The following is a 56,473-nucleotide window of genomic DNA, read 5'->3' on the forward strand; positions in this document are numbered from 1 at the left end:
ACGGGCGCGTCGCGATAGCCGCGGCGCACCGCGATCTGGATCGCGACCAGCTCGGCGACGACGAACGGCATCTCGAGCAGCCGCGTCCATTCCGCCCAGCCCGGATCGACGCAATGGATGTAGGTCGGATAGAGCAGGGCGGCGAGCACCGGCATCACGACGCCCAGTCCGATCCCGAGCCAGTCATAGAGCGTCCAGCGGGTCATCGTCGCATTGATCGTCGCCGCCTGGGTCATGCGCCTGCCATATCGTCGCCGCCCGACCGCGAGCCGCCTCACGCTCGCTGTAGCGTCCCGGACTTGGCGAATGGTTAATCGGTCGTCAGCCGTGCCGCGAAATCGTCATTGTCGACGCGCATTCATGTTGCCATGTCGACACCGCGACATGTAGGGATAGTGCCATGCCGACGATTGCGATCATCAGCCAGAAGGGCGGGGCGGGGAAGACGACGCTCGCGCTGCACCTCGCCGCCGCGGCGCAGGATGCGGGCGCGGTGTCGCTCATCATCGATACCGACCCACAGGCCACCGCCAGCCAATGGGCCGCATGGCGGCAGGATGCACCGCCCGAGGTGATCGATAGTCCGCCGCCGCGGCTCGCCGCCAAGGTCGCGCAGGCCGGCGAGCAGGGCGCGCAGGTGATCGTCATCGACACGCCGCCGCATGCGGACAGCGCGGCACGCGCCGCGGTCGAGGTCGCCGATCTGGTGCTGATCCCGTGCCGCCCCAGCGCCTTCGACCTTGCTGCGATCCAGACCAGCGCCAAGCTGGTGCAATTGCTCCGCAAGCCCGCGTTCGTCGTGTTCAGCGCCGGCAGCCCGAACGCGCCGCGCGTCTATGCCGAGGCGGGCGAGCTGGTCGAAAGCTATGGCACCCCGGCGTGCCCGGTGCTGCTCCCCGATCGCGCCGCCTTCCGCCACGCCAGCGCGGAGGGGCGCACCGTCATGGAAGCCGAGCCGAACGGCCGTGCCGCGCAGGACGTGCGCGATCTGTACAAATGGGTGTGTCGACAGCTCGACATGCCCGCCCCCCGTTTCCGGAAGAAGGTCGCCGCATGAGCCGCAAGCCCAGTTTCGCCAATCTGCGCGGCACCGCGACGCCCGCGCCGGCCGCCGCCCCGACACCGCGGGTCAGGGCCGTGGCCACGCCCGCCCCGGCACCCGTTGTCGCACCGCCGCCCGAGCCCAGTGTTTCGACGCGCCCGGTCAGCCGCGAGGGCCGCAAGCAGATCGCGGGCTTCTTCTCGCCCGACATGTCGCTGGCGATGCACATGCTCGCGCGCCGGCAAGGGCGCAGCCTGCAGGCGCTGATGGCCGAGGCGTTCAACGACGTGCTGCGCAAGCACGGCGAAAGCCCGATCGGCGACTGAACGCGCAGCGGGCAGGGGCGTTGATCGCGCGAGCAACCGGAGCATGACGATGACCGACCCCGATGATCTTCCCGCCGACGACGACGCGCCCGCCGATCTGCCCGACGAGGAAGCCGAGGAGCTCGGCGACTTCGCCTGAGGGCGTAGCTTCTCGATGTCCGTCCGGCCCGCTGCGTCGCGACCGGGGTATGAAGCGGGGCCCCGGATCACGTCCGGGATGACGACGGGCAAACCAAGTTTTTCATCACGCGGGCCACCGAAGAACTTCGTTGATCGGTGGGCGGCGCGCGACCTAGCATTCGGCGTCACACACCCTAGCGACAGGATGACCATGCCGCTTTCGCCGCAAGCGACGATCGAGGAATTGTTTCGCCGGATGGGATCGGGCGATCCGCCCGAGCGCATTGCCGAGCTGGTGAGCGATGACGTCGACTGGTACGTCGCCGGTGCAGTCGATCGCGTTCCGTGGATCGGCCGCAAGACCGGTCGCGCCGGTGCCGCCGACTTCTACCGCCAGATCGGAACGCTCATCGTCTCCGAGCGGTTCGCGGTGTCGGACCTTCTGACGAACGGGAACCGCGTCGTCGTATTGGGCGAACTCGCCTCGCGCGTCCGCGAAACCGGCAAGCTGATCGAAACCGAATTCGCGTTCGACTTCATCGTCGAGGACGGCGCGATCGTCCGGTTCCGCATGTTCGAGGACAGCCACGCGGTCGCGCAGGCGGTCGTCTGACGCCACGCGACCGCCGGTACGTTCGCAGGCCTGACAGGCAAAGGGAGGGCGCCCCCGGGCAATCGCTCAGTTCACCCCGGTCGGTGGCGCGGTCGGAACTCCAAGCGCGATCCGCCCGCGCTGCGCCTCGCTCATCGCCTCGGTCTCGGTCAGGTCGATGATGTGCACCGACAATTGCCCCATCCGCTGCGCAATGCGCGTGCCGGTCGGCGTGTCGCGGGTGCCGCGCACCGTGAAGCGGTCGATCCGGTACAGACCGGGCTGCCCATCGCCGAGTCGCGGCGGGACGTAGCGGCGCGCGCGGACGTGCTTGAGGATCACCGGCGACCATTGCCCGAGGCCGTTGGTGCGCAGCAGCTCCGCATCAACGACCGTGCCGTCGGGGCGGATCCAGTAACCGACGTCGGCGAACCGGATCCCGCGGTCGCGCTGCGTCCCGTTGTCGACGAGCTGCGGAGGCGGATTGATGTCTTCTACCGGCGGCGCGTAGAGCAACGTCGGCCGGCCTTCACCCGTCTGGCGGATCCGGGCGGCAAGCGCGTCGACCGCGCCGTCGTCGCCCTTGCGGATCGCGATCCGCGTCCGCACGATGTCGCGCAATTGCGCCATCGTCGCGTCGCCGGGGCCCGCCAGCGTCACGGCCTCGTCGGCGAACCGCTCGGCGTCGTGCGTGCGGGTGAGCGCCAGCGCCAGCCACGCGCGCCGGAACGCTGCGGCCGCGGCGATGTCGTTGCGGCCGCCCGCGGCGGCGCGGCGCTGGACCTTGGCATAGGTGTCGTCGCCGAGCCGCCACGTCCCCTGACTGACCATGTCATCGGCGAATTGCAGTTCCTCGCGCATCGTCGCGACGTTGTTCGCGCCGAGTTGTTCGCGCAATGTCAGCAGGTTGTTGCGTGACGCCGTCCTCCACAGCTGCGCGTCGCCCTCATGTTCGGCGACGGTCGCCAGCGTCGCGTACAGGCTCGACACCGGTCCCGGCAGCGTGCTGGCATAGCGCTTGTTGCGATCGATCGCGCGTTGCAGCGTGCGGCGCGCGTCGGGGTAGCGGCCGTCGGCGAATTGCTCGACCGATGCCTGCAACGATGCCTCAACCTCCTGCGCGGGCGGGCAATTCCGCGCGAGGCAGGCCGCCAGCTCCTTTTCCGCGCGGTGGCCGACGACGATCACGTCGCCGGGGGAGGAAGCGGCGACTTGCGCCAGCAGAAGCAGCAGCGGACCGGTCATGACGGGAGGCTCACCCGCCGTCCGTCGCGTGTCAAGCGCGGTTTACCGCCGTTTCAGCGCCTTCAGCACCTCCGCCCAGCTGATGTATTTGAAGTTCTGCGTGTCCGGCGTGTTGTCGCCGTCCTGCGCGACGAACAGCCCGGCGGGATAGTCGGGGCCGAAGTCGCCGAGCGCCAGTTCGATGCCGTCGGTATCGCTTGTGCCGTCGATGGTGCCACCACCGATGCGAAAATACCCCGCGAATGTGACGTCCGGTAGTCGGTAGAGCGTGTATTTGTTGTCGCCCTGACTGGAAACGACGAGAAATCCGCCGTTCCGTCCACGCGGCGCGAGCGCGAGCCCTTCGGCGTCCGCGACCAGCGTCTTGCCATCGACCTTGGCGACCGGCGTGGCGGTGACCGGCGCGGCCGGATCGGCGGCGAAGCGCCAGATGCCGACGTCTTCCTCCGCGACGTACAATTGCCCGGTGCGGTCGTCGGCGACGCAGCCCTCGGCCTGTGTTCCGAGCTTCATCGACCTGACGGTCGTGACGCGCGGGGTCGCGGCGGCGAGGTCGATCGCGACCTGATCGATGCGCCCGTCCTTCATCACCACGAACCCGAACAGCGCGCCGTCCGTCGCGCGCTGCCACAGGCACATGCCGTACGCCTCGCCCGCGCCGGACGGATAGCGGCCGAGTGGCAGCAAGGTGGCGCGCGCGGTGTCGAGCGTGAACAGCGCGACATGCCCGTGCGCCTTGTCGGCACGATCGCTCGCGGCGACGATCACGCGCGTGCCGAGATCGCGCAGGTCGACGTTGTTGAGCCGCGCCGCCGCGGTGAACGACCGGCGTTTGCCCTTCAGGTCGTAGACGTGGATGCCCGCCTGCTTGTCGGTGCCGATCACGAGGCTCTTGGCGGGATCGCGCGGGTCGCGCCAGATCGCGGGATCGTCCGCGGCATCCGCGGCGGTGTCGACCGGATCGGTCTCCGCGTGCGCGGCGACGGTCGGCACGACATCCGGCACCGGCGTCGCCGTCGCGCACGCCGACAGCAGCAGCGCGACGGGAAGCGCGCGCCTCACAGCTTCACCCGCACGCCGCCGAAGATCGTGTAACCGAACTTCTCATATTCGTAGACGCGCTGGCGCTCGCCGTAATAGCGCACGCCGGCCGAATTGGTGAGGTTCTTGCCCTCGACGAACAGGTTGATCTCCCTGGAAAGCTGGACGCTGCCGGTCGCGTCGAGCTGCCCGCGGCCCTCCCAATAGAGGTCGAGCGCGGGGAGGTCGGCGTTGATCTCGTCGAGGTAATCGCTGCGCTTGGTGTACGCGACGCGCAGGTTCACCGGGCCGCGTTCGTAGAACAGGCTGGCGTTCCACATATGCGTCGACTGGCCGGGCAGGCGGAAGCGCGTGCGCCCGCCGAACGCGGTGTCGAAGCGCGCGTCGCCGGCGGTATAGGTGTAATTGGCGAACACCCCGAACCCGCCCAGCGCGCCGGGCAGGAACGACAATTGCTGCTGCCAATTGACCTCGACGCCGTAGAGCTTGCCCTGACGCGCGTTGACCGGACGGCTGAGCACCGCGCCCGCGACACCGTTATAGGTGCCGAAGCCGGTGACGTTGTAGCGATAGTCGCTCAGGTCCTTGTAGAAGGCGTTGACCGCGATCACCCCGAGCGGCCGGATGTAATATTCGATACCGGCATCGACATTGTTCGCCAGCGTCGGGCGCAAATCCGGGTTGCCGAATTCGACGCGCACCGTGTTGCCCTCGCTCGTCTCCAGCACGCGCGGCGCGATCTGCGGGAAGTTCGGGCGGTTGATCGCGCGCGTCAGCGCGACACGCCCGATCAGGTTCGGCGTGAACGCCTGACGCAGCGTCAGACTGGGGAAGAAATCGGTGTAGCTGGTGTCGCCGCGCGCACTGCCGATCACGCCCTTGCTCGATACGGTCGGCGCCTCGCTGCGGAACGACGTCGCCTCGACGCGCAAGCCGGCGATCAGCGTCGTGTCGCCGAATTCGAACGTCCCCATCCCGAACAGGCCAAGCAGCTTTTCGGTCGCGCGGTAATCGGCGCTTACCGACTGCGGCAGGCGGCGCTGTGCCGCGCTTTTGGTGGCGTCGAAATAGCTGTCGACCAGCCCGGTGTTGAAACGGTCGCCGAGCGCATAGTCGAAGTTGCGCGAATCCTCGTCGGACAACAATCCGGCGAGCGTCTGCGTCGGCGCGGCGGACGTGCGCTGATCGCGCAGCCGTTCCTCGTCGGCGCGGATATTGCGCGCGCGGAACTTGCCACCGGTCGACAGCGTCGCGGTGCCGCTGCCCAGCGGCTGCGGAATGTCCATGCGGATCTGCGCGGTGAACTCGTCGTTCTTCGTCGTGTTGCTGCGATAGCTGTTCTCGCGGAACCCGTAGCGATCGAGCTGCAGATGCTCGTTCGAGGTGAACAGCGAATAGCTGGGCAGATCGGTGTCGCGCCCGACATCATACGACAGCGTCGGGCGCAGCGTCGAGCGGAACACCAGCTCGTCGCGGCGCGGATAGGTCTGCGACGTCTCGCTATACGCGACATCGGCGCGCACCTGCCCGTCACCCAGTTGCTGTTCGATGCCGCCGGTGACGGTCTTGATCTCGTTCACCTGCGTGCGGTGGCGCAACGCCTTTTCGATCCGCGTCCTCGTCCACGTCGCGGCGGTGTCGGTCGATCCGGCGACCGGCGCGGCCTGATCGGCGTTCCAGGTGATGCCGATGCGGTCGCGATATTCGTTGTCCTCGAACCGCGCATAAGTGCCGCGCACCCACGTGCGCGTCGCATCGGTCGGGCGCCATTCCAGCGCCGCGGTGCCCGCGATCCGCTCGCGCTTTGTGACGTAATCCTTGAACAAGGTCTCGGTGACGCGCAGCCCGGCGCTGGTCGGGGTCCAGCTGTTCTCGACATTGTCGGGCTGGCGGTCGGTGCGCGAATAGCTGCCCGACAGTAACACGCCGAACTGGCGATCGGCGCCGAAGCGGTCGCCGACCGATCCCGAGGCGCGGTAATCATTGCCCTTGCCGAACTGGTTGTAGCTCGCGCCCGCCATCCCGGTCAGCGCGAAGCCCTTGCGATCGAACGCCGAGCGCGTGGTGATGTTGACCGCGCCCGCGATCGAATCCGCATCCTGATGGGGCAGCAGCGACTTGGTGACTTCGATGTTGGCGACGATGTCCGACGGCAGCGTATCGAGATCGACCGCGCGCGTCGTCGGATCGACCGACGGGATCTGGATGCCGTCGACCGAGATCGCCGACCATTCGCTGGGCGCGCCACGCACGTTGATGTAGCGGCCCTCGCCCTGATCGCGCTCGATCCCGACGCCCGGCGCGCGTTGCAGCGCCTCGGCGATGTTCGGATCGGGGAAGCGCCCGATCGCGTCCGCCGAGATGACGGTGATCGTGTTGTTGGCGGTGCGCTGCTGGTTGAGCGCGCGCGCGGTATTGTCGAACAGCGACGCGCCGCGCACGACGATGTCGCCGCTGTTCTGGCCTGCGGCGGGGAGCACGATCTCGACGTCGCGTGCGCGCTCTGCGGCGGTGACGCCCTGCGTCGCCTGCGGGCGGCCGAGATAGTCGATCAGCAGCGTCACTGCGCTCGCCGCATCGGGGGTGGCGATCGTGAACCCGCCCTGCAGGTCGGTGGTCGCCTGCGCGCCGGTGCCCTCGACGACGATCCGCGCGCCGGGCAGCGCCGCGCCGGTCGCGTCATAGACGTGCCCCGACACGCTCGGCCCCGCGACCGCGGCGACGGTGCCGGCGGGCGCGGCGTCTGGCGCAATGTTGTCGGCTGCGGCCGCGGGTTGCGCGGCGACGGCAAGGGCGATGAGCGAGACGCCCGCGAACGCGCGGACGCCGGAGTGAGTGACGAGCATGTGGCTCCCCCTGGGCGCTGTGGTGCCGGCGTTGGCCGCCGAGCAGTGATGGGGGTGCGCATGGCGGCGTTACGTGACGGAACGACGGAGTTTCGGTTACTTATAGATGACAGCGGTGTGGCTGTGGCGGCCGGGGCACAGCGCGTAAAGTGTACACCGTGGTGGAAGCGCGCCGTAAGTGCCTAATCCAAATGGATTACGACCAGTTGATTATAAAAAAACGACATTGACTGCCGAACACCGGTCGATAATTGTAAGTAAGGATCAACACGGTTTTAGTTATGGATTGATCGACGGTTAGCAAATGGGGGGAGTTGGGCATGAGAAAAGCTTTGCTTTTCGCCGTTGCGGGTGGCGTTTTGCTATCCGGATGTGTTCGAACCGGACGCATGGCGCGGATTGATCCCGCCAGCGTGACGACCCGCTCCTCGCTGCAAAAACCCCTGCCGGTATCGAAGACGACGCAGCGCACGACACAAGAAGCTGCACCAGCAGGGGCCAGTGGCTGTGCTTTGACGAGTCAGTATGGCGGTGACAAGCAGCAGTCGATCGATCTCGATTGCTACCGTTTTGCCACGTCCGATCCGGATACGGCTTACGATATGGCGACGTCGGACAGGTTCTTGGAGCAACAGCGGCAGGACGCGCGGAACCGCCTGCAAAGCGTCCTTCTCAATCAAGCGAATTTCGCCTGCCAGCTCGAAAAGGGGCGCCTTTACGCGAATCGCGCGACACTCGACGCGGCTTTCGACTTCATGTCCGCGGGATTCAGCGCCGCCAGCACGATCGTGGGTGGCGATCTGGCCAAGTCGATCCTGTCCGGTGTGGCAGGGCTCTCGACCGCGACCCGGTCGAACATCAATGCCAACATCTACCAGAACCAGATCATCCCGGCGATTACTTTGGTGATGGACGCGGCGCGGAAGGAAGCGTTGATCGACCTGCGCGCAAAGTCGCGGCAGAACATTGCGGAATATACGGCCGACGAGATGATCCTGCTCGCCAATGAATATCATCAATCCTGCTCGTTCGAGCGCGGCGTCCAATTGCTGCTCAACGCGGCCTTGAACAAGGAGGGGGCGGATGCGATCGTACGCGGCATCAATCTGCGTGCGAAGGCCGTGGCGTTGAAGGATCAGATTGCCGATCAACTGGTGCTGAAGAACAGGCTCGAGAAGCAGCAGCTGGATGCCAGCAGCGTGCAGGCGAATGTCGACGCATTGCAGGCGAGGCTCCAGGAGGTGAACCTGAAACTCTCCGAAAACGCGCAAGGGGTCGATCCGATCACGACGTTCGACAAGGCGTCCGGGGGGACTCGATAGCCGGTCGTTTGCGCTTCCGGGCGAAAATGGCACACGCGCGATCCGGACGCGTCTTCGTGCCGACCGCGTCGTTGGGTCGGGGCACCGGGTGGCGCGGTCACGGCTATTCTGCCGCACCGGGTGATACTGCGGCAGCGCGCACCGGGCATGTCGCCCGATCTTGTCCAGCGCGTCCTGCTGCGCTATATTGCGGACAGAAAGGACAGGCTGATGACAGCGCTCGCCGCCCCCGACACGCTGCGCCGCCGCGCGATGCAGGCGCTGACCGACGCGGTCGCGCGTGCGCTCGACAGCGCCAGCGAGGAGACGCTGGCCGCGATCGTCGGCGCGCAGGACCCGCGCGAGGCGCTGGCGATCGCGCCGCGCGACCTCGCTCCGCCGCCGCCCGAACGGCTCGCCGCCGAACGCGCCGCGCGCGCGCGCACCGCCGGGTTCCGCGCCGAGCTGGCCGCGCGGGTCGGGGGCATGTACGATCGCGGCGAGGTCGCCGAGCTGCTCGGCGTCACCCCCGCCGCGATCGACAAGCAGCGGCAACGGCGGCAGATTCTGGGCGTGCCTTATGGCAATGAGATCCGTTATCCGGCCGCGCAGTTCCGCGACGGCGCGACGCTTGCCGGGCTCAAGCCGATCCTCGACGCACTCGGCGACATGCACCCGTGGGGGCAGTTGCAATTGCTCGCCGCGCCGCTCGACGGGTTCGGCGACGCGCCCGCGTCGGTGTTCGCCTTGCTGGCGGGCGGGACCGATGCCGACATGCGCGCGCGGCTGGCGGCGCTGGCGGCGGGCTGGGCGGCCTGATTTCGAGCGATGCTGCGGCTACGCCGGCTGCGCGAGGGCGCGGTGTTCCACCGCATCCATCGCAAGACGCTGTCGCCGTTGTTCTTCGGCCCGAGCGGCGCGACCCCGCTGCAACGCTACGACGATCCGGCCGGCGGGTATAAGCTGCTGTATCTCGCGCTCGATCTCGAGACCGCGTTCGGCGAGACCCTGGTGCGCGTGCCGACCGTCACCGACGTGCTGTCGAGCGACGTCGCCGTGCGCGCGCGCAGCGAGCTGGTCGCGCGGCGGGCGTTGCGGTTATATCCGCTGGTCGACGCGGGGGTGTCGGCGCACGGGCTGTCGTTCACCGACCTGCACGGCAGCGACTATCGCCGCACGCAGGCGATCGGTGCGGAGATCCACGCGGGGAGCAGTGCGGACGGCATCCTCTACACCTCGCGGTTCAACGACCGGCGGTGTGTGGCGCTGTTCGACCGCGCGCGCGACGCGGTGGCGATCCGCAGCACCGCCGCGCTGATGCCCGAGGAAGCGCAGGCGCTCGCCGCGCGGTTCGGGAAGACGTATGTCGATCCGTGAGCGGTCGTCGCCCGGTGCATTGCGGCAGGGGGGCGACTATCCACCGACCTCCCGGACGGCCGCGTCAGATTTCGCGATTGAGGTACATGACGAACGCGGTGCCGTCGTTGCTCGCCGCCGCTTCGTCGGGTCCGGACGAATAGCCGAGCGCCGCCATCGCCTCGAGGAGCCGGCCACTGCGCAGCGCCGATCGTGCCGTCGCCGGATCGGCGCCCGTCCTCCCCGCGACTTCGCAGAGGGTGACGGTGCAGGTGACGACGACATCGCGCGCATCCGCGATCGCAGCCTGCGCGCGGAACGTGGTTTCGACCCGCCGCTCGATCGCCGCACCGCGCGGGTCGCGCGGTTGTACCGCCGCCGCCTGATCCATCACCCGTGTGTCGGCCGTGGCATGGACCAGCGCCGCGGTCGCGACCGTCGGGCGCGGGCGCTGCGCCGCGACCGGGGCGATGGCGGGTGCCGGTGCGGCTACGCTTCCTGCCACCCGTGTCGTCGCGACCGCGTCGCTCCCCGCGATCACGGTCACATCGCGGCGGTCGGTCGTCGCGCGATCGGGGCGCAGCAGGAGGGCTGCGCCGCCGAGGGCGAGCAGGGTCAGCACCACGGTGGCGCGGGCCGGCCCCACGATGAGCCCGCGCGTCACGACACGAACGACCATTTGTCGTTCGGCGCGGTGGCGCTGCACGTGTAATCGATGATCTTGCCGCCACGGGTCCGCGCGTCGCCCGAGACGTTCAGGCACAGGCCGCTCGCGCGGTTGACGATCTGCGACCCCGACACCGTCCATTGCGAGCGGTTGCCGATCCCGCAGGTCGTCTGGACCACGCTGCTGCCATCGGTGCCCTCGGCCAGACACAGCCCGCTTTGCTGGAACACGAACTGCGTATAGTCGCCCACGGTGCGACGTTCGACCTGTTCGTTGGTGAAGGCGCCGCAATCCCACTGGATGATGCCGCTTTCGTAGCTGCGCGCCTGATTGGCGACGTTCAGGCACAGCCCGCTCGACCCGGCCTTGACGGTGGCGAGCGTCGTCCCGCTATAGCCATTGGCGATCGTGCCGGCGGCTGCGTCCAGCGTGATCTGCGACGATGTCGGCATCCCCAGCGAGGTGCTGGTGGGGAAGGTGATCGGCAACCAGACATAGGTGGAATCATTGGGCTGCTGGCTGGTCGCCGGGCCCCAGCGATCGCCGAGATAAAGATAGGCNCTTGCGCGCCTGCGACACGTCCATGCCGCCGTATTTCGCCTTCCAGGCGTACAGCGTGGCGCTGCTGATCCCGTGTTTCCGGCACACGTCGGCGGTCTTCATCCCGCTGTCCTGCTCGCGCAGCACCGCGATGATCTGCTCCTCGCTGAACCTGCTCTTCTTCACATCCGTCTCCTCACGAAGGCGGACTCTAGCTCAAACTGGCGGAGTTTCAGGGGAGCACGTCAAGTCCTAACCAAGGAAGACCAAACGGCACTCTACCAAACGGCACCGCAGAAGCTCCATTAAGGGTTGGACCTATGCCTTATGCACGCGCGCGAGGCGGTGTCGGCGCGTTGCAGCTCACTGCCGGCGACTGTCCTACAAACGATGGTTGATCGGGACAGCCGCGTTATCTCGTCACGGCAAGCGCCGCTGCAAACAAGACCATCGACACGACGCCCAGCACGCTCCTGATCGCGTGCAGCTTTCCCCACAAAACCAACAGCGCACGGGTCGTCGGCCCGGCGTCCTCGGGCTCGATCATCTTGAGCCGCTTGTTGGTCGGCATAATTGCAAGCAAGGTGAACGGCCAATTGGCGAGCAGGATAAGGCTCCCCATTACCCAGAGCACAGCGCCCGACAGATACCAGGCGCCCATCCCGCTGAGGCCTCCGGCAATGGCTAGGCCGGACTGGATCGGCAGCGCCCTGTCATAGCTGGGCTTCCATTGCGCGAGCAGGGGGCCATCCGCCAGTTGGAGCCGCGCCGGATGCTCGACCAGCGTGATGTATCCGGCCGCGCCTGTGAACAGAGCAGCACAGGTCAGGGCGATGATGGCGATGACATTCATGAGCATTCCTCGGCAGCAGCCGGGAAGACGCGAACCCCATAGCCAGCGTCTTCCCAACGTATTGGGTCAACGCCGTGGCTGGGAAGAACCCGTTAGACGGGCGCAGGAGCTACCGACCTGCTACTCTATTTTCGGCACCCTCAGCATGACCCGGAGTCGGTAGAACTGCAAGCGGTACGTCGCATTCCGCCTTTCCCGAAAACAAACTACCAGCGGGACGGCCGCGGCCGTCCCACTTGGGATCGAGTTTTGAGGCGGCTGAGGGCTTCCAGAAGACATAGCAACAGCATCAATCCGGAAGAGGGTCGCTGCCGGTTAGACGGATGTACCGACGCTAGTGACTGTTGCAACCGCTCAGGTGTGACCTCATCATCTATGATGCCTCGAAAGTGGATCACACGAGCTCAGGACGATGGATCGGCAAAAATGCGCGAACAATAAGCCTGAAGCAGGTCTGGTCGATCAGCACGGCCGCGATAGGCAATATGGCCGTCAGGGCGGACCAGAACCACCGCGCCGTCGCTGATACCGTACGCGGCATGCGCTTCGTTATCGAGATCAGAAAGCGCCGGCGCGTCCTCCCTGTCCGGAACAGCCGATCCCAGCACCAACCTCGGCCGTATCCAGTCCCAGTTCGCAGCGGCGGCAAAGGTGGCACGCAGGTCTGGCAACGCCTTCGCATCCCGGCCGTCGAAGCCAAACAGCGCCCAGCCCCAGGTGCGGCCATCCGGATTGTAAAGATGGTCGAACAGCGTCGTCGCTGATCCATCGGCCGCGATCACGGGGGCATCTGGCGCTCGCTCCCCCGCCTTGGGCGCGTGGCGACTGATCAGATCACCAATGCCTTTCAGATGATCCTCGCTCAGTGGGCTGTTGGGGTAGGCGACGGTCAACTGTTGAAGATCGGCGCTGCCCTGTATCAAAGTGCCAAGATCAGGGATGAAGCGTGCTGCCACGTCCATCACTGCGTCCTTGACCTTGCCGCGATAGACGCTGTTCTGGAAGCCGCGGACCTGCTGCGCATCAAGCCGGCGATGCTCGCCGCCACGCTCTTCGTCGTACGAGGTGAGCAGGGCTGGCCCTCCCTCGCCTGCCAACAGCATCGCAAGCCGCCAAGCCACGCCGATTGCATCATGGAAGCCCGAGTTCATGCCCTGTCCGCCCGCAGGCAGCGACAGGTGTCCTGCATCGCCGACGAGTAGAATACGGTCCTTTGCATAGTGCTTTGCCGCCCCGTGCTGGAAGCGGCTGTGCGTCAGCCAGATCGGGTCGGTCAGCGTCAGCGTCTCGTCCTCGGTCACTTCGCGCGCGATCGCCTGCATCTCTTCCAGCGTCGGATCGCGATCGGGGATGCCGGTGTCATCCGCGAGGAAGAACAGGCGGTGGTAGCCACCCCACACCGGCAGCACTCCGCAAAAGCCGCGTGGATAGTAGAAGAACCAGAGGTGGTCGCAGTCCGTTGACCGACGCCAGCTGAGCTTGGCGTCGATCTGACGGTTCATGCAATTGGGCAGCTTTTCAGGCTCGAACCCGAGGCCCAATTCACCGCGGATAAAGCCCTTCGATCCGTCAGCGCCGATCATGTAGCGGCAGCGCAGTGTCTCTTCGGGGCCTGTCACGTTATCTTCGTCACCCTCGCCGACGGGCGCAACGGTCAGGGTCACGCCGTCGTCGTCTTGTACGAAGCTGATGAGCTTCAGCCCGCGCCGGATGCGGCCGCCCTTAGCTTCAGCCTGTTCGGCCAGCGTTCGCTCGATGACGTCCTGCCCGCTGTAAAGGACTGGACCAAAGGGGCTCGGCACGTCAGCGATTTCGATGGGATTGACCGGGCGGCCGTTGAGCAAGGTATTGACCCGCGTGATCGCATAGGCGTTCTCGGCAATGGCGTCGCGTACGCCGATGCTTGCGAGCAGTTCTTGCGGCCGTGCCCAGAGATTGTTGGCTCGCGACCACTCCTTCACATCGTGCCGCTGTTCGATCAGCAGGCAATCGACCCCGTGGTGGGCGAGTGCGCACGCCGTCGTCAGGCCGATCGGACCACCTCCGACGATAATAACATCGGTATCGAAGGCGCGTGGTGCGGTTGCGTCGGTCATGCGAGCTCCTCCTGTTCGATGGGCTTGGCCGCCGGGGATTGTGATGCGAAATAGTTAGTCATGGCGTCGTTCATTTCGCGCAGCACCGCGACGGCGATAGCGACGCGATCAGCGCCGACGTGATCCAGGATAGCCGTGTCGATCGGTACAACTGCCTGTTCAGCTCTGATCAGTGCGTCTCGTCCGGCGGGGGTGAGCACGATCAGCTTGGCACGCTGGTGGTGGGGGTTGGCCTCCATCACCACAAGGCCGTGCCCGACCAGCAGATCGACGACGCGCTGCACCGCTTGGCGGGTCAGGCCCATGTTTCGTGCGATGTGCGATACGGGCAGCGGGTGGGGCGAATAGCCAAGAGCACCCAGCACCTGCCACCAAGCAGTCGTCAGCCCGGCGGGGCGGACAAGTTCATTCCCCGCGTCCACAAGGCGGCCGTTCGTCTCGAACACCGCCAGTGCGAGGTCACGGACGGTCAGTTCTCCGTTATCACCCATTGCAGCACCACGTCATTATGACAACATGCTGCGTTAATGTCTGTAAGGCGGACTTGTTCCTTCAGCGTTGAGGTATGGGTTTGCCTCATGCCGCACCGGTGCCCTTTGGGTATACCCTCCACCGTCTCACTCTGGCCGGTCCGATTTCCGCCCAAATTGAACGTCACGAATTTGGCTCAGATTGGCCCTTTGGTCCGCCTGAAGTCACAACCATAGAAGACCAAACGGCACCCTATCAAACGGCATCGTTAAGGCTCCGATGACGATTGAAGCTCTGCTTTTTGTCTCTGCCTTCCGTGCGCCTGAGAGTCAGCCTCGGCGCATTGCGGTCCACCGCTGGCCATTGTCCTACAGACGATCGAGAAACGGGAATCATCGTTTGTCGGCAACAGGCTCGATCAGGTCCCAGCGGTTGCCGTAGAGGTCTTCGAAGACGGCCACGATGCCATAAGGTTCTGACCGAGGTTCCTCGACGAAGCGGACACCCCGCTGCGTGTAGGCAAGGTGGTCACGGGCGAAGTCATCCGTTTCGAGAAATAGGAACACGCGACCGCCACTCTGATCGCCGATCGCATCACGTTGCCGGTCGTTAACGGCCCGCGCCAATAACAATGCGCTCGCCGCGCCATGCGGCGCGACCACGACCCATCGCTTGCCATCAGCCAGCGCAGTATCCTCACGCACCTCGAAGCCGAGCTTCCCGACAAAGAAGGAGAGTGCGGCGTCATACTCGTTGACGAGGAGCGCGGTCATATTCAGGTGCTGTGGCATTCGGTGAGAATGCCCTGATCCGGGCGGACAGCCAACGCCCGGCGCCAATCGGGGATGGTATTTTGGGTATCTCACAGCGGTTCTCACGTCCGTCACGTCGGTGAGAATGCGATGACGGTTGCGGCGAAACTTCGATGCAGTTAGCTGTTATATATGAGCAATACAGTCGGCATAGTAAAACGGGTAGCCCGCGTCGGCGTGGTTGCGTTGATGGCTTGCGCCTCGATAGCGGACGCCAGGACGAACCCCGCGCTGCCGGATATGACCACAACTCTCCGCGAACAGCGGGTGGAGAGCGCGTCGGTCGCCGTGATCCGCGACGGACAGATTGTCTCGACTGGCGCGTGGGGCATAGCGGGGCCGAACCGTGCAGCGACCGCCTCCACGCCCTACAATCTCGCCTCGCTGACGAAGCCGCTGACGGCGGAGGTCATCCTGCGACTAGTGTCGGCCGGCAAGCTGTCGCTCGACGAGCCGATGGATCGCTACTGGAGCGACCCCGACCTGTCGCGCGATACGCGGCGGATGAAGCTGACAGTCCGCATGGCGCTGAGCCATCGCACCGGGTTGCCGAACTGGCGCGATGCGAAGGGGCTGGCGTTCGATCATGATCCCGGCACGACCACCGGCTATTCGGGCGAGGGGTATCAATATGCGGCGCGCTACGCCGAGCACCGCACTGGGCAATCGTTCGAGACACTTGCTGGCCGCTGGCTGTTCGCCCCCGCCCAAATGCGCACCTCGGGCTATGTGTCGGCGCAAGGCGAAACGGTGCCGATCGCCGTGCCCTACGACGACGCAGGGAAGGCGCTGCCGGTCGAGCGGGTGACGCGATACAACGCTGCCGATCTGGCGCACGCGACCGCGCGTGATTATGCGCGCCTCCTTATCAATGCGCGCAACGACACGGGCCTGGTCGCGTCTGTCGCGGCGGAGCGCAGCAGATTGCAGGCCGACCTGACACCCGAAATATGTGCCGGGTCGAAAGCGGCCAGCTGTCCGCCCTGGACCGGCTTTGGCCTCGGTTGGCAGCTCTTAGGCTTTCCCGATAGCACGACGATGCTCCACACCGGCAAGGATGCCGGGGCTTTCACCTTCGCCGCGATCGATCGCGCGAGCGGCGACGGCATCGTCATCCTGACCAACAGCGACAACGGGTGGCGGGTCATCCTGCCCATCCTCGAACGCACGGGGAGCGATCCGAAGCTGATCGCCTTCCTCCGCGGCCAGATGAACTGACAGGACCAGGGGCATTATGATCGCCATTGCCGTTGCCGCAGCCCTGCTCGCGACACCCGTGCCACCCCCCGCCGATCCATTGACGACGGAGATCGGCGCGCTCGATGCGAAGATGTTCGACGCCTACAACCGCTGCGACCTGCCGACCTTCTCCGGCTATTTCGATCCGAAGGTCGCCTTCTACCACGACACCGGCGGGGCGACGTTCGAGCGTGACGCGATGGTCGACGGCGTTCGCAAATACATTTGCGGCAAGGTGAAGCGCGAGCTGATCCCGGCGACGTTCCGCGTCTATCCGATCAAGGACTATGGCGCGATCGAGGAAGGCGAACACCGCTTCTGTGACCTGGCGACGGGACGATGCGAGGGGATCGCCAAGTTCGTGATGGTCTGGGCGAAGCAGGATGGTGCCTGGCGGATCACCAGCGTCCTCAGCTACGGGCACCGCGCCGCGACGGCTGCCGAACAGCGGAGCGCGGCCGTCAGATAGCTCATTCGCCGCTTCCCGATTGGGAACATGAATTGGGAAAGCGACCGCGCCGATCGCACACACAGCCGTCCGGGGCATCCGCTTTCCCAGAACCTGTTCCCGAATGCACTTCCCCAAAATAACTGGGTGGAGACGGAGAAATAGGAAAGCGGCGAGCTTCCCAAAGTAGCACGTTTCGGGAAAGCGCTCTGCACCGGAACGGCCGAGATGCGCCACGCGGCGGTCAGCCGCTCCCGGCCGAGGGGACCCAGAAGCAGACATTCAGACGTCCTCGGCCGCTTCCCGGAAGCGGACACTTGTTAATCATGGCCTGGCCGCCATCCGATCGTCTAAGATAGCTTCACCAGTCACAGTCCTAGGCGTTGAGCACCCTCTTTCTCGCGCGCAATTGGATAGTGCAACGGATAGGGGTGCCCCGGACCCGCCTGCGCGTAGAGCCATGCAAGTCGAGCGTCAGGATTGGCAGCAAAGCCTGGTTCGTCACGTAACTTCGCGTCAAAATGACGCCTTACCACAGGATTGGTCGCGAGCAGTCGATCGCCAAGTGCTGCCAGCACGAAGGCATCGGTATTCGGTGCGGGGGCCAGCATTTCCGGGAAAAAGCCCCATGCCAAAAACGAGTCTTGGCTTTCGGGTTCCAGCAGAGAGGCGGCCAATAGCCCGAGCGGCTGGTCGGCAGGCACGCGTACGCTGCCCGCCGGTATTGTCTCGTCTGTCTCGTAATGTTCGAACTCAGCGGTAATGGGGTAACGTCCCTCGATCGGCTGCGATAGTTTGGGATCGATCAGCCGAACGCGATTGAGCTTCAGCGCCTTTGGCGTTTGAATGGATTCAAATTGGATGCCGTGCAGGCGTAGCCGCTCGATAACCTCAATCTGCTCGCGCGGCACCCACCAAGCCTTGGGCAGGCGGACGCTTTCGGCTGGTGTCTGACCGATGATCGGCATGCGGAAGGTGATGGCCTTAGCGAGCCAGCGCTGTTCCTCTCGACCAGAAGCAGGCGATACATAGGTATCGAACGCCACACCCTTGAAATTTTCTATCCACCCGATCGGGGTGGCTACGGGCTTCCAGCGTGTCAGCAATTCACTCGGGCGGCTCGCACGATCGGTCGCCTTGGCGGCCGCGATTCGTGCCGCATCTTCTGCGGCGATCTTCATTGCCGCTTCCATCAGCACGTAGGTCCCGAGCACGCGTTGCCGATACGGCTTCAGCATATGATTCTCGACCAGCACGGTCGGCATGCCGATGAAGTCGCCGTATCCAGTCGAGTAGCGTGGACCTTCCGGGCTGTACCGTATGCCCTTCTCAGGATGCCGCGTGTCGATCGGGCTGGGATAGATGATCGGCGTGTGCCCCGCTCTGGTCAGTGCGGTGGAGACCGTGGGACCGAAGCGATTCTCCAGCCAGTCGGCCGTGGCCCGATGGCGCGCATATTTTCCCCATCCAGCATAGGTGAAGGTCACGTCATACTGCATGTCAAAGCCTTCACTGACATGGCAGTCGATATAGAGGATGGGGTCAAGCGATCGGATCAGGCCGATCATCGCCCGGGACTCTGGCGCATCTAGCTTGGCGTAATCACGGTTGAGGTCGATGTTGCGCGCGTTGGCGTCACGCCCCTTCTCTGCCGGCCCACGAATGTGCGGGAAATTATATGCGCTCAGCTGCTCATGCCCGTCGATATTATAAATCGGCACGAATACCAGATCGACCTTATCGAGTAGGCTGTCCTTCCCGCGCAATGCAATGTCACGGAGCAGCATCAGCCCGGCGTCCTTGCCGTCGATCTCTCCTGCATGGATGCCGCCCTGCACGAGGACGACAGGCTTGCCGCGGCCTCCCTTGCTGGCGCGGACATAGATCATCTCGCGACCCTCAGTCGTGCGGCCAAAGGTGTTCACGGTGATGAGCGGCGATGCGGCGTCGAGATGATTCAGCCATGCTCGGACCTCTGCATAGCGCGGCGTCGTCTGGAACCCTGCCGCCTCGGCCGGCGTGATCCAGGGATTACCAGCTTTGACGATCAGAGCCTCACTCTTGCCGGACCACGGCAGCGCCGGCGGCAACGGCGTAGGTCCCTGCGCGATAAGCGGGCTGGTGGTAGCCAACAGGAAGAGGCTGAGAAGACGAGCTACGTTCGGGCGCAAAGGGCTTCCAATTCGATAACCTTAGAATCCAGTGTGCGGCCTATCCGGTGTGCCCGGCGATGCCGTACCTCTGAATTCGAGAGGCAGATACTCAGCTGTCATTGCATTGCAGCAGAGCTGCCCTATGATACGTTGCAACATACCGCAACCCACGCGGCGCATCTTCGTGCCGCATTCCGGAGCAGCAATGTCCTTCAGGTTCCTTCGCTCACGACCGCATACGTCTGCCTTTGCCTGTACGCTCGCGCTTAGTATCGCGCCCTCGCCTGCCGATGCACAGGAATCACCGGAACGAGACGACGAAGATCAAATCGTGGTGCTGGGCACCCGCAACACCGTTGATCGTGCGCTATCGTCGGATCGGGTCACCGAGCGCATGTCCCAGTCGAGCCGATCGATCGAACGCGACATTCTGGACGCAGCGGGAACATACCGGGTAAGCGACGCCCTCGAACTTGTCAGCGGCTTTAGCCAACAGAACAATCGTGGCGGCGTCATCGACAATTTCGCTGTCCGCGGATTTCTCGGCACCCCGGACGGAGGTGCGGAATATTATCTGAACGGCTTTCTTGCCAACCGCGGCATGGCCCCGCCGCGTGATCCCGCAACGACCGAACGGATCGAAGTGCTGAAAGGGCCGGCAGGCGCCCTGTTCGGAGATGTCGATCCCGGCGGCCGGGTCAACATCGTGACCAAGGTGCCACGCTTCATGCCGCATGCGAACGCGATGGTCAGCTACGGCTCATTCGACACGCGGCGTATCGAACTCGACGCGACTGGCCCATTGAGCCGGACACTGGCCGCCCGAATCGTGATCGCGGGGGAGGACAGTGATGGGTGGCGAGACACCGTCACCCTGCGCCGACGCGTTGTTTCGCCATCATTGACCTGGCAGCCGAGCGATGCTCTGCGCCTCACCTACAGCGGCGAGTTCAGCCAGTACGACACGCCGTTCGATCGCGGCATTCCGGCGATCGACGGCGATGCAAATGCCTTGCCGCGTTCGAACTATTACGGCGAGCCATCGAACGGCATCACCAAATCACGGCAGAACCAGCACCAGGTGACAGGCCTGGCAGAACTCGGTGGGAGCTGGACGCTGAACGGCGGTGTGGTCTGGCGGACAGGAACGCTCAAGGGCCTGTCTGCCGACCAGTCGCGCATCGTTGGCAATGCCTTGTGGCGCCAACGCCGGTCGCGTGATTTCAGTGTCGATGACCTGTCGGCACGCCTGGAGCTCGCCGGACAGATCGGGCGACACCGGGTCAGCGCAGGCGTGAAGGGCTATCGCTTTTTCTACGGCGAGCGTTGGTTGCGCATCAACCCCTCGGCTGCCGTTCCCTACGCAATCGACCTGTACAATCCGGTCTATGAATCTTCGATAGCCGCTCCTTTGCGTCCCTTCACGAACAACGACGAGAGCCGCTGGGCAGGCACCTTCTACGTACAGGACATGTGGGACATTACCGATCGGCTGACGCTGGTGGGAGGTGCACGGATCGATCCGTACCGGCAGAAGATCGTCAACAACAACACCGGCGGTGTTGGCCGCAACATCGACGAACCTATCAACTTCCGCGTCGGTGCCCGCTATCGCGTCACGGACGTGATCGCGGTGCATGCCAACTGGGGTGAAAACTTCTCGCTGAACACCGGTACCGATCGCAATGGGGCGGGCTTTGGCCCGGAAAAGGGTCGCGGCTACGAGGTAGGTGTTGCAGCCAAGCTGCCCGGTGTTGACCTGGCGGCCACGTGGTTCGACATCCGCAAGCAGGACATCCTGACGACCGATCCGGTCGATGCAAACTTCCTCGCACCCGTTGGGAGCATCGTCAGCCGTGGGATCGAGCTCGACGCTTCGGCGCGGCTCGGCAATCGCTGGCAGATCGTCGCCAATTACGCCTGGCTCGATGCGAAGGCGGATGACACCGCGTTCCCGACATCGGATGTGCTGAACGTGCCGGAGCATTCGGGCACATTGCTGGTCGTTCATCGCATCCCAACGACCCGTGGCGACTGGCAGTTGAGCGGAGGCGTCGCTTATGTCGGCGATCGGGCGGGATCGCTCACAGCTAATCCGGTGCTGCTGCCCGAATATGTGAAGATGAAGGCGGCGATCGAAGCGCCGCTCGTAGAGGGGGTTCGCTTCCGTCTCGAGGCCGACAATCTGCTCGATCAACGCTATGCCGCCAGCTCGTACAGCGCTTTGTGGATCTATCCCGGTGCGCCCAGGACAGTTCGCGCTTCGCTTCGATTGGAAATCTGATGCCAATAGGGACCGGCGTTTGCCGGTCCCGTCGGTCATACCTATAGACGGCCACGGCCAAATGACCGATTGGCAGTCTTCCACGGCTAGTTTTCACGCTCCCAACCTGTGGGAGGCGTTCAGGCTGGCAGCGCACCAACCCCGAGGCACGACCTGTGCCGTCGCTTTTCAGGTTGGTGTCCGCATCTGCTGGCCGCAGTTTTGCGCTTGAAAGCAGGAGCTTGTACGAGGCCGTCTGTACACACGCGAGATTGTGCATGGACGCACACGCGCTGCCGTCCGTGGCGGGATCGTCTTCGCCATGACCCACAAGTGGACGTTCAGGCTGCCCTACGCGCTTCCCACCTTCGGTCGTTTATTCAAATAGTCGGATCCGTCGCCGTAAGCGGGGGTCGAGGGCGCGGAACGGCGAAAAGTGGAACCTAAGCATCAGGTTCTCGGCCTGGCGGCGTGCTTCGTTGGTTATGGCCACGTTGAAGCGCTCGCCATCGTCCTCGGCCGCTTCGATATGACAGACCTGACCGATCTCGCCTTTTCGGTCACTATCGTCATGATGCCGTTATAGGGACGGGAGTTTCGAGGGGAGATATGGCGCACGAGGGACTGGGATACCGCGTGACCAGCGAGCGCCGCTCTCCGAAGCGCTGCTATGTTTATGCGCATCTCGGGCCAGACCGGGTGCCCTTCTATATCGGCAAGGGGACGGGCACGCGTGCCTGGTCGACCGATCGCGATGCGCAATGGCATCAGTTCGTGCGCACACGCTGCGACAGCGCGTATGAGATCGTGATCCTGGCCGAGGATCTGGGTGAGGAGGACGCGCTCGACTTGGAAGGCGACCTGATCGCCAGGTACGGCAAGACCCTTACCAATTGGATCAATCCCGGTCGCCAGTTCGACTATGCGGCACTCGACCGCTTCCATAAGCTGCGCGACGCGAACACCAGCTTCATTTCCGCCACGCGCCCGCTAGAGGCGAGCGACCCCGAAGCCGCGGTCGCGCGCTACCGGCACGCGATCGAGCAGATGCATGAATATTGCGCGATCACTTATGAGGCCGGGCTGGTCGCGGAACTGCGTAACGAGATCGACCATCCGGCGCATGGCGACATCGCCGCGCTCGACCGACTGACGCTGGTGCTCCGAAAGCTCGGGCGCTACGCCGAGATCGCCCAGGCAGTCGACGCCTATTTCAAGCGCTATCCCTCCTGGGTGTCCCCCAATCACACCGTCGTGAAGCGCCGCGCCGAGGCGGGCGCAATCCTCGCCGGCGAGCGCAAGGCCCCGCGACATTCCGTGCCCAAGCCGCGCACCCGCAAGACCGGTACGGTGCCCGAGGAGGAACTCGCGCCGATCTTGGTGAAGGCGCGCCGCGACCGTGCGCCGTGGGACTGGATGGTCGCCGCCAAGCTCTGCCGTGCACATCATGATCATGATCGCGAGATCGCGTTGCTCGAAGAGTTTCTGAGCGGCCCGCGCGTCCCGGGGCGCTCCTGGCTGGATGTGGAGGAGCGGCTGTTCAAGCTCAGGGCGATGCTGTCTGCCTGATCGACCGCGGCGCGACAGCGCCGCGACACAGGACGCGCCCTTGGCTGGCGACGGCCGGGCGGGCGACGTGTCGTGCTGGCAGCTCAGCCACGGTGCTGCGATCTGCAAACCAAAATGGGACAATGGCGGCCGGGTCGCGGCCGCATGCCCACGCGTCAGAGCCAACCAGCTTCTGTCCGAAGTTTGTTGTTGTTCTTCGGACAATCCGGTATTGATCGTGTCCGAAATATGTGAGCTAATTTCGGACATGGATACTCCAGACCTGAAGACGCAAGTCGTGCAACGCATGTTAAAGGCGACACCCCGTGCCGTCTGGACGCCTGTCGACTTTCTCGATCTCGGCACGCGGGATGCGGTCGACAAGGTGCTGCAGCGCCTAGTCAATGCCGGCAACCTGCGCCGCATCGACCGCGGCCTGTACGACAAACCCGCCATCAACAGCCTGACTCGTCAGCCCAGCGCGCCCGATCCGCGGCAGGTGATCGACGCGATCGCGCGGCGTGATCAGATTCGGGTGCTGGTCGACGGCATGACCGCCGCCAACGATCTGGGCCTAACCAACGCGGTGCCCTCAAAGATCGTGGTGCATACCGATGCGCGGCTGCGCTCGATCCAGCTCGGCAACATGATCATCACGTTCAAGCCGACAGCGGCGAGCAAGCTCTACTGGGCGGGCCGGCCTGGCATGCGGATCGTGCAGGCGCTGCATTGGCTGCGCGACACGCTGGCCGATCCCGACGGCGTAAACGACCTCAAGGGGCAACTCGACAATATCCTGCACAGCGGCCCGAACGCGACCAAGGTCCGCAACGACCTTCGCGACGGGCTGTCGACCCTACCAACCTGGATGCACGATTTCCTAAAACCCCTGCTGACCGCGAGGCGCGCCGCATGAACCCCGCCTATGACACAATCCTGTCCGCCGATGATGAGACGCGCGCCGGCCTTTTCACGGCCACCGCGCAGCGGATCGAACGACGCCACAGAATGTCGAGAAGGACTTCTGGGTATGCTGGACGCTCGACGCGTTGTTCAACGGCCTGCCCAAAGGGCCGCGCCTGTTGTTCAAGGGCGGCACCTCGCTGTCGAAGGGATTTGGGCTGATCCACCGCTTCTCGGAGGATATCGACGTCACCGTGTTCCGCGACGATCTTGGCGAAGCCTATTCGGTCGAGGATCTCCATGCCCTGAGCGGCAAGAAGTGTGAGAAGGCGCTCGATGCGATCCGCGAGGCATGCGAGGCGTTCATCAACGGAACGATGCTTGAGAACCTGACGCGGATCGCGGCAGAAGCGTCTGCGCGAAACGGCATTGCCGCGGGCCAGTTGAAGGTCACGCCGGACGCCAAGGACAAGCAGACGCTGCTGGTCCAATATCCGACCGCAACCGATCCCGACCCGTATATCCCCAAGGCGGTGAAGGTCGAATCCGGCGCCAAGTCGGCGCTCGACCCGAACTCGGTGCGCTCGATCAGGCCCTATCTCGAACAGGATGCACCCGGCCTCGAACTCGAGGTGAAGAACGTCACCATCGTCGATGCCGAGCGCACCTTCTGGGACAAGATCGTCATCCTGCATGGGCTGCGGCACTGGTATGATTCCAAAGGTGTGCTGCGCGGCGGCGGCAACCGTATCTCACGCCATTATTATGACATTCACGAACTGATGCAGGCGGAGCTCGGCGCGCTGGCGATCGCGGATCCCGAGCTTGGCGCGGACTGTGTCGCGCACGCACGGATGTTCTTCAACAGGCCGGCATTCGATCTCGCGAGCGCCGTCCCGCCGACCTTCGCGCTCATGGCAGAAGGCCCAATGTATGACGCGCTGAAGCAGGACTATGCGGCAATGTCAGGCATGATCTTCGGCACGTCGCCAAGCTTTGAGGACGTGATGGAGAGCATCTCGATCCTCCAGGCCAAAGTGAACCGATTGCCGGAGCAAAGTCCGGCTGTGCCATGATCCCGCTTCCGCAGCCCATGTTCGACGTCTTCGCGCTGGCACTGCGCGCGGACACGCCTTTCAGCGAAAGCCAGCGCTCACATCAACGAGACTAAATGACGTGAGATGGTCGGGAGCGGCCGCCCGACACTCCTGCGCCACAACCCAATCCCGGCCATACACGGGCACTAACGGGTTTCCCAAAAGCGGTCACTGGTTCAAGATAACTCAACGACCGGAAACTAGCCGGTAGCAGTCCCGTTGGTGACGCCAGCGCGTCAAGCGCGGTGGCTCACCCGTCCCATTCATCGCTCCAGCTGTTATAGGCAATAACGCGCGGGAATTTCGGTAGCGGATTGCGTGGCGTTTCCCCATCCACCGCATCGAAGAATCGCGAATAGAGGACGACGCAATCGTCGAGGTCACGCCGATAGAGAGTGGCATTCTGCGCCGGCTGTAAATAGGCGATCAGCGCATGCTCAGCCAGCTTTAGGTCTGTTTTACATTTGGTCGCGCGTCGCCCGCCGATACCGCGCGTGACGATTTCACCGCAGAAGAATTTGACGTTATCAGGGTGCGCAAGCTTCTCGTGATTGTTCATGCGGCTCTCGGGCCGGTTGGTCAGCCCAATATAGCTGACGATATTGCCGCGCTTGACGCCCATGTAGAGCGACCGGGTACCCGACGCCCAGCACCGCATCTCGTCCCGCAGGGCGGCCTTGCTTGTATATGGCCCATACCAGTCGACGATGACGGCAATCGGCATTCCTCTTCTCCCACCGCTGCAAGGCCAGAATAATATCATGGGCACCGTCGGGGTCGACCCGGCTTCAGACGTCGAAAGCGGGTTGTGCCGCGCCCGAGATTGGCCACCTATCCATCCGAGAGTAGGGACGCTGTAACTGTCAGCCAGTTTGAGAGTCGGCGTGGCGACAAGGAAAAGACTTATGGATGAGCTCGAGGTTTTCAGTGTGTTCTTCAATTGCAAGGACGCTGAGAGGGTGAAAGACTGGTTAAACGGATACACGCCAACCGCCGGATATGCCTATGGCGAATTGCTGAGGTTTGGTTCTGTCGAATTCAAAGGGCCCGTTTTCGTAGTTCAATTTCTGAGCAAGTCCGACGAGTTGGCGCTGCGGGAACACTTTTATCCACTAAAATATGACTGAGTGCGTTCTTCCCCTTACATCTTCTCCAGGAGTATTGCGCCGACGTAGCGGTAACATCGACCCAGTTGTAGCCGCTCAGGGCTCCCGCAGCACTCGCCATGAGCGTACATCCATTCAGCTTTACCCGCCATGTTCTGCACGAATGCCAACATAGGTGCGGGACCCTGTGCCCAAGCTAGCTCAGCGTACAGGTCATGAGCTGCCGCCGGTCCGATGGATACTAGGGTCAGGACCCATTGATGTGAGCGTCGCGATCTGATTCAGGCTCCGTGAGGAGACCGGGATGAGCGACCTTTTTTGGCTGACGGACGAGCAGATTGAGCGGCTGCGGCCGTTTTTTCCCAAGAGCCACGGTAGGCCTCGGGTGGATGACCGGCGGGTGTTGAGCGGCATCGTCTTCGTCAACCGCAATGGGCTGCGCTGGCGAGATGCGCCCAGCGCCTATGGTCCTCACAAGACGCTGTACAATCGATGGAAGCGCTGGGGCGAGCGAGGCGTGTTCACGCGCATGTTGGAGGGGCTGGCTGCAGGCGATGCAGAGCCGAAGACCGTTATGATAGACGCGACATACCTGAAGGCGCACCGCACGGCATCGAGCCTGCGGGTTAAAAGGGGGATCTCGGCCGCCTGATCGGACGCACGAAAGGCGGCATGAACACCAAGCTTCATGCCGTCGCCGATGCGAACGGCCGCCCCTTGAGCTTCTTCATGACCGCCGGGCAGGTTAGCGACTACACCGGTGCGGCAGCCCTGCTGGACGACCTGCCAAAAGCGCAGTGGCTGCTCGGCGACCGCGGCTACGACGCCGATTGGTTCAGGGACGCTCTCCAAGCCAAAGGCATCCAGCCATGCATCCCGGGCCGACGATCGCGCAACGAGCCGGTCAGATACGACAAGCGCCGTTACCAGCGTCGAAGCCGAATCGAGATCATGTTCGGCCGCCTCAAGGACTGGCGGCGCGTTGCCACACGCTACGATCGCTGCCCCACGGCCTTCTTTTCCGCCGTCGCCCTCGCTGCCACCGTCATCTTCTGGCTGTGATCAACGAGTCCTGACCCTAAGCGAGCCCGCATCTACCCAACGCAGGGAGATTCACGCTTGCGTGCGAAATTCGTTACGTCGCGCTCTCTGCTCGCGGGCATTTGCTTAATGATCGAGATAAGAACGCATAGCTGCGGATCATCAGAGCTGAACGAACGGGCATTTATGCCAATTTGGCGCTCCAAAGCGGACCAGCCGCTTCCACCAGAATGTATAGTTTCGCTACCGACTTCCCGTCAGGCTAAGCCGATTGCCAAGGTGGCGGAAGGCACGGTCACGACAGGTGAGCAGGATGACCTGCATCCGCGTTGCCGCCTCCGTCAGAATCTCGGTCATGAGGTCGAGGCGGGTATCGTCCGAATAGACCAGCGGGTCGTCCAGGATCAGCGATACTGGCATTCCCTGCTCAAGGAGCATGTCGGCGAAGGCGAGCCGAGTGAGAACCGCCAGCTGCTCCTGCGTGCCCCTGGAGAGATCGCCGCAATTCTCGCCCAAACCGCCCCGCGCAATCGACGCCAGGCCAAGGTCTTCACCAAAGCCGGGATCAGCCCCCGGCAGTAGCCGTTCGATGTGCCGGCGCGCACGTCGTGCCACCGGCCCGACGAACGTCCGTGACGTCTCGGCGCGTGCACTCTCCAACGTGTCGCGAAGCAGCTTCAGCGTCTCCGCTTCCTGCGTCACACGTGCTAGGTTAGCAACTGCGGCATCCGCCTCCTCCCGTGCGATCGCGGCGCGGTCGGCCAGCCCTTTGCCGCCTTCCGCCTCGATCCGCGCCTCGAGCCCGGCAATCACCTTTTGCAAATCAGTGTGCTGGCCCCGGGCAACATCGACCCGCTTGTCCAGCAGTCCGATCTGCCGCTCGATCGTCACAACGTCATGCGCAGTCGCCGCGCGTTCGGCATCCTGCAGGTTGACGAGCGCTGCCGCCTCCTGCTGGCGCGCATCGCGCAAAGCGTCGTCAAGCGAGGCAACCTCGGGCTTGGCTTCCAGGGTGGCAAGCTGTGCCGTGGCGTTCAGCGCATCCCGCTCGGCGCCAGCTTCCTGCACCATCAATGGAGCATTGCGCGCCTCCACTTCGCGCAACTGCTCGGATGCCACAGCATCGACACCTTCAGCCTTAGCTAGCGCCGTATCAGCCTCACCTAATCTGATGGTCAGCGCCTCAACGTCTGGTTCTTCGCCACTCCCCTCCCCTTCCGCGCCTTCCCGCAGTCCGGCGATGAAGAGCTTCAGGGCCGAGGCACCAGCCTCGATGTCGAGCATCGTCACGGCAGGTGTGATCCCGACGATCCGCGCTTCAAGCGTGCGAAGGTTAGCGACCGCGTCTCGCGCGGCCTCGTTGTGCGCGCGCGCCGCAGCCACACTCTCCACTCCGTGCTCAGCCAAGCCTGCGTTCAGATCATCTGTCGCGTTGGCAAGTATCGTTTCGGCACCTTGCAGTCCGACCGGCGGTCGGATGATCAGTTCGGCATCGCCAAGTCGGATGTGCGTCTCGCGAGACAGCATCCGATCTCCACGCTCCGCCGCAGCTCCGTCTATCATCAGGCCGCTGACATCGCCCGCGAACTCGATCCGCGTCGCACCGGCATCCATAGCCGCCCGTGCCTTGTCCACGGCACGTTCACGTCCCTCGAGGGCCTTGATGACGGGGGTGGGGATCACCGCAGTCGCGAGCTGCCGCGTCGTTTCGTATTCGGCCTCCAGCGCAACCAGCTCAGTATATCGCCGTCGTGCCTCGCCGGTGGCACCCCGGCGCTCGCGCTCCGCAGCCCGTATCCGAGCAGCGTCAAGTGCCGCGTGGACAGTCCGCCGAGTGTCACGAGCACGGGTTAGCAGCTCACGGGCTGTCGTCGCTCGTTCCTGCGCGGCCGCCAGCTCCCCAACCAGGCCGGATCGGCTATCCCGTACCTTGCTGAGCGCCTTAGCCGTGTCGACGACAGTTTTGCGTGCAGTTGCTAGGCGCGATGCGAGATCCTCGAATGCCCTGACACGGTCGACAAGGCGGCCCTGCTCGGCGCGGCGTGTGTCGAGCAGCTGAGCGGCAGAACGCGCCACGTCGAGGTGGCCTACCAGCGCCCGACGCCGCTCAGCATCGCCGGTATCAGCAAGATCGCGATCGAGCACCTTCAGCCGCGCCCGCGCAGCCTCAAGGTCTGAGAAGCCCTGCTCGAGTGCGGCAAGCCGAGTTGCCGCCTCGCTCGCGGCGCGTTGTGCTGCCTCATGCTCGTCGCGTGCCGCAGTCTGGCGGCCGGTCGGCCGACCGCTGTTGGTCCAGAATTCCGCGTACTGACTGTCGATGCGGGGGCGGACACGCTGGTAGGCGGCACCACCCATAATGGTGCCGACCTCAGCTTCCAGGGTAGCGCGAACGCTGTCTCGCACAACCTCACCCGGCGCCGTCACTTCAAGCGCCTGCGCCTGCCCAACCCACAGCAGGCCGAGTGCGCCGTGCGCGGTTGCGTCGCCGCCCTGGCTGGTGTCGCGACGCGCACCGAGCAGTGCTTGCAGCTGCGCCTCGGCATCCTCGCCCTGGGCACGCCCGTTTGGTCCGCGAACCTCAACCGAGGCACTCTTCAGGAAGCGCTTGCTGACTTCCCACGCCTCACCTTTCGCCTCAAAGCCGATCTCGATCTGCGGGGCGACGGCCTCACCGTAAGGCGCATAGCTACGCGCAAGCCGGTTGGCGGTGTTGTGCCGGATGAAGAAGGCGGCGCGTATCGCTTCCAACAGCGTCGACTTGCCGGTCTCGTTGGGCTCGATGATGACGTTCAGCCCATCGGTCAGCCCGTCGAGCACGTAGGGGTCGCGGTATTTGCGGAAGTTTGAAAGCGCGATGCGCCGGATCCGAAGGCTCATGCCGCGTCTTGCCCACGCTGATGTTCTACGAACAGGCGCTCGAGCGCCCGCCTAGCCATGGCGCCGTCGCTGCCACCGGCCTCTATCAGGCTCATCAGCTTGGCCGCGGCCGTGCCGATCATCCCCTCGACTCGCAGGTCTGCCAGATCCTGTTCGCTCGGCCGACCGACGAGATCGTCGGCGACGACCGCCAGATGGCGGAGGCGGTGGCGCAGGTCATTGTCGAGGCGCGCAAGGATCGCGATACGATCGGACAGACTGACGATACCCGAGAGCGAGAGCTGCAAGAGGGTTGCCGATGCTTCGACCTGCGCGAGCAGCCGGTCGCACTCGGCGGCAAAGCCCTCCGCGTCGGCTACCGTCCACGAACGCATCAGCCACTGGAACCTGCCAGTACGGATTGGCGACACCGACGGCTCCGCCCCGGCCTCAAGCGTCACGAGCAGAGCGTAGCCCGGCTCATCCCGCTGGAAGCGGTCGGTTTCCGGCGTTCCGGAGTACCAGGTACGCGCATCGATCCTGAGGCTTCCGTGCCAGTCGCCGAGCGCAAAATAGTCGAGGTTGGAGCGCTGCGCGCGATCGGGCGCAATCTGGTTCTGCGCCTCGCCGCGCGATGAGAAGTCGCGGATCGAGCCGTGAGCGAGACCGATGCGTAAGCTCGCGCCTGGCGCCTCCATCGTGTCGAACAGCGCGGTTGGATCGTCGAGATTGTGCCGGTGGGTTAGCGGTGCCGGCAGCAGCCACTGCCCGGGCTCCAACTCGTATGGCACCGGCTCGGCAAGGATGCGGACATTGGCGACGCCCTTGGCGCGGACACGGTCCCACAAGCCGCTATTGCGGGCGAAGTCGTGGTTGCCGGGCAGCAGCCACCAGGTACAGGCATAGCGCTGCATTCGCGACACCGCCTGCACGATCACCCGGTCTTCCGGTCCCTCTGTGTCAAATACGTCGCCCGCCACCAGCACGTGCGCGACGTCATGCTCGGTTGCAGCTTTGCCGATCGCGTCGATCGCATCGAACCGCGCCTCGCTAAGGGCGGCGCGCACGTCGCTGTCGAAGCGACCATACGGCTTGCCGAGTTGCCAGTCGGCTGTGTGGATCAGGCGTAACATGGAAACCTTCTGGCGGTGCGGGTTATGGCTGTCGAGCGGGACGTCCTGCCCCCCCCTACCCCGCCACCATGTAAAGTCAGCGGATCGCGATAACCTTGACCTCAACGGCATCGGCGATCTTCTTCCAGTTCTGGTCACTCGTCCACGCGGGCAGGCCGTCGCGCCGCGCGAGGGCCAGGCAGAAGCGGTCACCGAGGCTAAGCCCCGCCTCGGCTGTTGCCGCCCGTAACCGCCCGGCAATCTGCGCGAGTGCCTTGTCGGCCGGCACGACCGTCAGCGGTATTGGATCGAGCATCGCATCGACTTCGCGCTCGGGCATGCCGGTATGGACGAAGTGGCTGACGACCTCGGCATAGTTGACGCTACTTACCCGCGCCCCACCGATCTCAGCCGCGACCTTTGCCGCTCCACGCTCGCCCTTGAGCATGGCAATGATCGCCGACGCGTCCAGAACTACGCTCATTCGCCGCTCTCCTCGCGACGTCGGGCAAGAAACGCGTCAACGGATGCGTCGGGGTTACCGCCGGTGTACTGCTTGGCTAGCGCTTGGGCGCGTGCCACCGCCTGGCCTGCCGTCCGCAACACTACGCCATCCTCGGTTTCGTCCAGGTAGACCGCACCGCCGCCACTCAGACCAAGACGCTTCCGGACGTCCGCCGGCAGGCTCATGCGCCCGTTGGGCGTGATGTTGATTTGCAAGGTCATAATGACACACCCGCCCCTGTGGTTACACTGGTATCGCATAGCTGAGCTGGCCGTCTTAGGCAACGAGTGGGTCTTGATGCTCCAATCTCATTCTTATGTCTCTTGTACCGTCGTGTGGCATACCGTCACAGCCGTGCTAAACACCTATCTCGGTAGGTACGTTTTAGGTATACCTTACTAAGATCGGCACATAGCTAGTTCTTTATAGGCCTCTAAACCATCTAAAAAGGACTGGGCAAACAAGCACCACGTATCGAAGACTGGAGCATGTTCATCCGAGCCTACCTCCGCGCGTCTACCTCCGAGCAGGACGCGTCACGCGGACGCGAAGCTCTCGATGTATTCGCGGCGGAGCGAGGCTTACGGATCGCAGCGCGCTACGTTGAAAATGAGAGTGGGGCTAAGCTGGATCGGCCTGAGTTGTTCCGCTTGCTCGCGGACTGTGAGTCTGGTGACGTTCTGCTGGTGGAGTAGCTTGATCGGCTGTCTCGCCTGACATCCAGCGACTGGCAGCAACTGCGCGGCTTGATCGACGCCAAGGAGGTCCGCATCGTTGCTCTCGATCTTCCGACATCGTGGAGCCTGACTGCGTCGGTTGACGAGTTCACCGACCGCATGTTCGCGGCGGTCAACGCCATGATGCTCGACGTCCTCGCAGCGGTCGCGCGCAAGGACTATGAGGATCGGCGTCGCCGTCAAACCAAGGGTACTGCCAAGGCGAAGGCGGCCGGGCTCTATAAAGGCCGTCCAGCGAACAAGGCCCGCAACGCTGCAATCTCCTCTCTGCTGAGCAACGGCCGCACATGGCGAGAGATCATGGATGCAACCGGATGCAGCCGCACCTTACTGGCGAAGATCGCTCGCGATCGTCGGCTGCCCAACGCCGAGCCGGGCGCCGAAACGACTAACTAATTATGGGGCGGTCGCCCTTCCTTCCCCGACGGTCCATCCTCCCCTTGCGGCGAACTCAGCACACGTACGTTCGCGGTCGTGGAACTGACGCGTCGATCTGCGAAACTGCCTCGTGAAGGAACACTCCGATTACACAGGCCTACCGCAGTATGGCTGGCTTGCTCTTAGAAAGCCAACTAGTTCGCGTACGTCCACCATTGGTCGCCAGCGACCAGACTGAAAGTGGGCATCTAAGTGGGCAAAATAAACAGCCGAACTGCTAACGGCCTGTAAAAAGGCGGTTTTTGGCGGAGCGGGAGGGATTCGAACCCTCGATACGCTTTTGACGTATACTCACTTTCCAGGCGAGCGCCTTCGACCACTCGGCCACCGCTCCGCATGCTTGGAAGGGCGGCACTAGTCGGAGTCGCCACCGTGCGCAAGCGCGTCGATTGCCTCGTGCGCGACGATGCGGCACGCTGCGGGCATGTCGACGCTCGCTGCCTTGCTACTGCTTGCCCAGGCGCCCGCCGCTGCGGTGCCCGCGCCCCATGATCCGGTCGAAAGCGACTGGCGCACCATCCCGGATGACGAGCTGCTCGTGATGCGGCTGGCGGGTGATCGTACCGTCGTGATCCGGCTCGCCGCGACCTATGCGCCGCTACACGTCGCCAGCATACGAGCGCTCGCGCACGCACATTGGTGGGACCGACTGAGCGTCTACCGCGTGCAGGAGAACTGGGTGGCGCAATGGGGCGACGCCAGCGAGAAGAAGCCGCTCGCCCCCGGCGTACCGACGCATCTGCCGCCCGAGTTCGAGATCGCGCGCTTCGCGCCCGCGCAGACGCTGACGCGCGCCGATCCGCATTCCGTGGTGTCGGGGATCACCGCGGACGGCTGGCCGGTCGCCAGCGACAGGCGCGGCCACGCGTGGCTGACGCATTGCTATGGCATGGTCAATGTCGCGCGCGATGCGGACCCGACTTCCGGATCGGGGGCAGAAATGTCGACGCCGATCGGGCAGTCGGCGCGGCGGCTCGACCGCAATTACGCGCTGGTCGGGCGGATCATCGCGGGGATGCACTATCTGTCGTCCCTGCCGCGCAGCGACGCGCCGATGGGCTTCTACGCCAACCCAGCCGAGCGCACACCGATCGTCGAGATACGGCTCGCCAGCGACATCCCGGCGGCGGAGCGCCCGCGCTATCAGTACCGCTCCGCCGACAATCCGCGCTTCGCGGCGATGATCCGGCGGCGCGAGAATCCGCCCGCGCCGACGGTCGGCGGTGGCGGGATCGAGGTGTGCGAGGTGCCGCTGGAAGTGCGGCGGGTGCCGTGAAATTACGAGGGCTTGATCGTCCTCTCGACGCCCCGGTGCCACGCCGGGCCCTCGCTTGATGCCGCAACCACGTCGGAAGAACCGGGATGCCGGATCCCGTCCGCGCTGACGGGGGGACGTGAGCGGGGCGAGCAGGTCCGCACGACTTCGTTGCCGGGAAACGTGGCTCCCCGGCGAACGTTCGGACGGGCGATCCTACCGCTGCGCGCCGATCCAGTCGGACACCTGCTGCGCCACTTGATTGGCTGCCTGGCTCAGCGCGGTGCCGGATTGCGCCGCATCTATCGCAGAGACCGGCACCCGCGCCTCGAAGCGGCGCTTCTCGACCGCAGGCTTGCCCGCCGGCGTGAACGACGCATCATAGGTCACCACCGCCTGCCGCTGCACCGCATCGACCCCGAAGGTCCGCAGCTCACCGCCGAGCGTCGCACTCGGCGAGTCGAACGATTGCGCCGGCGACAGCACCACCATCTGCGCGCGCGCGGTCAGCGTATCGGACAGCAGCCGCGCGAACAGCCGCGCCGGCGGCTCGGCCCATTGTGCGTCCTTGACATAGGCGAGCGACGTGTCGGTCGCCTGCACCGGCACGCGCGTCCCGGCGATCGACTGCGGCACCGCCGGCACCTCGATCACGATCGCGCGGCCGGTCGCGGAGTTCTGCACCGTCCCCGCCGCCGGCTGTACCTGCGGCGCGATCGTCAACAGCGACGGTGGCGGCGACGCGCCGAACCGGATGCAGCCGGCCAGCGGCACCAGCGCCGCGACGATCAGGAGCTTGTTCGCCAAAGCACGCACGGTCACTTCCCCTTATAGTCCGGCAGCGCCGGCTGCCCCACCAGCGAGCTGGCGCCACCCTGCTCGACCCGCTCGCTAATCGACTTCAGCGACGAGGCGGTCACGCGCAGATCACGCACCAGCTGGTTGACCTGCGGGATCGTCTGCTTGCTGAACGTCGTCAGCCCCGGTCGCGCATCGCCGATCGCGGAATTGAGCGTATCCGCGCTCTGCTGCGCCGAGGTGATCGCCTTGTTGAGATTGGCCATCGCCGGCTGGACGTCGTTCGCCAGCACGCCGTTGGTGGTTTGCGCCAGCGCGCCGATCTGCTCGGCGGCATTGCCCGCCTGCTGGATCGCGATCCGCGTCTGTGCCAGCGTCGCGGCAATCTCCGGCCCACGATCGGCGAGCGCGTCGGTCAGGCGATTGGTATTGTCGAGGATGCCGGCGATCGACGCCTGGTTGCGGTCGCTCAACATGCCCGTCAACCGCTCGGTCAGCGTCGACAGTCGCTCTAGCAATTGCGGCGCGGAATTGAGGATCGCGCCGATCCCGCCAGTCTTGGTCGGGATCACTGGCACGCCCAGCGGGCAGACGCTCTTGGCGGCGTCGCCGTCGGGGCACGTGATCGGCTGCGCGCCCTTGGTCGCGCCGTCCAGGCTGACGGTGCTGGTGCCGGTGAAGCTGCCCTGGATCGTCGCGGTGGTGCCGCGCAGGATCGGCGTGTCGTTGTTTACGCTGATCCGCACGCGCACATATTGCGGATCGGGCTTCCACAGCGAGATGCTCTTCACCTGCCCCGACGGCACACCCGAGAAGGTCACCGACGATCCCTTCGCCAGACCGTCGACCGCCTGCCGGAAGAAAATGTCATAGTCGCGCTCTTCCGCGCCGCCGATCCGGGCGATCCACACCGTGAAGACCGCCACCAGCGCCAGCAGGATCAGCACCACCGCGCCGACGAGGACATGGTTCGAACGCGTTTCCATCTCTCAGCCCCTCTCGCCCGGCCCGGAGGCGCCGGCCGACCTGCCGTAATCCGCCGTATCCGCGCCGCGCGCATAATCGTCCGCCATGCCACCCTGCGAGCGCTGCCCGCTTTGCAGCTGCGCCACCTCGGTCGGGTGCGCGGCAGCGTCGCTCGCCGCACTCCGCTCCCGCGAGGCGACCGCCGCCCGGCCACGCGGCCCGTTAAAATATTCCTGGATCCACGGGTGATCCAGCGCCAGCAACTCGTCGATGGTCCCCACCGCGATCACGCGCTTGTCGGCGAGCACCGCGACGCGGTCACAGATCGCGTAGAGCGTGTCGAGATCGTGGGTGATGAGGAACACCGTCAGCCCCAGCGTCTTCTGGAGTGCCTTGGTCAAATCGTCGAACGCAGCCGCACCGATCGGATCGAGCCCGGCGGTCGGCTCGTCGAGGAACAGCAGTTCGGGATCGAGCGCCAGCGCGCGCGCCAGCCCGGCCCGCTTCTTCATGCCGCCTGACAGCTCGGCGGGAAATTTCGGCCCAGCGTCGGCCGGCAACCCGGTCATCACCACCTTGTACGACGCGATCTCGTCGAGCAGCGCAAGGTCGAGGTCGGGATAGAATTCGCGCAGCGGCACCTGCACATTCTCGGCGACGGTCAACGTCGAGAACAACGCGCCACCCTGGAACAGCACGCCCCAGCGCTTGCGAACCTCGACCGTGTCATGCTCGCTCCGGTCGAGCGTCGGCTCGCCGAACACCTCCACCTCGCCCTGCGTCGGCGATTGCAGCCCGATGATCGAGCGCATCAGCACCGACTTGCCGGTGCCCGAGCCGCCGACCACGCCGAGGATCTCGCCACGCCGCACCTCTAGGTCGAGGTTGTCGTGGATAACCTGATCGCCGAATTCGTTGCGCAGCCCGGTCACCTTGATGATCGGCGCGGTGTCGGGTCGGCTGGCATTGTGCTGCGGCATCAGATCCAGCCGATCTGTTCGAAGAACACCGCGAAGAACGCGTCGACGACGATCACCATGAAGATTGCCTGCACCACCGCCGAGGTGGTCTTGAGCCCGACCTGTTCGGCATCGCCCTTCACCTGCATTCCCTGAAAGCACCCGGCGACCGCGATGATCGCGCCGAACACCGGCGCCTTGATGAGCCCGACGAACACGTCGGTGATCGGCACCACCTCGCGAATGCGCGCAACGAACGCGATCGGCGGGATGTCGAGCGCGAACCAGCACAACAGGCAGCCGCCGAAGACAGACAGGACCGCGGCGTAGAAACCGAGCAGCGGCATCAGCACGATCGCGGCGATCGTGCGCGGCAGCACCAGCGCCTCCATCGGCGAGACGCCGATCGTGCGCATCGCATCGATCTCTTCGGTCAGCTTCATCGTGCCCAATTGCGCCGCGAACGCGGAGCCCGAGCGCCCCGCGACCATGATCGCGGTCATCAGCACGCCCAGTTCGCGCATCGAGATGCGGCCGACCAGATTGATCGTGAACGCCTCGGCACCGAACTGGCGGAGCTGCACCGCCCCCTGCTGTGCGATCACCACGCCGATCAGGAAGCTCATCAGCCCGATAATGCCCAGCGCCGAAACGCCGACCACCTCGAACCGCTGCACCGTCGCATTGAAGCGGAAGCGGCTGGGGTGGCGGATGACCCCGCCGAACGCGATCACCGTCTCGCCCATGAACCCGAGCAGCCCCAGCGCGGTCCGCGCCGAATTGGCCGTCGATTCGCCGATCTCGGCCAGCACGCGCCCGAACGCAGAACGCGATTGCGGGCGCATCTGCACCGGCTGGTCCGCGGCTTGCACCTGTTCCAGCAGGTTCTGCCCGTCGCCGCTCAGCCCCTCGATCCGCGCGCCGTGTTGGCGGGCAAAGCGGTGGATCACCCAGGCGCCGATCGTATCGATCCGCTCAACCGCGGAAAGGTCGACGACCCCCACCTGCCCGTCCTGCTTCTCCAGCCGGTTCGGCAAGTCGCCGAGCCGCGCCAGCGACAGGTCGCCGGTCACGCGCAACACCTGTGCGCCGCCCGCAGCGCCGTCACGATCCATGCTGAAGTCGGCAGCCGCACTCATCGGTCGATCCATGCGGCAAAGCTCATCACGTCACAAGCGCCCAGCACCGCAATCGTTCCGCGCGCGTACCACTTTTGTGATCGCTCGCTCACAAAAGCACGTCGACGGTGTGGATCACCACGCCGACCAGCCCGCCGACCAGCGTCCCGTTGATGCGAATGAATTGCAGATCCTTGCCCACCGCATTTTCGAGCCGCTGCGTCACGGTCTGCGCATCCCAGCCGCGCACCGTCTCGGATACCAGCCGCACGATCGCATCGCCGTGATCGGCCGCCGCCCCCACTGCTGCGCGCCGCACGAAACGATTGATGATCCGCCCCAGCCGCGGGTCGTCCTGCAAGGTCGCACCCAGTTGGTGCAGCGCCTCGCCGAGCTTGCCCGCCATCAGCGCATCGGGGTCGCGCGCCGCGCGCAACATCGCGGCGCGCGCCTGCTCCCACAGTCCGTTGATCCAGTCCTGCATCGCCGGGTTTTCGAGCAGCTCGATCTTCACCGTCTCCACGCGCGCGCGCATCTCGGGATCGTGCTGGAGCCGCTCGGCGATGCCCGCCATCGCTTCCTCGACCTTCAGGCGCAGTGGATGCTCGGGGTTGTCGGCCATCTCCGCGACCAGTTTGTCGAGGCCATCGATGATCTTGTTCGCCAGCGTCTCGTCCAGCCCGGTCCAGCGCAGCACCGTGCCCGCGCGATCATGAACCATCGCGCGGATCAGATGCTCGTTAGACGCCAGCGCACCGCGCATCCAGCGCACCAGCGCATCGATCACCGGGCGATGCCGCTCCTCCGCCATCGCCGCCGCCAGCGCGCGGCCCAGCATCGGCGACAGCTCGGTCGCACGCACGCGCGCCACCAGCATCGCGCGCACCATCCCGCCCAGCCGCTCCTGGTCGAGCGCCTGCAACACCTCGGTCGCCAGCCGCGAGATCCCGCGCGTCAGCCGGCTACCGACTCCCCCGCGCGGGTTGGCGAGCCAGCGCCCGGCCGCCGCAGCGACGTCGATCCGTTGCATCCGCCGCGCGACCACTGCCGGGATCAGGAAATATTCGCGCAGGAACTGCGCGAGCTGGTCGCCGATCCGGTCCTTGTTGCGCGGGATGATCGCGGTATGCGGGATCGGCAGCCCGAGCGGATGGCGAAACAGCGCGGTGACAGCGAACCAGTCTGCCAGCCCGCCGACCATCGCCGCCTCGGCAAAGGCGCGGACGAAGCCCCACGCCGGATGCCGCGGCTCCAACGCGCGCGAGGCGAAGAACGCCGCCGCCATTACCACCAGCAACAGCGCCGCAAGCCGCCGCATCCGGACGAGGGCGGCAGGCGGAGGGGCGGCGCGAACGATCATCCCCGTAACAATCCCCGATCGCGCGCGAAGTTCAAGCGACCCTCGTCATTGCGTCGTTACGCCCGCGATGACGGGCCCATGTCTGTCGAATGCGCCAATGACCGCCCGACACCCACGACCTTCATGTGTCCGCCGAAGCGCACACTCTCACTCCGCCGGATGCTCCCCCTCGCCCCGGAACGGTATGCGGCCATGCGGCGCGCCGATCGCGTCCTGGGGCGAGTGCTCAATCACCGGACCCTCATCGCCGGGACGATAGGTCAGCAAACGCCGCCCCAGCCACGGCCCGACCCGCCGCTCGACACCGATCGCCAGCGAGAACGCCGCCGGCACGATCAGCAACGTCAGCACGGTCGAGACGATCAGCCCGCCGATCACCACGATCCCCATCGGCGCGCGCGACGCCCCGTCGCCCGACAGCGACAGCGCGGTCGGCACCATGCCCGCGACCATCGCAACGGTGGTCATGACGATCGGCTGCGCGCGCTTGTGCCCGGCGTCGACGATTGCGTCATACGACGGCACCCCCGCCTGCATTTCCTCCAGCGCGAAGTCGATCAGCAGGATCGAATTCTTTGCGACGATCCCCAGCAGCATCAACAAGCCGATGAACACCGGCATCGACAGCGGATTGCCGGTCAGCCGCAGCGCGATCAACCCGCCGAGCGGCGCCAGCGTCAGCGACGCCATGTTGACCAGCGGCGGCAGCAAGCGGCGATACAGTAGCACCAGCACGGAGAAGACCAGGAACACCCCCGCCACCACCGCGACGATGAAGTTCTGGAGCATCTCCATCTGCCACTTGGCCTGCCCGACGCTCAGCTCGCCGACGCCCAGCGGCAGGTTCTTCATCGCCGGCAGCTGCTTCACCTTGGGCAGCATCACGCTGATCGGCTGGCCGGGGCTCAGGTCGGCGCCGATCGTCAGCTGACGTTGCTGGTTGATGCGCTGGATGCGCGTCGGGCCCGAGCCGAAGCCGATCTCGGCGACGACGCTCAGCGGCACCGATCCGCCGGTCAGCGTCTGCACCGGCAGGTTCTGGATCGTCGCCAGCCGCGAGCGCGAACTCTGCTCCAGCGCGACGCGGATCGGGATCTGCCGGTCGTTCAGCGAGAAGCGCGCGCTGTTCTGGTCGATGTCGCCGATCGTCGCGATGCGGATCGCGTTCGACAGCGCCGAGGTCGTCACGCCCAGGCTGGCGGCGAGATCGAGCCGCGGCTTGATGATGATCTCCGGCCGGTTGAGATCGCCCGCGATGCGCGGCGCGAGCAGCCCCGGCACCGTGCCCATCTCCTTGACCAGCCGGTCCGCGGCCTGTCGCAGCACGACCGGATCGTCCCCGCCGAGGGTGATCGACACGTCGCGGTTGTTGTCGCCCCAGCCGAACTGCGACTGGAAATTGACGCGCGCATCCGCGATCTTCGACAATTCGGGTGCCAGCGCGCGCTCGAACTCGGTCGAGGTCTTGCTGCGTTTTTCACGCAATTGCGCGGTCACGCGACCCGATCCGACCAGCGTCCGGGTATAGATGCTCTCCACCTCCGGCTGCTTGCTGAGGATCGCATAGACCTGATCGACCACACCCTGCGTCGTCTGCAGCGTGCTGCCCGGCGGCATCGTGATCGTCACCGTCGAGCGCGGCATGTCGCGCGCCGGCTGGAAGGTCAGCGGCGAGGTCGCGAACATCGCGATCGTCGCTACGAACGCCAGCACGCCCGCGCCGATCATCCACACGCGATGGTCGCGCCAGTAACCGACGACGCGGTGCACCCCGCCCTTGGCCCGCGCCCGCACCGCGCGGGTGCTGTCGAGCGTCCAGATCAGCAGCCGTTGATAGGTATTGAGCAGCCAGCCGCCGCCATGTTCGACGTGCCCGCCGGCCTTCAGGAAATACGCCGCGACCATCGGCGTGATGAGCCGCGCCACCGCAAGGCTCATCAGCACCGCCGCGACGACGGTCAGCCCGAAGTTCTTGAAGAACTGTCCGGCGATTCCCGGCATCAGCCCGACCGGCAGGAACACCGCGACAATCGCCATCGTCGTCGCCAGCACGGCGAGCCCGATCTCGTCGGCGGCGTCGATCGACGCCTGATAGGCGGTCTTCCCCATCCGCATATGGCGGACGATGTTCTCGATCTCGACGATCGCATCATCGACCAGCACGCCGGCCACCAGGCTGAGCGCCAGCATCGTCATGTTGTTGAGCGTAAAGCCCATCAGATCCATGAACCAGAACGCCGGGATCGCCGAGAGCGGAATCGCCAGCGCCGAGATGATCGTCGCGCGCCAGTCGCGCAGGAACAGGAACACGACGATCACCGCAAGGATCGCGCCCTCGATCATCGCATGGATCGCGGTCTTGAACTGCTCCAGCGGATATTTCGACCCGTCGAGCCGCATCTTGAAGCGGACCTGCGGATTGCGCTTCTCCAGCGCCTCCAGCTTGGCCTTCGCCTCGCGGAAAACGGTGACGTCCGAATAGCCCTTGGCACGCGTGAAGTCGAACGACAGCGCCTGCCGCCCGTCGACCGACGCCGCGGAACGCTGCTCGGCGTACAGGTCGCGCACCGTCGCGACATCGGACAACCGGACGGTGCGCCCGTTGCCGACGTTGATCTGCAACTGCCCCAGCTCGTAGGCGGAATGCGCATTGCCCAGCACGCGCACCGATTGCTCCGCACCTGCGATCTCGGCGCGCCCACCCGGCGCGTTGAGGTTCACCTGCCGCAATTGCGCGTTGATCTGGCTGGCGGTCAGCCCCTGCGCGGCGAGCCGCGCGGGGTCGAGGATCACGCGGATCTCGCGGCTGACCCCGCCGTTGCGCGTCACCCCGCCCATGCCGGGGACCGACATCAGCTCCTTGGTCACCGTATTGTCGATGTACCAGCTGAGCTGCTCCAGCGTCATGTCGGTGCCGACGGCGGTGTAGCTGCCGAGGTCGTTGTCGTTGATCTTCACCCGCGCGACCTGCGGCTCGAGGATCCCCTCGGGCAGGTTGCCGCGGATCTGCGTGATCGCGTCGCGCGCCTCGTTCACCGCGCGGTCGATCGGCGTACCGATGTCGAGCTGGACGATCGTCGTTGACGTACCTTCGGACACGAACGACTGGATCTCGTCGATACCTTCCAGCGAACGCACCGCCGCCTCGACACGCTGCGTGACCTGCGTCTCCAGCTCGCTGGGCGCCGCGCCCGGCTGGGTGATGTCGATCGAGACGATCGGGAAGTCGATGTCGGGCTGTTCGTTGATGTCCATCCGCACGAAGCTGACGATGCCGGCGACCGTCAGCATCAGGAACAGGACGATCGACGGCACCGGGTTGCGGATCGACCAGGCGGAGATGTTGCGAAAGCCCATGACGTCCCGTCCTCTTATCGCGCGGCGGTCGGCTTGGCGCGCTGCGGCTTTACCATCTGCCCGGGGTTCAGGAACGCGCCGGCCGATTGCACGACGCGCTCGTCACCGTTCAGGCCACTGGCGATCGCGACGCGATCGTCGGCGACGGTGCCCAGTGTCACCGAGCGGCGCACCACCTTGTTCTGCGCGTCGACGATATAGACGTAATTGCCCTTCTCGTCGCTCAGCAAGGCGGATTGCGGCAGCTCCGGCTGGCGCGCACCGCCCGCAGTGATCGTCGCGCTGGCGAAGCCGCCGGGGCGCAGCGCCGGGTCATAGGACAGCTTGATGCGCGCGATGCCCTGCCGTGTCTGCGGGTCGATCACCGGCGCGACCTGCCAGACGCTGCCGGGGAAGGCTCGCGTGTCGCCGACCGGCACCACCTTGGCGGGCGAACCGACGCGCACCACCTGCAGGTCGCCCTCGGCGAGCTGCGCGCGCATCTCCATCTCGCCGCCCTTGGCCATGCGGAACAGCATCCCCGAGCCCGAGCTGACGATCTGCCCCGGCTCAACGCCGCGCGTCAGGATCAGCCCGGCGGCCGGCGCGCGGATGTCGAGCCGCGCATTGCGCGCGCGCTGCTCGGACAGGGTCGCCTGCGCCACCTGCAAGCGCGCACGCGCGGCGTCGCGGGTTGCGATCCGGCGCTGGACGTCGGCCTTGGAGATGAAGCCGCGATCGACGAGACTCTGCGCACGCTCCAGCTCGGCCTGCGCGAGCGTCAGGTCGGATTTCGCGACGTTGATCTGCGCCGCCAGCGACTGCGCGGTCTGCGCCTGCACCGAACGGTCGATCGTCGCCAGCACCTGCCCGGCGCCGACCCACTGACCCGGCTCGACCAGCACGCGGCTGACCATCCCGCCCTCGCCCGCGACACCGACCGGCATCTCGCGCGTTGCCGCCAGCGTACCGGTCGCGCTGATGATCCGCGCGACCGACTGTGCGCCGGGGACGATAATGGTCACTGCGGGCGCCTGGCTTGCGGCGGTGGCGGGGGGAGCCTCTTCGGCCGTTGGCCGGAGCACGTACCAGGCGACGGCGGCAACGATCAGCGCCACCAGCCCGCCGATCAGCAGCCAGCGACGCCGCGTGCGTGGCGAGCGATCCTCCAGCACCAGCTGTTCGCCCTGCATCTCCCCGCCCTGGTACGTCATGATTCCCCTTTCGCGCCCCGGCGTGTATTACACGCCTACGTCACCGTGACAAGCGGCGCGCGGCGGCCGGCTCTTATCGTGATTACAACGACCTGTCCCGTTCATCTTGCATTCCGACGCATCAAGGCAGAGCCGGTTTCACTTGGATCAAGGGAGTTTTTCTGCATGAATCGAATGTTGCCCTTGCTGGCGATGGCCGCCGCCGGTGTCGTGGCGATACCGGCTGGCGCACAGGTCGCGCTCCCGATGGCGACGGTGGTACCGGACGGCGCCGTGCTCGACGTCAGCGCCACCGGGCGCGTGTCACGGACACCGGATCTCGCGACGATTACCGCGGGCGTCGTGACGCAGGCACCGGCCGCCGCCACGGCACTGGCGGAAAATGCACAGCGGATGGATGCGGTGGTCAAGGCACTGAAGACCGCCGGACTCGCCGCGCGCGATCTCTCGACCAGCAACGTCGCGCTGTCGCCGCAATATCGCTATCAGGACGGCAAGCCGCCGGTCATCACCGGCTATCAGGCAAGTAACTCGGTTGCGATCCGCTTCCGCGACATCGCCAGGGCCGGCGCGGTGCTCGACACACTGGTGCAGGCGGGCGCCAACCAGATCGACGGGCCGAACCTGTCGCTTTCCGATCCCGAGGCAGCGCTCGACGAAGCCCGCGCACAGGCGGTGACCAAGGCGCGGGCGCGCGCCGAGCTCTATGCAAAGGCGGCGGGTCTGTCGGTGGCCCGGATCGTCGCGATCAACGAGGCGGGCGAGAATGGTGGCGACCGTCCGCGACCGATGCCGATGATGGCGCGCGCCGCGGTCCAGTCGGACGCCGAGACCGTCGTCCTGCCGGGCGAAACCGACGTCACCGCCAGCGTCAACGTCCGCTTCCTGCTCAAGTAATCGCCACTATTTCATCCCGGACCTGATCCGGGATCCCGCTTCTGCTTCGCGGCAATACGAAAAGAAGCGGAGCTCTGAATCACGGTCGGGGCGACGAAGCCCATAAACGAAAGCGGCCGCCCGGATCACCGGGCGGCCGCCTTGTCGTCAGACCGTGGTCGTCGGTGCGATCAACGCACGCGACCGCGACGGGCCAGATTGACGATCGCCAGCAGCACGACCGCACCCAGCAGCGAGACGAGGAACGAATAGATCGTCAGCGGCGCATTGTTGATCGAACCGCCCGAGAAGATCAGACCGCCGAGGAACGCGCCGACAATGCCAACGACGATGTTGAGGAAGATACCCTGCTGCGCGTCGGTGCGCATGATCATGCTGGCCAGCCAGCCGATGACACCGCCGATGATAAGCCACAGAATGATACCCATGATAATACTCCCCTCAGATGCGCCCGGAGTGGCTGCTCTGGTGGGAATTACTCACGAGCCCGGCACATTGTTCCGGTCGCGTAATCCATATTGTGGCAGGGTTTTCACGCCCGGTCCCGCGCACCTGTATCGACGCGGGACGCAGGTTCGCGAGGGTCAGAACTTCTGCTGGCGCTCGTACAGTGTCTTGTAGTGCTGGATACGGGTGACGCGCAGCCCGGGCATCCCCGACCGGTCGATCGCACGCTGCCAGCCGGCGAATTCCTCGACGGTCAGGCCATAGCGTGCGCAGACGTCGTCGACGCTCAGCAGCCCGCCGTTAACCGCGGCGACCACCTCGGCCTTTCGTCGAACGACCCAGCGGGTGGTGTTCGACGGCGGCAGGGAGTCGAGCGTCAACGGTTCCCCCAGCGGACCGATGACCTTGGCAGGGCGACAATTTTCTTGTTGTTCGATCATTCCAAACCTCGGTTCGGGGCGCGACCCCCCATTCCATGTCGTGACTGCTGCGTAACGGCGATGGATTGAACGCCTCCTAAAGCGGTCCGGTAAACGACCTGTTCACGGCTGCTTCCAATGCTGAAGCGCGGCCGCGGCATCGGCGTTGAAGGCACCGCCGGGCGCACGCGCCGGCTCGCCCATCGCGCGTGCGACCTGCGCGGTCCGCGAGGCGAGCTGGCGCGCCCGGAGACTGCACAGCAGCGGCACGTCGGGAGGAGGAGTTTCGGCTGTCATATTCCTAATGTAGACCGCACGGTCTGAAAGCCGGGTAAAGTCGCCGGCAACGCTTCGTTCATTTCGGTTTACGCCGCCGCGGTTGCGGCTGTATGATACGCACCATCATGGACAGCGGTGAATTCCAGCTCGCGCCCGGTGCGCGACGCATCGTCGTGGCGATGTCGGGCGGAGTCGACAGCTCCGTCGTCGCCGCACTCGCCGCGCGCCAGCCCGGCGCCGAGGTGATCGGCGTGACGCTCCAGCTCTACGATCACGGCGAGGCGACCAGGCGCGCCGGGTCGTGCTGCGCCGGCCGCGACATCCGCGATGCGCGTGCGGTCTGCGACAGGCTCGGCATCGCGCATTACGTCTTCGATCACGAAAGCAGCTTCCGCGCGAATGTCGTCGATGCGTTCGCCGACGAATATCTCGCCGGACGCACCCCGATCCCGTGCGTCCAGTGCAACATGGGGCCGAAGTTCACCGACCTGCTGGCGCTCGCGCGCGATCTCGGTGCCGACTGTCTCGCTACCGGCCATTATGTCCGCCGTGTCGAGGGACCGGCGGGTGCGGAGCTGCACCGTGCCGCCGATCCGGCGCGCGACCAAAGCTATTTCCTGTTCGCCACTACGCAGGAACAGCTCGATTTCATCCGCTTCCCGCTCGGCGCGCTGCCCAAGCCGCGCGTCCGCGAACTCGCCGCCGAACTTGCCTTGGTTGTCGCCGATAAACCCGACAGCCAGGACATCTGTTTCGTCCCCGATGGCGATTACGCCTCGCTGGTCAAGAAGCTGCGCCCGGAGGCGGCGACCGGCGGCGACATCGTCGACCTGACGGGTCGCAAGCTCGGCGAGCATCGCGGGCTTGTTCATTACACGGTCGGTCAACGGCGCGGGCTGGAGATCGGTGGCACCCCCGAACCGCTCTACGTCGTCCGGCTGGAGGCCGACGCGCGCCGCGTGGTGGTCGGTCCGCGTGCGGCGCTGGCGGTTGCGGCGGCACGGCTCGAGCGGCTTAACATGCTCGGTCCGCTCGACGGTCCGCTGACCGCGAAGGTCCGCTCGATGGCCAAGCCGGTGCCGGCGCGCATGACGGGCGACCGCCTGGTGTTCGACACCCCCGAATATGGCGTCGCGCCCGGCCAGGCGGCAGTGCTGTACGCCGGCGACCGGGTGCTGGGCGGCGGCTGGATCGCCGCGACCGAGTCGGTGGAGGCGATGGGTGAGGACGCGTCGCTCGCGGCCTCCGCGTCAGCCTGACCGCTCACCAGCAGCATGATCCGTCGCCGCGGACTTGATCCGGGCCTGCTCTTTCTTCGCCTCCGGCACGAAGCGGGACCCCGGATCAGGTCCGGGATGACGAAGCGGGGGGAGCGCTCGGTCCGTCGCGAACGGCGCGAATATCCCGATCCGAAGCCGCTCCAAGACAAAAGGTCCGGCGCCGCTGGGAGGCACCGGACCAGTTTCGTCTAGGGAGCAACTCCAGACGGTAACAGGTGGCGGGCGACGCGAAGGGCGCTGCCCGCGAATTCGTCAGAGCGCGTTGGTGGTCGCGGCGTCGGCGACGTTGCCGTCGGCGGCGTTCAGCGGCAGCGCGCCCGCGTCCGACAGATTCTCGTCGGCCGGCAGCGTCTCGTTCAGCGCGACGTCGTTGCCGATCTCGGCATTGAGCGCCGTATCATTGGCGGTGTCGGTCTTCGATCCGCACGCCGCCAGCGAGAGCGCCAGCGCCACCGCGGACATGCCCGCAACGATCTTCTTCATCAACGCACATCCCCTTCATGCTCGGCAGCAGAGCGCCGCCGTCCGCGCCAAACTACACCGATTCAGTAGGAGATCAACCCTGATCCGTTACTGCTGCCATCCGCGCCGCAACGCGACCCGCAACACCCGATCGTTGTTGGTCACGTACAGCGCCGCGCCGCCGTCGCCGAAGGCGGCATTGGCCGCCGGGGTAAGGGTCTCGATCAACCCGATCGGCTCGCCCTCCGGGGTCAGGAACATGATCCCGCCCGGCATCGAGCACACCAGCGTCCCGTCATGCGCCACCTTCATCCCGTCGGGCAGACCGGGCTTGCCCTGCTGGTGCCACGCCTTCGCCGACACCAGCACCCGCGATGCGCGCGGCATCCCGTCCCGTCCGAGATCGTAGGCCATGACGCGTGGATCGGCGTCGTCCGACACGGTGACGTACAGCCGCCGCTCGTCGGGTGACAGCGCGACGCCGTTGGGACGGGTCAGTGTGCCGTCGACCAGCACCGCTTCCCCGCCCGCGCGCCAGCGATAGACGCCGTTGACCGATTGTTCTTTCGCCGGCGAGCGATCGTCGCCGGCCAGTCCGTAAGGCGGATCGGTGAACCAGATCGCGCCGTCCTTTGCGACGTGCACATCATTGGGACTGTTGAACCTTTTGCCCTTGTAGCGGTCGACCAGCACCGTGCGTGCGCGCGTGCGGAGATCGACGCGATCGATCGATCGTCCGCCGCTGTTGGCGATCAGCAGCCCGCCGCTGCGGTCAAGCATCATGCCATTGGCGCCCGGCTCGCGCAGGATCGTGCGATCGGGATCGGGCGCGCCCGACGGCGACAGGAAGGTCGCCACCCCGCCGCCCCGCGACCAGCGCCGCACGATGTTGGCGGGCGGATCGGAGAACAGCAGATAGCCGCCATCGCGCGGCACCCACACCGGCCCCTCGGCCCATTGGATGCCGGTCGCGATCACCTCGACCGGGGTACCGGGCACGATGATCCGGTCGAAGGCGGGTGTCAGCCGCCGGAGCGTCACCGGCGCTGCGGCGTCGGCGAAGCCGGTCAGCGCCGCGCCGGCCAGCCCGGCCAGCACCGCTCGACGTCCCGGCCGGAGCGTTTCCATGGCGATCATCCTGCATTCCCTCGCAAATTCACTCTGCCGACACGCTGGCACGGATCGCAGTCTGCGCCAAACGGGTTCAGCGGCGATGGCGCACAAGAAACCGCATCTGCCCGAGAAGATCTGCGCAAGCTGTCACCGGCCGTTCGCATGGCGCAAGAAATGGGCGCGCGACTGGGAGCAGGTCAGATATTGCTCCGACCGCTGCCGCGGTACCGGCGAGCGCGCGGCGCCTTAGCCCCCCCGTTTGATCGCCCGGTGGTCGCGATCTGCGCCACCATCGCCACCTTCACCGCGCGCCACGCCGGTCGATCGTCGGCAGCGCGGCGAGGAAGTTCGCGATCTCGCGTCGCCGCGCATCGATGTCCGCCAATTCGCCATCGACGCCCAGCCGCCAGCGCAGCGAACGCCGCTCGGGCGCGTCGTGGAGTGCCGCGATCACGTCGGCGCGCTCCCCGACCTCGGCGGGCGTCTCCGCCAGCCCTGCCTCGACCAGCCCGTCAGCCTGCCGGCGCAGCGCGATCGCGATCTCGCGCAGCGACAGTTCGGGGTGATATTGCACGCCCCAGAACACGCCCTTGTCATGGCGGATCTCGGCGGCCTGCACGTGCGTCACCGCATTGCCCGCCAGCCGCGTCGCGCCCGGTGGCAGCGTCTCGACTTCGTCGCCATGCACCGCCGGCGCGTCCCAGGTCGGCGCGCGCCCGGCGAGCAGCGGATGGTCGCGTCCCTCCGCCGTGGCGACGATCCGGCGCGAGAAACCCGCCTCCATCCGCTCGGGCATCTTGCGCACCGTGCCGCCCGCCGCCGCCACCGCGACCTGCAACCCGGCGCACGATCCGAACGACGGCGTGCCCGACGCGAATACCGCGCGCATGAACGCCAGTTGCCGCCGCACCGCTGGGGTATCGTCATAGACGTGCAACGGCGACCCGGTCAGGAACACCGCGTCATACGACGCCAGGTGCGCGGGCGTGAACGTCGGTGCGTCGTCGTCGGCCGGTTGGCATATCTCGATCTCGGCATCGGGCTCCATCTGCCCCAGCGTATCGGCATAGCTCTCGCCCGAGCTTTGTCCGGTGTGCGCCCGCCGCGCCTCGCGCTCCTCGGGGGTTTCGCTCTGCGCGATCAGAAATCGGGGCACGCCGGTTCACCTGTGGTCATGTCGGGGAGTCGCGCAACGCACCGCACCGCCGCCAGGCCCCTGCCCGGTCGCGAAAACGTTGGCGCCCCACCCTTTGTCATCAAGCCTCCACAAACCGCGCCCATCCGCGCCGCGATCCGATCGCACAGAAAAGAGGTTCGCCCGTGCTCGTCTCCCGCCGCTCCCTGCTCGCCGGCGCCGGTGCGCTGACTGCCGCGCCGCTGTTCGCCGCCGGCGTCGACCCCGCCCGCGGCTTCACCCATTCGGTCGCCAGCGGCGAGCCGGGCGCGGACTCGGTGCTGCTCTGGACGCGCTGCGTGCTGGCGACGCCGGGCGAGGTGACCGCCGAGATCGCCGAACAGCCGGACATGCGCGGCGCGCGCGCGGTCGGCGCGCAGATCACCGGCGCGTGGCGCGACTGGACCGTCAAGCTCACCGCCGACGACCTCGCGCCCGATCGCTGGTACTGGTTCCGCTTCATCGCGCCCGACGGCACGCGCTCGCCCGTCGGCCGGACGCGCACGCTGCCCGCCGATGGCGTCCGTCCGTGGCGCGCGGCGATCTTCTCGTGCTCGAACATCGGCTTCGGCTTCTTCAACGCTTATGCGCATGCCGCCGCCCGCGAGGATCTCGACTGCGCGATCCACCTCGGCGATTATTTCTACGAATACAGCCCCGCCCATTACCCGGAGCCCAACCAGCTGGTCGCGGCGCGCCAGCCCACGCCGCTCGCCGAAACCATCCATCTCAACGATTACCGGCAACGTTTCGCGAGCTACCGCGCTGACCCCGATCTTCAGGCGCTTCACGCGCGGCTGCCGATGATCGCGCAATGGGACGATCATGAAAGCGCCAACGACAGCTGGGAGGGCGGCGCGCAGAACCACGATCCCGCCACCGAAGGCGACTGGAACCAGCGTCGCGCCGCCTCGATCCAGGCGTATCGCGAATGGATGCCGGTCTCCGATGATCCGTGGAAAAGCTACGATATCGGCGCGCTGGCCACGCTGTTCCGCACCGAGACCCGCCTGCTCGGCCGCACGCAGCAACCCGATCTCGATCCGTTGTTCAAGGCCGCCGACCCCGCCGCCGCGCTGCGCGCCTTCCGCGACGGCGCGTGGCAGGACCCGGGCGCGACGATGATGGGGTGGCAGCAGGAAAGCTGGCTCGACCACGCGCTCGCCGCGTCGGTGCGCAGCGGGCGGCGCTGGCAGGTGGTCGGCTTCGGGACGATCATGGGGCAGACGATGATGCCCGCCGATGCCGAGACCTGGGTTGCTGCCAGCCCCAGCCGCTACGTCACCGAAGGCATCGCCGCGGCCAAGGAAGGGCTGCCGTTCAACTTCGACAATTGGGGCGGTTACCCCGCGGCGCGTGCGCGCTTCCTGCGGCAGGTCCAGCAACTCGGCGGCAGCACGGTGCTGATCTCCGGCGACAGCCATAATGCGTGGGCCTATGATCTCGCGCAGGACGGCCATGCCGCCGCGGTCGAGTTCGCCGGGCACAGCGTCACCTCGCCGGGGTTCGAGAGCGGCACCGCCTACGACCCGCGCCGCATCGCCGCCGATCTCGTCCGCACCAACCCGGAACTGAAATGGTGCGACACGTCGCGGCGCGGCTATATGGCGCTGACGATCGAGGCGGAGCGCGTCCGCAACGACTGGATCATGGTCGACACGATCCGGCAGCGTACCCCGGGCGCCACGATCGGCCACAGCGCGACGGTGGCGCATGGCCGGAACGTCATGGCCTGACGCCGCGCCGACCTTCCCTCGTCGCCCCGGACTTGATCCGGGGCCCCGCTTCTTTCCGACAGAAGTAAGAAGCGGGATCCCGGATCAAGTCCGGGATGACGGGGTGAAGCTGGCATTGCGCCCCCTACGTCCGGCAGGCCGCATTGTCGTGAGGCCACCAACAGTAATGAATTAGAAACCATATAGTCACGCGCTCGCAAAGACTTGCGCGCAGGGGACCCTCAACGCCGCGCCGAAAAGGGGCAGGCGACCAAGGGGAAAGACCATGTTCCGTTCGATGCTGCTTGCTGGCAGTGCGCTGTTCGCCGTCACCGCCGCCCCGGCCCTCGCCGCCGATACGCCGCCCGCTACGCCCGCCGCCGACACACCCGCCGAAACCCCGGCCGACACGCAAGGCAGCGAAGTCGTCGTCCTCGGCTTCGGTCAGGCGCGGCAGGTGCAGACGATCACCGCCGCCGACATCGAACGCCAGACCCCCGGCACCACCCCGCTCAAGGCGCTCGCCAAGCTGCCGGGCGTCAATTTCCAGTCGGCCGACGCCTTCGGCGCCTATGAATGGTCCAGCCGCATCTCGCTGCGTGGCTTCAACCAGAACCAGCTCGGCTTCACGCTCGACGGCATCCCGCTCGGCGATATGAGCTACGGCAACGCCAACGGCCTCCACATCAGCCGTGCGATCATCTCGGAGAACGTCGGCACCACCACCGTCGCGCAGGGCGCGGGCGCGCTGGGCGAGGCGTCGACCTCCAACCTCGGCGGCACGCTGCAATTCACCTCGCGTCGCCCGTCCGACACGTTCGGGATCGCCGCGTCGGGCACCTACGGCTCGAACGACACCTACCGCGGCTTCGTCCGCGTCGACAGCGGCGACCTGACCGGCAACGGCCTGCGCGGCTATCTCAGCTACGGCTATCTCGAGGCCGGCAAGTGGAAGGGCGACGGCGTCCAGCGTCAGCATCAGGCGAATGCCAGGCTGGTGCAGGATTTCGGCGCGCGCGGCTCGATCACCGCCTTCTTCAACTTCTCGGATCGCCGCGAAAACGACTATCAGGACCTCAGCCTCGATATGATCCGGCGGCTGGGCTATGATGCCGACAATCTCGCCCCCGACTATGCGCGCGCACTGCAGTTCGCGCAGATCTACAACAATCAGGTCACCCGCGCGGGGTCGGCCACTGCGGCGCTGCCCTATCCGAATGCCGGGCTGACCTTCCCGTCGCCCTACACGTCGGTCGACGACGCTTATTACGATGCCGCCGGGCTGCGCCGCGACTATCTGACGGGGATCACGCTCGACGCGCCGCTGACCGAGGCGGTGACGCTGTCGGTGACGGGCTATTATCACGACAACCACGGTCAGGGCGTGTGGGTGACGCCGTATCTCGGCATCCCCGGAGGGGCGCCGCTGTCGATCCGTACCACCGAATATGACATCAATCGCGGCGGCTCGATCGCGCGACTGAAGGTGGAAACCGGCGCCAACCTGCTCGAAGTGGGCGGCTGGTACGAATCGAACAGCTTCCGCAACGCGCGACGCTTTTACGGCGTCGCGGCCGGATCGACCTTCTCCGGCAACGTGCTGTCGTTCCAGAAGGACCCCTTCGCCACGCAGTTCGACGTCGATTTCCAGACCGACACCAAGCTCTACTACGTCAGCGACCGCCTGACGCTCGGCCAGCTGACGCTGACCGGTGGATGGAAGGGCTATGAGGTCACCAACAAGGCGATCCCGCTCGTTGGCAGCCTCGCCAGCGGCCAGATCGAGGCACGCGACTGGTTCCTGCCGCAGGTCGGCGCGGTCTACGGTTTCGGCCCGGCCGAGGCGTTCGTGACCTATACCGAGAACATGCGCGCCTTCGTCTCGGCCGCGGTCGGCGCCTCGCCGTTCGCGACCACGCAGCAGGGATTCGACGCGATCCGCGGTCGCCTGCGCCCGGAGAAGTCGAAGACCGCCGAGGCCGGCCTGCGCTTCCGCGCCGGCGGGTTTCAGGGGTCGATCGCGGGCTATTACGTCGATTTCGCGAACCGCCTGCTCGCCTACACCAACGGTGCCGGGATCGTCGGCAATCCGGTGACGCTCCAGAACGTCGGCGGCGTCGAGAATTACGGCGCGGAGGCGACCGCGCTCTACAAGCTCGCGCCCCCGCTTTCGATCTTCGCCTCCTATTCGTACAACCATTCCCAATATAAGGACGACGTGATCGGCGCGAACGGCGCGCTCATCACCGCGACCCGCGGCAAAACCGTCGTCGACAGCCCGCGCCACATGGCCAAGGGCGAGATCGTCTATGACGACGGCCGCTTCCTTGCGCGGGTCGGCGCCGATTACATGAGCAAGCGCTACTTCACCTATACCAACGACCAGTCGGTGGGCGACCGCGTGCTGGTCGATGCGACGATCGGCTACACGATCGGCGATCTCGGCGGGCTGCACGGCGTTCGCGTCGAAGGCAGCGCCACCAACCTGCTCGACAAGCGCTACGTCTCGACGATCGGCTCGAACGGCTTCACCGGTAGCGGCGACAACCAGACGCTGCTCGCCGGCGCGCCACGCCAGTTCTTCGTCTCGCTGCGCACCGGCCTCTGATCGCCTCTTCCTCTCGAAAGTCCTGGCATATGCGTCATCTTCTGATCGCGGGCGTCGCCCCGCTCGCCCTGATCGTCTCGGTCCCCGCCCTCGCGCAGAGCAGCGCGAACACACCCGCCCCCACCGACGAACCCGCCGCCGCCGAGTCGACGGGTGACGACGTCATCGTCACCGGCGCCGCGACCCGCGCGGTCGCGCAGATCACCAATGTCGACATCCAGAGGGTGCTGCCCGGCATCAGCCCGCTCAAGGCGCTCCAGACGCTACCCGGCGTCACCTATCTGACCTCGGATCCGTGGGGCAACAACGAGCAGAACATCTCGCTGTTCGTCCACGGCTTCAACGCGCAGCAGCTCGGCTATACGCTCGACGGCGTGCCGCTCGGCGATCAGAATTACGGCAATTACAACGGCCTCAGCCCGCAGCGCGCGGCGATCTCGGAGAATGTCGGCCGTGTCGTGCTCGCCTCGGGCGCGGGCGACCTCGGCACCGCCTCGACCAGCAACCTCGGCGGGACGATCGACACCTTCACCAGCGACCCGAAGCCGGAATTCGGCATCAGCGCCGCGCAGACCGTCGGCAGCTACGAGGCGACGCGCAGCTACGTCCGCCTCGACAGCGGCGACATCGGCCAGAACACGCGCTTCTACATTTCGGGCGTCCGCCAGCGTGCGCGGGCGTGGGACTTCGAGGGCTATCAGAAGGGCTGGCAGGGCAATGCCAAGCTGGTCCACGACGACGCAAACGGCAAGCTGACCGCCTATTTCGCCTATTCCGACAAGGCCGAGCCCAACGAAGACGCGACCGTCGTCTCCGCGACGCAGGCCTACCAGCCCTACATCCGCCCGTTCCTCTACCCCAATTTCACGGCCATGCAGGCGTATCTCGCCAACCAGCTGCCGTATAACAACGCCGCCAGCTATGCGGCGTCGGGCGCGAACTACAGCAATTACTACAGCGCCGCGCTGCGCACCGACTATCTCGGCTATCTCAAATACGACTGGAACGTCACCGACCGCGTGACCTTCTCCAACCAGGCGTATTTCCACCACAATGACGGCGTCGGGATCGTCGCCGGCCCGATCACGGTCGCCGGGCTGCCGCAGCTCTTCTCCTTCTATTATCCCGGCGTCGCGGGCAGCAGCCCGACCTCGACCGCGAACCTCGCACGCCTCTCGACGATCTTCGGCGGCTCCGGCCTCGCAACGCGCACCACCGAATATCGCATCGACCGCGTTGGCGGCATTTCCACGCTGCGCGCCGAACTCGGCAACCACACGTTCGAGCTGGGCGGCTGGTACGAGCATCAAAGCTCGGCCGCCTACCGCCGCTGGTACGCGCTCGACGTCAACGACCCGTCCTCGCCCTATGAGCGCCCGCGCGACCTCGCCGATCCGCTCATCACGCAATATGGCAGCGAGATCCGCGTGACCGAGATCCAGGCGCACATCCAGGACGCGTGGAAGATTATCCCCACGCTGACGCTCCAGGCCGGGTTCAAGAGCACCTTCCAGCATGCGCGCCAGCGCGTGCCGGTGCAGCCGATCCCGGGCTCGTTCACCGGCTCGCGCGAATTGCCGGTCGGCCGGATCAATACCGACGAATGGTTCCTGCCGCAGGTCGGCGTGCTGTGGGATGCGACCGACCACGAACAGATCTTCGTCAATGCGCAGAAGAACATCCGCCAGTTCCAGACCAGCGCCGCCGCCGGCCTGTCGCCGTTCGCGCTCGGCAGCCAGACGCTGTTCGAGTTCTTCAAGGACAATACCAAGCCGGAGACGAGCTGGACCTATGAAGGCGGCATCCGCACCCGCCGCGCGCTCGACCTCGGCCCGCTGACCGGGTTCGAGGGCCAGATCAGCTATTATCACGTCGACTTCTCGAACCGGCTGCTCGCGATCAGCCCGACCACGACGATCACCGCAATCATCAGCGGCGCACCGATCATTGCCAACGTCGGCAGCGTAAAGACCGACGGCGTCGACGCGGCGGCGACGCTGCGCTTCGGCGACCGTTTCTCGCTCTACAATGCGCTGTCGTACAACAATTCGCGCTACGCCGATAACTACACCGTCGGCGCCGCGCAGACCGTCGTCCCGACCGCCGGCAAGAAGGTCCCCGGCTCGCCCGACTGGCTCAACAAGACGATTGCGACGCTTCATGGCGACGGGGTGGAGCTGCAGCTGATCGGCGACTATATCGGGCGCCGCTATGCCACGTTCACGAACGATCTGATGGTGCCGGGCTATTTCACCCTCTCGGGTCGCATCGGCTTCGAGCTGCCGGTGTCGGGCGAAGGTCTGGCCAGGAAGCTGAACG

The 56,473-nt window shown here is 65.7% G+C and carries 53 protein-coding genes, 1 tRNA gene and 1 pseudogene (2 of these 55 cut by a window edge); 24 read left to right on the top strand and 31 right to left on the bottom strand.

Annotation, left to right across the window (positions count from 1 at the left end; all coding sequences use genetic code 11):
• Positions 1-236, bottom strand: partial view of an O-antigen ligase family protein gene (locus tag BACI71_RS10380; protein ID WP_159758355.1) — the 5' end (the start) only. It extends 1,063 nt beyond the left edge of the window; only the first 236 of its 1,299 coding nucleotides appear in the window; the start codon lies at positions 234-236; the stop codon falls past the left edge of the window.
• A 164-nt stretch (positions 237-400) separates the two neighbouring features.
• Here BACI71_RS10380 and parA point away from each other — a divergent pair, with 164 nt between their 5' ends.
• The 3 genes from parA to BACI71_RS10395 all read left to right on the top strand — a co-directional run bounded on the left by parA (position 401) and on the right by BACI71_RS10395 (position 2,101).
• Positions 401-1,057 (top strand): ParA family partition ATPase, encoded by a 657-nt coding sequence (gene parA, locus BACI71_RS10385; RefSeq protein WP_159758357.1) that lies wholly within the window; start codon positions 401-403, stop codon positions 1,055-1,057.
• On the top strand, positions 1,054-1,368 hold the full coding sequence (locus tag BACI71_RS10390; protein WP_159758359.1) for a ribbon-helix-helix domain-containing protein: 315 nt from the start codon (positions 1,054-1,056) through the stop codon (positions 1,366-1,368). The genes parA and BACI71_RS10390 overlap by 4 nt, the downstream gene beginning before the upstream one ends.
• A gap of 325 nt (positions 1,369-1,693) precedes the next feature.
• On the top strand, positions 1,694-2,101 hold the full coding sequence (locus BACI71_RS10395) for a nuclear transport factor 2 family protein (protein WP_236552941.1): 408 nt from the start codon (positions 1,694-1,696) through the stop codon (positions 2,099-2,101).
• Between the two features lie 66 nt (positions 2,102-2,167).
• On the opposite strand, the gene BACI71_RS10400 is transcribed toward BACI71_RS10395, so the two are convergent.
• The 3 genes from BACI71_RS10400 to BACI71_RS10410 are packed head-to-tail and all read right to left on the bottom strand — an operon-like array spanning position 2,168 to position 7,212.
• Positions 2,168-3,325: a hypothetical protein gene (locus tag BACI71_RS10400; protein WP_159758362.1), complete on the bottom strand. Its 1,158-nt coding sequence runs from the start codon at positions 3,323-3,325 to the stop codon at positions 2,168-2,170.
• 42 nt (positions 3,326-3,367) lie between these two features.
• Positions 3,368-4,387, bottom strand: a complete 1,020-nt coding sequence (locus BACI71_RS10405; RefSeq protein ID WP_201297352.1) for a phytase — start codon at positions 4,385-4,387, stop codon at positions 3,368-3,370.
• Complete coding sequence (locus BACI71_RS10410) at positions 4,384-7,212, bottom strand: TonB-dependent receptor (RefSeq protein WP_159758364.1); 2,829 nt, start codon at positions 7,210-7,212, stop codon at positions 4,384-4,386. Before BACI71_RS10410 ends, BACI71_RS10405 begins: the two co-directional genes overlap by 4 nt.
• Positions 7,213-7,601: 389 nt before the next feature.
• On the opposite strand from BACI71_RS10410, the gene BACI71_RS10415 reads away from it, so the two are divergent.
• The 3 genes from BACI71_RS10415 (at position 7,602) to BACI71_RS10425 (ending at position 9,890) form a co-directional block, all read left to right on the top strand.
• A complete protein-coding gene (locus tag BACI71_RS10415) occupies positions 7,602-8,534 on the top strand; it encodes a hypothetical protein (RefSeq protein WP_159758366.1) in 933 nt (310 codons plus the stop codon).
• A gap of 210 nt (positions 8,535-8,744) precedes the next feature.
• A complete protein-coding gene (locus BACI71_RS10420) occupies positions 8,745-9,332 on the top strand; it encodes a hypothetical protein (protein ID WP_201297353.1) in 588 nt (195 codons plus the stop codon).
• A 9-nt stretch (positions 9,333-9,341) separates the two neighbouring features.
• On the top strand, positions 9,342-9,890 hold the full coding sequence (locus BACI71_RS10425) for an RES family NAD+ phosphorylase (protein WP_159758368.1): 549 nt from the start codon (positions 9,342-9,344) through the stop codon (positions 9,888-9,890).
• A gap of 64 nt (positions 9,891-9,954) precedes the next feature.
• Here BACI71_RS10425 and BACI71_RS10430 read toward each other — a convergent pair whose 3' ends face one another.
• The 7 genes and pseudogenes from BACI71_RS10430 to BACI71_RS10460 form a co-directional block, all read right to left on the bottom strand.
• On the bottom strand, positions 9,955-10,548 hold the full coding sequence (locus BACI71_RS10430; protein ID WP_159758370.1) for a hypothetical protein: 594 nt from the start codon (positions 10,546-10,548) through the stop codon (positions 9,955-9,957).
• A complete protein-coding gene (locus BACI71_RS10435) occupies positions 10,530-10,988 on the bottom strand; it encodes an RICIN domain-containing protein (RefSeq protein ID WP_443018505.1) in 459 nt (152 codons plus the stop codon). Before BACI71_RS10435 ends, BACI71_RS10430 begins: the two co-directional genes overlap by 19 nt.
• Positions 10,989-11,097: 109 nt before the next feature.
• A pseudogene (locus BACI71_RS10440) lies at positions 11,098-11,262 on the bottom strand (transposase); the annotation flags it as partial.
• Between the two features lie 226 nt (positions 11,263-11,488).
• Positions 11,489-11,929 (bottom strand): DUF1772 domain-containing protein, encoded by a 441-nt coding sequence (locus BACI71_RS10445; RefSeq protein WP_159758373.1) that lies wholly within the window; start codon positions 11,927-11,929, stop codon positions 11,489-11,491.
• A gap of 404 nt (positions 11,930-12,333) precedes the next feature.
• On the bottom strand, positions 12,334-14,025 hold the full coding sequence (locus tag BACI71_RS10450) for an FAD-dependent oxidoreductase (protein ID WP_159758375.1): 1,692 nt from the start codon (positions 14,023-14,025) through the stop codon (positions 12,334-12,336).
• Entirely contained in the window at positions 14,022-14,516 is a 495-nt protein-coding gene (locus tag BACI71_RS10455; protein ID WP_159758377.1) for a MarR family winged helix-turn-helix transcriptional regulator, read from the bottom strand. Before BACI71_RS10455 ends, BACI71_RS10450 begins: the two co-directional genes overlap by 4 nt.
• 372 nt (positions 14,517-14,888) lie before the next feature.
• Entirely contained in the window at positions 14,889-15,269 is a 381-nt protein-coding gene (locus tag BACI71_RS10460) for a VOC family protein (RefSeq protein ID WP_201297355.1), read from the bottom strand.
• 279 nt (positions 15,270-15,548) lie between these two features.
• On the opposite strand from BACI71_RS10460, the gene BACI71_RS10465 reads away from it, so the two are divergent.
• Both BACI71_RS10465 and BACI71_RS10470 read left to right on the top strand, forming a co-directional pair.
• Entirely contained in the window at positions 15,549-16,526 is a 978-nt protein-coding gene (locus BACI71_RS10465; protein WP_236552943.1) for a serine hydrolase domain-containing protein, read from the top strand.
• A gap of 16 nt (positions 16,527-16,542) precedes the next feature.
• The gene (locus BACI71_RS10470; RefSeq protein ID WP_236552944.1) at positions 16,543-17,016 is read left to right on the top strand and encodes a nuclear transport factor 2 family protein; all 474 of its coding nucleotides are present in this window, start codon (positions 16,543-16,545) and stop codon (positions 17,014-17,016) included.
• A 347-nt stretch (positions 17,017-17,363) separates the two neighbouring features.
• On the opposite strand, the gene BACI71_RS10475 is transcribed toward BACI71_RS10470, so the two are convergent.
• Positions 17,364-19,085, bottom strand: a complete 1,722-nt coding sequence (locus BACI71_RS10475) for a M14 family metallopeptidase (RefSeq protein WP_236552945.1) — start codon at positions 19,083-19,085, stop codon at positions 17,364-17,366.
• Between the two features lie 394 nt (positions 19,086-19,479).
• Here BACI71_RS10475 and BACI71_RS10480 point away from each other — a divergent pair, with 394 nt between their 5' ends.
• The 5 genes from BACI71_RS10480 (at position 19,480) to BACI71_RS10500 (ending at position 24,938) form a co-directional block, all read left to right on the top strand.
• Positions 19,480-21,432 carry a TonB-dependent receptor gene (locus BACI71_RS10480; protein WP_236552946.1) on the top strand — a complete coding sequence of 651 codons (1,953 nt, stop codon included), beginning with the start codon at positions 19,480-19,482 and terminating at the stop codon, positions 21,430-21,432.
• A gap of 415 nt (positions 21,433-21,847) precedes the next feature.
• Positions 21,848-21,997: a hypothetical protein gene (locus BACI71_RS10485; protein WP_159758383.1), complete on the top strand. Its 150-nt coding sequence runs from the start codon at positions 21,848-21,850 to the stop codon at positions 21,995-21,997.
• Positions 21,998-22,020: 23 nt separating this feature from the next.
• Positions 22,021-22,980 (top strand): hypothetical protein, encoded by a 960-nt coding sequence (locus BACI71_RS10490; protein WP_159758385.1) that lies wholly within the window; start codon positions 22,021-22,023, stop codon positions 22,978-22,980.
• Positions 22,981-23,020: 40 nt separating this feature from the next.
• On the top strand, positions 23,021-23,875 hold the full coding sequence (locus tag BACI71_RS10495) for a DUF6088 family protein (RefSeq protein WP_236552947.1): 855 nt from the start codon (positions 23,021-23,023) through the stop codon (positions 23,873-23,875).
• Positions 23,876-24,008: 133 nt separating this feature from the next.
• Positions 24,009-24,938, top strand: a complete 930-nt coding sequence (locus tag BACI71_RS10500) for a nucleotidyl transferase AbiEii/AbiGii toxin family protein (protein ID WP_236552948.1) — start codon at positions 24,009-24,011, stop codon at positions 24,936-24,938.
• A gap of 271 nt (positions 24,939-25,209) precedes the next feature.
• Here BACI71_RS10500 and BACI71_RS10505 read toward each other — a convergent pair whose 3' ends face one another.
• On the bottom strand, positions 25,210-25,683 hold the full coding sequence (locus tag BACI71_RS10505) for a hypothetical protein (protein WP_159758387.1): 474 nt from the start codon (positions 25,681-25,683) through the stop codon (positions 25,210-25,212).
• 181 nt (positions 25,684-25,864) lie between these two features.
• Here BACI71_RS10505 and BACI71_RS10510 point away from each other — a divergent pair, with 181 nt between their 5' ends.
• Together BACI71_RS10510 and BACI71_RS10515 are read left to right on the top strand one after the other, a co-directional pair.
• Entirely contained in the window at positions 25,865-26,086 is a 222-nt protein-coding gene (locus BACI71_RS10510) for a hypothetical protein (protein ID WP_159758389.1), read from the top strand.
• Between the two features lie 283 nt (positions 26,087-26,369).
• Positions 26,370-27,127 (top strand): IS5 family transposase gene (locus tag BACI71_RS10515; protein WP_159758391.1). Its coding sequence is split into 2 segments (ribosomal slippage): positions 26,370-26,703 and positions 26,703-27,127, totalling 759 coding nucleotides; the frame shifts between segments, so codons are not numbered across the junction.
• A gap of 222 nt (positions 27,128-27,349) precedes the next feature.
• Here the strand turns inward: BACI71_RS10515 and BACI71_RS10520 are convergent.
• The 4 genes from BACI71_RS10520 to BACI71_RS10535 all read right to left on the bottom strand — a co-directional run bounded on the left by BACI71_RS10520 (position 27,350) and on the right by BACI71_RS10535 (position 31,800).
• A complete protein-coding gene (locus BACI71_RS10520; protein ID WP_159758393.1) occupies positions 27,350-29,983 on the bottom strand; it encodes an AAA family ATPase in 2,634 nt (877 codons plus the stop codon).
• On the bottom strand, positions 29,980-31,095 hold the full coding sequence (locus BACI71_RS10525) for a metallophosphoesterase family protein (protein WP_159758395.1): 1,116 nt from the start codon (positions 31,093-31,095) through the stop codon (positions 29,980-29,982). Before BACI71_RS10525 ends, BACI71_RS10520 begins: the two co-directional genes overlap by 4 nt.
• 76 nt (positions 31,096-31,171) lie before the next feature.
• Positions 31,172-31,558, bottom strand: a complete 387-nt coding sequence (locus BACI71_RS10530; protein ID WP_159758397.1) for a type II toxin-antitoxin system VapC family toxin — start codon at positions 31,556-31,558, stop codon at positions 31,172-31,174.
• The gene (locus tag BACI71_RS10535) at positions 31,555-31,800 is read right to left on the bottom strand and encodes an AbrB/MazE/SpoVT family DNA-binding domain-containing protein (RefSeq protein WP_066548739.1); all 246 of its coding nucleotides are present in this window, start codon (positions 31,798-31,800) and stop codon (positions 31,555-31,557) included. The genes BACI71_RS10530 and BACI71_RS10535 overlap by 4 nt, the downstream gene beginning before the upstream one ends.
• Before the next feature lie 267 nt (positions 31,801-32,067).
• Here BACI71_RS10535 and BACI71_RS17925 point away from each other — a divergent pair, with 267 nt between their 5' ends.
• Together BACI71_RS17925 and BACI71_RS17930 are read left to right on the top strand one after the other, a co-directional pair.
• Positions 32,068-32,274 (top strand): recombinase family protein, encoded by a 207-nt coding sequence (locus BACI71_RS17925; protein WP_236552949.1) that lies wholly within the window; start codon positions 32,068-32,070, stop codon positions 32,272-32,274.
• 51 nt (positions 32,275-32,325) lie between these two features.
• Entirely contained in the window at positions 32,326-32,712 is a 387-nt protein-coding gene (locus BACI71_RS17930) for a hypothetical protein (RefSeq protein WP_236552950.1), read from the top strand.
• Positions 32,713-32,997: 285 nt separating this feature from the next.
• On the opposite strand, the gene BACI71_RS10545 is transcribed toward BACI71_RS17930, so the two are convergent.
• Positions 32,998-33,088, bottom strand: a tRNA-Ser gene (locus BACI71_RS10545).
• A 90-nt stretch (positions 33,089-33,178) separates the two neighbouring features.
• Between BACI71_RS10545 and BACI71_RS10550 the strand changes: the two genes are divergently transcribed.
• The gene (locus BACI71_RS10550) at positions 33,179-34,030 is read left to right on the top strand and encodes a peptidylprolyl isomerase (RefSeq protein ID WP_159758400.1); all 852 of its coding nucleotides are present in this window, start codon (positions 33,179-33,181) and stop codon (positions 34,028-34,030) included.
• Positions 34,031-34,225: 195 nt separating this feature from the next.
• Here BACI71_RS10550 and BACI71_RS10555 read toward each other — a convergent pair whose 3' ends face one another.
• The 7 genes from BACI71_RS10555 to BACI71_RS10585 form a co-directional block, all read right to left on the bottom strand.
• Complete coding sequence (locus BACI71_RS10555; RefSeq protein ID WP_443018462.1) at positions 34,226-34,831, bottom strand: ABC-type transport auxiliary lipoprotein family protein; 606 nt, start codon at positions 34,829-34,831, stop codon at positions 34,226-34,228.
• Entirely contained in the window at positions 34,828-35,793 is a 966-nt protein-coding gene (locus BACI71_RS10560; RefSeq protein ID WP_159758402.1) for an MlaD family protein, read from the bottom strand. The genes BACI71_RS10555 and BACI71_RS10560 overlap by 4 nt, the downstream gene beginning before the upstream one ends.
• A 3-nt stretch (positions 35,794-35,796) precedes the next feature.
• Positions 35,797-36,753, bottom strand: coding sequence for an ABC transporter ATP-binding protein (locus BACI71_RS10565; protein ID WP_159758404.1), 957 nt, complete (start codon positions 36,751-36,753; stop codon positions 35,797-35,799).
• Positions 36,753-37,871: an ABC transporter permease gene (locus tag BACI71_RS10570; protein WP_159758406.1), complete on the bottom strand. Its 1,119-nt coding sequence runs from the start codon at positions 37,869-37,871 to the stop codon at positions 36,753-36,755. The genes BACI71_RS10565 and BACI71_RS10570 overlap by 1 nt, the downstream gene beginning before the upstream one ends.
• Positions 37,872-37,959: 88 nt before the next feature.
• Positions 37,960-39,210, bottom strand: a complete 1,251-nt coding sequence (locus BACI71_RS10575) for a DUF445 domain-containing protein (RefSeq protein ID WP_236552951.1) — start codon at positions 39,208-39,210, stop codon at positions 37,960-37,962.
• 147 nt (positions 39,211-39,357) lie between these two features.
• Positions 39,358-42,567, bottom strand: a complete 3,210-nt coding sequence (locus BACI71_RS10580; RefSeq protein WP_159758408.1) for an efflux RND transporter permease subunit — start codon at positions 42,565-42,567, stop codon at positions 39,358-39,360.
• A gap of 14 nt (positions 42,568-42,581) precedes the next feature.
• Positions 42,582-43,760, bottom strand: coding sequence for an efflux RND transporter periplasmic adaptor subunit (locus BACI71_RS10585; protein ID WP_201297356.1), 1,179 nt, complete (start codon positions 43,758-43,760; stop codon positions 42,582-42,584).
• Positions 43,761-43,925: 165 nt separating this feature from the next.
• Here BACI71_RS10585 and BACI71_RS10590 point away from each other — a divergent pair, with 165 nt between their 5' ends.
• Positions 43,926-44,657, top strand: a complete 732-nt coding sequence (locus BACI71_RS10590; protein ID WP_159758410.1) for an SIMPL domain-containing protein — start codon at positions 43,926-43,928, stop codon at positions 44,655-44,657.
• Between the two features lie 170 nt (positions 44,658-44,827).
• On the opposite strand, the gene BACI71_RS10595 is transcribed toward BACI71_RS10590, so the two are convergent.
• From BACI71_RS10595 to BACI71_RS10605, 3 genes are all read right to left on the bottom strand, one after another.
• Positions 44,828-45,085: a GlsB/YeaQ/YmgE family stress response membrane protein gene (locus BACI71_RS10595; RefSeq protein WP_159758412.1), complete on the bottom strand. Its 258-nt coding sequence runs from the start codon at positions 45,083-45,085 to the stop codon at positions 44,828-44,830.
• A gap of 156 nt (positions 45,086-45,241) precedes the next feature.
• Positions 45,242-45,544, bottom strand: a complete 303-nt coding sequence (gene sciP, locus BACI71_RS10600) for a CtrA inhibitor SciP (RefSeq protein WP_159758414.1) — start codon at positions 45,542-45,544, stop codon at positions 45,242-45,244.
• Positions 45,545-45,646: 102 nt separating this feature from the next.
• Complete coding sequence (locus BACI71_RS10605; RefSeq protein ID WP_159758416.1) at positions 45,647-45,820, bottom strand: hypothetical protein; 174 nt, start codon at positions 45,818-45,820, stop codon at positions 45,647-45,649.
• Between the two features lie 107 nt (positions 45,821-45,927).
• On the opposite strand from BACI71_RS10605, the gene mnmA reads away from it, so the two are divergent.
• Positions 45,928-47,061 (top strand): tRNA 2-thiouridine(34) synthase MnmA, encoded by a 1,134-nt coding sequence (gene mnmA / locus BACI71_RS10610; RefSeq protein WP_159761114.1) that lies wholly within the window; start codon positions 45,928-45,930, stop codon positions 47,059-47,061.
• A gap of 273 nt (positions 47,062-47,334) precedes the next feature.
• On the opposite strand, the gene BACI71_RS10615 is transcribed toward mnmA, so the two are convergent.
• Together BACI71_RS10615 and BACI71_RS10620 are read right to left on the bottom strand one after the other, a co-directional pair.
• Positions 47,335-47,565, bottom strand: a complete 231-nt coding sequence (locus BACI71_RS10615; protein ID WP_159758418.1) for a hypothetical protein — start codon at positions 47,563-47,565, stop codon at positions 47,335-47,337.
• 87 nt (positions 47,566-47,652) lie between these two features.
• Positions 47,653-48,681: an SMP-30/gluconolactonase/LRE family protein gene (locus BACI71_RS10620; protein ID WP_159758420.1), complete on the bottom strand. Its 1,029-nt coding sequence runs from the start codon at positions 48,679-48,681 to the stop codon at positions 47,653-47,655.
• Positions 48,682-48,757: 76 nt separating this feature from the next.
• Here BACI71_RS10620 and BACI71_RS10625 point away from each other — a divergent pair, with 76 nt between their 5' ends.
• A complete protein-coding gene (locus BACI71_RS10625) occupies positions 48,758-48,907 on the top strand; it encodes a DUF2256 domain-containing protein (protein ID WP_159761116.1) in 150 nt (49 codons plus the stop codon).
• 51 nt (positions 48,908-48,958) lie between these two features.
• Here the strand turns inward: BACI71_RS10625 and BACI71_RS10630 are convergent, their stop codons facing one another.
• Positions 48,959-49,813, bottom strand: coding sequence for a type 1 glutamine amidotransferase (locus BACI71_RS10630; RefSeq protein ID WP_159758422.1), 855 nt, complete (start codon positions 49,811-49,813; stop codon positions 48,959-48,961).
• 164 nt (positions 49,814-49,977) lie between these two features.
• On the opposite strand from BACI71_RS10630, the gene BACI71_RS10635 reads away from it, so the two are divergent.
• From BACI71_RS10635 to BACI71_RS10645, 3 genes are all read left to right on the top strand, one after another.
• The gene (locus BACI71_RS10635; RefSeq protein ID WP_159758424.1) at positions 49,978-51,567 is read left to right on the top strand and encodes an alkaline phosphatase D family protein; all 1,590 of its coding nucleotides are present in this window, start codon (positions 49,978-49,980) and stop codon (positions 51,565-51,567) included.
• A 265-nt stretch (positions 51,568-51,832) separates the two neighbouring features.
• Positions 51,833-54,154, top strand: a complete 2,322-nt coding sequence (locus BACI71_RS10640) for a TonB-dependent receptor domain-containing protein (RefSeq protein ID WP_159758426.1) — start codon at positions 51,833-51,835, stop codon at positions 54,152-54,154.
• A gap of 29 nt (positions 54,155-54,183) precedes the next feature.
• Positions 54,184-56,473 carry the 5' portion of a TonB-dependent receptor gene (locus tag BACI71_RS10645; protein ID WP_159758428.1) on the top strand. 134 nt of this gene lie beyond the right edge of the window, so only the first 2,290 of its 2,424 coding nucleotides appear in the window; the start codon lies at positions 54,184-54,186; its stop codon lies beyond the right edge, outside the window.

The organism is Sphingomonas sp. 8AM (genome assembly GCF_902506455.1).
Classification (GTDB): domain Bacteria; phylum Pseudomonadota; class Alphaproteobacteria; order Sphingomonadales; family Sphingomonadaceae; genus Sphingomonas.

Bases quoted from the DNA above. Each gene is read 5' to 3' on its own strand.
- BACI71_RS10430 (WP_159758370.1), bottom strand. From the start codon at position 10,548: ATGGTCGTTCGTGTCGTGACGCGCGGGCTCATCGTGGGGCCGGCCCGC.
- BACI71_RS10445 (WP_159758373.1), bottom strand. From the start codon at position 11,929: ATGAATGTCATCGCCATCATCGCCCTGACCTGTGCTGCTCTGTTCACA.
- BACI71_RS10450 (WP_159758375.1), bottom strand. From the start codon at position 14,025: ATGACCGACGCAACCGCACCACGCGCCTTCGATACCGATGTTATTATC.
- BACI71_RS10435 (WP_443018505.1), bottom strand. From the start codon at position 10,988: ATGCCGACATCGTCGCAGATCACGCTGGACGCAGCCGCCGGCACGATC.
- BACI71_RS10460 (WP_201297355.1), bottom strand. From the start codon at position 15,269: ATGACCGCGCTCCTCGTCAACGAGTATGACGCCGCACTCTCCTTCTTT.
- BACI71_RS10625 (WP_159761116.1), top strand. From the start codon at position 48,758: ATGGCGCACAAGAAACCGCATCTGCCCGAGAAGATCTGCGCAAGCTGT.
- mnmA (WP_159761114.1), top strand. From the start codon at position 45,928: ATGGACAGCGGTGAATTCCAGCTCGCGCCCGGTGCGCGACGCATCGTC.
- BACI71_RS10390 (WP_159758359.1), top strand. From the start codon at position 1,054: ATGAGCCGCAAGCCCAGTTTCGCCAATCTGCGCGGCACCGCGACGCCC.
- BACI71_RS10550 (WP_159758400.1), top strand. From the start codon at position 33,179: ATGTCGACGCTCGCTGCCTTGCTACTGCTTGCCCAGGCGCCCGCCGCT.
- BACI71_RS10640 (WP_159758426.1), top strand. From the start codon at position 51,833: ATGTTCCGTTCGATGCTGCTTGCTGGCAGTGCGCTGTTCGCCGTCACC.
- BACI71_RS17925 (WP_236552949.1), top strand. From the start codon at position 32,068: ATGTTCATCCGAGCCTACCTCCGCGCGTCTACCTCCGAGCAGGACGCG.
- BACI71_RS10530 (WP_159758397.1), bottom strand. From the start codon at position 31,558: ATGAGCGTAGTTCTGGACGCGTCGGCGATCATTGCCATGCTCAAGGGC.
- BACI71_RS10455 (WP_159758377.1), bottom strand. From the start codon at position 14,516: ATGGGTGATAACGGAGAACTGACCGTCCGTGACCTCGCACTGGCGGTG.
- BACI71_RS10420 (WP_201297353.1), top strand. From the start codon at position 8,745: ATGACAGCGCTCGCCGCCCCCGACACGCTGCGCCGCCGCGCGATGCAG.
- BACI71_RS10400 (WP_159758362.1), bottom strand. From the start codon at position 3,325: ATGACCGGTCCGCTGCTGCTTCTGCTGGCGCAAGTCGCCGCTTCCTCC.
- BACI71_RS10470 (WP_236552944.1), top strand. From the start codon at position 16,543: ATGATCGCCATTGCCGTTGCCGCAGCCCTGCTCGCGACACCCGTGCCA.
- BACI71_RS10565 (WP_159758404.1), bottom strand. From the start codon at position 36,753: ATGCCGCAGCACAATGCCAGCCGACCCGACACCGCGCCGATCATCAAG.
- BACI71_RS10585 (WP_201297356.1), bottom strand. From the start codon at position 43,760: ATGACGTACCAGGGCGGGGAGATGCAGGGCGAACAGCTGGTGCTGGAG.
- BACI71_RS10510 (WP_159758389.1), top strand. From the start codon at position 25,865: ATGGATGAGCTCGAGGTTTTCAGTGTGTTCTTCAATTGCAAGGACGCT.
- BACI71_RS10425 (WP_159758368.1), top strand. From the start codon at position 9,342: ATGCTGCGGCTACGCCGGCTGCGCGAGGGCGCGGTGTTCCACCGCATC.
- BACI71_RS10535 (WP_066548739.1), bottom strand. From the start codon at position 31,800: ATGACCTTGCAAATCAACATCACGCCCAACGGGCGCATGAGCCTGCCG.
- BACI71_RS10595 (WP_159758412.1), bottom strand. From the start codon at position 45,085: ATGGGTATCATTCTGTGGCTTATCATCGGCGGTGTCATCGGCTGGCTG.
- BACI71_RS10570 (WP_159758406.1), bottom strand. From the start codon at position 37,871: ATGAGTGCGGCTGCCGACTTCAGCATGGATCGTGACGGCGCTGCGGGC.
- BACI71_RS10560 (WP_159758402.1), bottom strand. From the start codon at position 35,793: ATGGAAACGCGTTCGAACCATGTCCTCGTCGGCGCGGTGGTGCTGATC.
- BACI71_RS10615 (WP_159758418.1), bottom strand. From the start codon at position 47,565: ATGAAGAAGATCGTTGCGGGCATGTCCGCGGTGGCGCTGGCGCTCTCG.
- BACI71_RS10620 (WP_159758420.1), bottom strand. From the start codon at position 48,681: ATGATCGCCATGGAAACGCTCCGGCCGGGACGTCGAGCGGTGCTGGCC.
- sciP (WP_159758414.1), bottom strand. From the start codon at position 45,544: ATGATCGAACAACAAGAAAATTGTCGCCCTGCCAAGGTCATCGGTCCG.
- BACI71_RS10525 (WP_159758395.1), bottom strand. From the start codon at position 31,095: ATGTTACGCCTGATCCACACAGCCGACTGGCAACTCGGCAAGCCGTAT.
- BACI71_RS10575 (WP_236552951.1), bottom strand. From the start codon at position 39,210: ATGATCGTTCGCGCCGCCCCTCCGCCTGCCGCCCTCGTCCGGATGCGG.
- BACI71_RS10465 (WP_236552943.1), top strand. From the start codon at position 15,549: ATGACCACAACTCTCCGCGAACAGCGGGTGGAGAGCGCGTCGGTCGCC.
- BACI71_RS10505 (WP_159758387.1), bottom strand. From the start codon at position 25,683: ATGCCGATTGCCGTCATCGTCGACTGGTATGGGCCATATACAAGCAAG.
- BACI71_RS10395 (WP_236552941.1), top strand. From the start codon at position 1,694: ATGACCATGCCGCTTTCGCCGCAAGCGACGATCGAGGAATTGTTTCGC.
- BACI71_RS10410 (WP_159758364.1), bottom strand. From the start codon at position 7,212: ATGCTCGTCACTCACTCCGGCGTCCGCGCGTTCGCGGGCGTCTCGCTC.
- BACI71_RS10590 (WP_159758410.1), top strand. From the start codon at position 43,926: ATGAATCGAATGTTGCCCTTGCTGGCGATGGCCGCCGCCGGTGTCGTG.
- BACI71_RS10490 (WP_159758385.1), top strand. From the start codon at position 22,021: ATGGCGCACGAGGGACTGGGATACCGCGTGACCAGCGAGCGCCGCTCT.
- BACI71_RS10605 (WP_159758416.1), bottom strand. From the start codon at position 45,820: ATGACAGCCGAAACTCCTCCTCCCGACGTGCCGCTGCTGTGCAGTCTC.
- parA (WP_159758357.1), top strand. From the start codon at position 401: ATGCCGACGATTGCGATCATCAGCCAGAAGGGCGGGGCGGGGAAGACG.
- BACI71_RS10520 (WP_159758393.1), bottom strand. From the start codon at position 29,983: ATGAGCCTTCGGATCCGGCGCATCGCGCTTTCAAACTTCCGCAAATAC.
- BACI71_RS10415 (WP_159758366.1), top strand. From the start codon at position 7,602: ATGGCGCGGATTGATCCCGCCAGCGTGACGACCCGCTCCTCGCTGCAA.
- BACI71_RS10580 (WP_159758408.1), bottom strand. From the start codon at position 42,567: ATGGGCTTTCGCAACATCTCCGCCTGGTCGATCCGCAACCCGGTGCCG.